This window comes from Cyanobacterium sp. T60_A2020_053 (assembly GCA_015272165.1).
Lineage (GTDB): Bacteria > Cyanobacteriota > Cyanobacteriia > Cyanobacteriales > Cyanobacteriaceae > Cyanobacterium.
Genome location: JACYMF010000008.1, coordinates 115,343 through 173,013 on the forward strand (window position 1 = coordinate 115,343; position 57,671 = coordinate 173,013).

Here is a 57,671-nt window from a genome sequence, read left to right on the forward strand (position 1 = left end):
TTAGTGGATGTTTTAAAAAGAACTAAAATACCAATCAATGTATATCGGCATTTAGCCTAAACATTAAAAGGATAATTGACAATTATCCATTTTCTATTTTAACCATCCCTCTAGTCTTTGTTGTTGGAGGGCGCTCATTTTTGGGATAGTTTTGAGCTTATAAGCTGATGGCTGTGGTGTTGCTAATTTTATTTTTGTAGTTAATAACTCATCTTCATGAAAAACAGTTAATTCGATGGTGTCTTCGGGTTGATAATCCTGTAATCTTTCCATTAAATTTTCTCCTGTCACCCGAAAACCATCCACCGCTAATAATTCATCTCCAGCTTGTAATCCAGCAATCCCAGCCGGAGAGGTGGCATCAACGAATGTAATTTTTTCCGTTGTGCCTTCCCTTTGCACAATAATGCCTAAGGTGGGGGGCGCTTTTTTCTCAATTTTTTCCTCAATCATCAACCCAAAAGGTTCTAAATACTCATCGAAAGGTAGTTCTTCTGTACCATCTAAATATAATTCCCAAAATTTACTTAAATCTTCTTGGGCAAAGTCTTCGATAACGTTCTTTAATTCATTCTCGGTATAGCCGACTTCTGGTTTGCCAAATTGTTGCCACATTTGACCCATTACATTATCAAAAGAATGTTTATTTTCACTATTTTTTCTAATTAATAAATCTAGTAAAAAACAAATAAATTGACCTTTTAAGTAATAAGAAATCTGATTGTTATTGCTGTAGGGAGTGCGCCTGTATAATTTAATCCAAGCGTCAAAACTTGACTCTCGTAAGGGTTGAACTTTTCTGCCCGGCGTGTTTAAGTATTGAGTAATATCTTTGTTTAACAGAGAAAATAATGTCAAACGGTCATAAATTTTGGCACGGTAGGGGATAAAAATATCATAAAAACTCGTAGCGCCCTCACAAAACCACAGAGAAGAAGTATAATTTTCTTGGTCATAATCAAAAGTTTCTAATGCTTTAGGACGAATCCTTTTTACATTCCAAAGATGGAAAAATTCGTGCGCTACTAATTGAATAAAACGGTCATATTTTTCTTTTTTTTGAAATCCAAAACGAGGATAGTTTAACACACAACAATCTTTATGCTCTAAACCACCAAAACCACTACCTGATAAATGTAAAAGAAAGAAATAGTTATCGTAAGGTAATTCTCCGAAAATTTTTGTTTCTATTTCAATGATTTTTTTAGTATCTTTAATAATTTTATTTGTATCGATATTACCCTTACCCCATGTTACCCACTGATGAGGTTTATTTAATACTTGAAAATACTCTATTTTTTGCTCTCCAATTTCAAAAGGGCTATCCACTAATTGATCAAAATCATCAGCAATAAAAGTATGTTCATCTACTGATTTCAAAGCAGTGGTGATGTGCCAAGGGAGGGGCGCTGTGTCAATACTTACTTGATATTGTATATCTTCATATTCAGGAATGTAAAAGAATAATCCCGCACCGTTAAAATAGCCATGAGTAGCATCAAGGTGATTTGTTCTTACTGTTAATTCATTGGCATAAATTTTATATTGAACAGTTATTTTATTTTCGCTTTTAGTTTCAATTTGCCAGTAATTTTTAGCATTTTTTCGCCATGTTAATAAAGTTTGTTGATCACTTTTGGTCGCAGTAAAATCTTGTAAATGTTGGCTATATTCTCTCACTAAATAAGAGCCGGGTGTCCACACTGGCATTTTTAAATCTAAGTTTTCTTTTTGCCAATTATCGATTGTTAACGTGATGTCAAAAAGATGTAATTGAGGATTTTTGATTTTAATGTGATAGTGAATATTTGGTTTTATTGGTGTCATCTGATTTTATTTTTTAATACCTGATTGAAAATAGCCAATAGGGAGAGGAAAGCAATATTTTATAATAATTGATGTATTAGTAGTTAAAAACTTCTAAATTTTAAACTATTAGCTAGTTTGAGAAATTGACCTTTTTGAGATTAAAGACGTTGAGCGATGCGTAACTTAGCCGAACGAGAGCGCCCGTTGTCCCCTTTTTCAGCCTCAGATGGTATGATAGGCTTTTTGGTAATCACTTTTAGTAAAGGATGATCTCGAAATTGATGTTTAATCAAACGATCTTCCAAACTATGAAAACTAATCATAGCAATAACTCCCCCTGATTTTAGCCAATGGGGCGCAATATCTAAAAATTTACGCAAAGAATCTAACTCTTGATTAACCGCAATACGCAAAGCCTGAAATGTACGGGTAGCTGGGTGAATGCGCCCATAGCGCCCCTTAGGAGGATAACAGAGGCTTACTAAGTCCGCCAGTTGAGTTGTAGTATGCAGAGGTCTTTTTTCCACGATTTTACGGGCAATACGGCGAGATAATCTTTCTTCACCATAGTTATAGATCACATCCGCGATGTCCTTTTCCTGCCAATGATTGATAATATCCTTAGCACTGAGGGGTTGAGTTTGATCCATGCGCATATCCAAATCCCCCTCATGACGGAAGCTAAAACCCCTTTCGGCTTGGTCTAATTGTGGTGAACTCACCCCCAAATCAGCGATAATACCATTAAATTGTTGTTCTTGTGGCAAAAACTCCGCAAAATTACCATGCCAAAAAGTCAGACGTTTTAGATATGATGGTGGTAATAATTGTTGGGTAGCTAAAAAAGCCTCGGCATCTCGGTCAATCACCGTCATGGTAATGCTATCATAGTGGTCGAGAATTAATTTAGTGTGTCCGCCCCTGCCGAGGGTAGCATCGAGATAGTGTCCTCCTTCTGTGAGGTGAAGGGCGCTAATTAATTCAGATGCTAAAACGGAAATATGAGCGGAATTTTCGTCAGTTTTCATTGTTTAGGGGTCATTTCCTACTATTAAATTTTAGCCAGCAATGGTTAATGTACAAATCTTTTCATAACTTTTACCATGAAACAAGCTAACTCCATCTCTATTTTAATATTGTTAGGGGCGTTCTTGCTCATCACCGGTTGCAATGCTATTCCCGAAAATTCTGTTATCACCCCTGAAAATGAAACCACGGCGGAGGGCGCTGATACTGCAGAAGAAATACCTACACGTTACATTCCAGCCGAAAATGAACCAGTAACCAATTTTGGAGAAGGTCCAACAGCGATAATGAAAGAGCAGACGGGCGCTGATGATATATATAGAGATGTTTATGAATATGATCTTAATACCTCAAAAGTAAACAATCCCGACCTTGGTACGGGGTTGGGCGCTATGTTTGGCACAGAACAAAAAGCCACCCCCTCCGATTATCGTCGTTTACAACAGAAGTTGGTAGGAACTTTAGCCGAAGACATCCAAGCTCAACAATCGCCATCATCTCCTAATAATCAAAATAGTAATTTTGATCCTACCAATTCTGTAGCAACTCCAGCGCCCTCCCCCGTACAAAACAGTTGGTTTTTATTTTACGGTAAAGCTCAACAAACCGCAAATCCCGGTGACTTAATTGGTAATACGGATATAGTCAGAGAACAACTAGAATTAGAAAGACAAGTGAGAGAAAGAGTAAACCAGCGCACTTCCCCCTCTCGTTAAAAAAAAGGTTTTTGTCATAGATATTTATCCAAAACAGCCTCTTGTTTCTTCAAAAAATCTGTATTTCTGGTATCCGAATCAAAAATAAGTGAGACAAAATATCAACTCACAGAAAATGATGATTATGCCAAAGTAGTTGATCTATAAAGATTTTGACCTTTTCCCCTCACCATTTAATGATAAACTTGACCATCTGGCATGATGGCACTGCTAAAATTAACCGAAAGAGTATTCGCACTACTCAAATCAGCGCCAATCAAGTTAGCATTGGTCATGTCAGCTGAACTTAAATTAGTACGAGCAAAAAACACTTCCATCAAAGAAGCATTGCGCAAAATCGCTCCATAAAGATTAGAGCGACTAAAATCAGCACGATTCATCCGAGCAAAACTCATGTTAGCCTGTACCAAATTACAACGAATAAACTTAGCTTCAGGCATAGCAGCACTTTCCATATTAACCATTGCCAACTCAGCATCAGTCATATTAACTCGCTCCATTTTCACATTAGCCAAGTTAGCACCAATAAACTTAGTACCGACACAAATAGCATCCGTTAAAAAAGCACCATTGAGATTAGCCTCCGTTAAATCAGCACCTGTCAAATCAGCGCCCCTCAAATTGACATCACGCAAATTAGTACCAATTAAACTAGCACCCTTCAACTCAGCGCCTTTCAAATCAGAGCCTTGTAAATCTGCCTTATCAAGATTTGCCCCTTTGAGATTAACTCCTCTAGTCCTTTTTTCTTGACGTAAATTAGCACTGCGCAAACAAGCACCCTTCAAATTAGCATTATTCATATCTGCATTGCGAAAATCCGCTTCAATCAAATTAGCATCAAGAAAATTAGCTAAAGTTAAATGACTTTCCTTAAAATCGGCTTTCTGCAAAATAGCGCCATGAAACTCCGCACGATGAAGATTAGCACCCAAAAAACTGGCTTGATTAAGATTTGATCCTGAAAAATTCGCCTCCACCAGATTAGCGCCCGTAAAATCAGCCCGACTGAGATAAGCAAACAAAAGATTCGATTTCTGTAAATTAGCCTTAGCTAAATTGATGCCAATTAAATCAGCATGACTCAAATCAATTCCTGCTAACATTGCTCCGATAAATTGAGTTTCTCCCGAAGTAAAACGCTGAATAAATTCGTTAATTTCCATTTTTTTAATACCTAATTTTCTGATAATTAATTTGCTTAAAACAAGACCTTAAAACCCTTGTAATAAAGTATCGTTCACATAATCAATCAAATAATACAAAATGCTACTTCCCTCTCCTGTGGGAGCAGGGCGTTTTCATTCTCAAAAATGTTAGTTTCTCAAACTAGCCAATAATCTGAAATTCAGAGGTTTTTAACTACTAATAAATCAATTAATAGTAAAAAATCCTCCTGTCTCCCTGTCAACCTGTCTTCTTGTCAAAAACAAATCAATTTTGATCCTGACTTTGAAAACACCCTGCTGTGGGAGAGGGGTTGGGGGTGAGGGCTTTTAAGAGAGATCAAACTCTCTATTTTTTCTTATAAAAATGCTTAATAGCCTCAATTAAAGCCGTAAAAGTCTGTTTATTTTCTTCTAATTCCAAGCCCTCAATGGGTGAATTAGCCACATACTCTAACTTGTTAGTGATAGTCTTTATATCCTTATCATGATGCTCAAACATTCTAATTAGTAAATCATCTAAGTTACAAGTCCTTACAATTGACCAATGTTGCTCCACTGTTTCAATTTGATAAGTAGCATAAAATAGCAGAATTTTCGCCCTTAAAGGATTTGTATATTGCATAATTTCCTGTTTTAACTCAAATAAATTCTCTACTTTTAACCAAGGAATAACTTGTCCTTCTGGTACACAACTAGGCTCAACTTCTTGCTCAGAAAGAGGCTCAATGGTTTTAGTTTCGGGGGGAGATGCTACTTCAATTTTTTGCACAACATCAATTTCCAGCCCTTGAGTGTTAATTTTTGCCTTAATTAATTGGGTATCTTCTTCTACTTCCGATGAATTCGTATCTTTATCAACTTCCACTGCTTCATAACGATACAAAGTTCCCAATTCGTCAACAATGGTATCGGCAATAAAGGAGTAAAAATTTTGACGATTGATGCTGGAAACTACATTTTCTAAAGCTCTTTTTAATCTTTTACTACTAGGATATAACTCTTTTATTTCCATGATTAACTCTCGTAAATCATACATTTCAATGACATTAATATCATTTTCCCAGTATTGCTTACACACCGCAAAAATTAATTTTTTCATGCGAGGAGATTCCGCATGATGTTGAATATTGTCGCTAATGTGGAGGATTACCTCATTTTCCGATTCTTCTTCAGCGCCCGTATAATCATCCTCAAAGGAGTTACTTTGATATAATTCCGACATACGCTGTAAGACATATTTGGCAATTTTGTTATAAACTTCCTTGCGATTAAGAGTATCAACAGCATGATAAAGTAAGGCTTTTAAATCTTCAACGGTAGGATTATTTTGATATAAACTTTCCAAAAGACCTTGGAAGGAATAACTATTAACTACACTAAAATCAGCTTCCCAATATCTCTGACTGACATAGAAAACTAGCTTTTTTGCCCTTTTCGCTTCTTTGGAATGGCTTAATTCTTGGGCAATACTCTCAATTACGTCTGACGATACGATCATAGATTTTCGTCGGGGATAATCAGTTCCTTATTTTTGTAATTATAACGAATTAATCATAACATAATACACCTTTTTTCAAGTTTCAGAAGATAATTAACAATGGATAATGAAAAACTATACATCTTTTGTCCACACAGGATGGGCAAAAAGTGCATCAATTTCTCTCACCCCTCGCAGTTGATTGGATAGGGGTAAATGTCCCATAGGCGCACTCAAATCCCAGATAAATTCTTGGGGATATTTTGTCCATTTATTGCCACTTTTCCATTTTAATTTTGTCCATAATTCAATATAATCTTTTCCTGATGAAAGCCAAATTTTTCTTTGTAAACTATAACCAAATTTTCCTTCAGAATAAACATACCAAAGCTGATCAATGGTGTTTAAATCAACGGTAGGCATTTTGCTAATTTCAGTAAAATAAAGCCATTTTCTTTCTATTGCTTTTTCTCCTGCAATTTCACATAGTTTAACTCTGGTTAAAACATCAGCTTCTTGATATTTTTGCAAAATTAATAAATTTTGTAATTCACTGTAATCAATATTTTTTTCTGATCGTAAATCAACTACTCCTAAGGGAAACTTATCCGCTAGAATTTGTTGATTTTCTGAATCTTCACGATGTTTCAATAACTGGTAAGTTTTACCTAATACGGGGTTAGCTTCTTTGCCTTGAGATGAAAATAAAAACTCCCTTAAAAATTGGTATCCTTCCGCTCCTTGTTGAGATATATCGTCAATTAATTTGAGTTGATTTTTTTCTGAAGCCTGAGTAAATTTTTCTTTGAGAGTTTCTAATTCGTTCATTTTAATAATGTTGACCGTCTGTATGCTTTAATTTAGTTATCTTAATTAATAGCTAAAATTTGTTGAATAATTTTAGTAGTTGAAGTCGGTATTTCGATTTCCACCAATTCAATTTTACCACCATAGGACAAGACAGTAGGGGCTTCAGGCAAAGTTTCTATGGCATAATCACCTCCTTTGACATAAATATCAGGTTTTAGTATCTCAATTACTTTTGTCGCCGTGGCTTCACTGAAAATTATTACGCCATCAACCATGCGCAGATTACTGAGTAACTCTGCCCGTTGTTGTTGTGGTACGATGGGGCGCGCTGGTTGTTTTTCTTTCATCGGTTTAATAGTTTTGACGCTGTTATCACTATTCACACCGATAATCAGGGTTTTACCATGGGATTTTGCTTCTTTAAGGTAGCGAGTATGCCCCACATGAAGCAAGTCAAAGCATCCATTGGTAAACACCAACGGGCGCCATTGTTGGGGATTTTGTTGGATAATGGCGGTTATTTCTTCGAGTTGATAAATTTGACTCATGGAATAATTATGAAAATTTGCTGAAAATCGTTAAGTAATGTAACATAAAACAAGGCTTTAATTCTCATTACTGAGAAACTTAAAAGGTGAGCAAAAGGGCAAAGATAAATTTAAGGATAGCTTAGACTACCATTAAATTTGCCCATGTCTGAAAAGACGGAGCTTGACACCCTTTATTATTCGATAACTTTTTTGCCCATGAATGTCAGAATCGGTCAAGTTTTTTCCCTAAGTTTGCTGGTGTTAAGCTCTACTTTGCTTATGGGTTGCCAAGGTGTTAGTTTATCTACTGTAAACTCTGCCAGCGCCCTTCACCGTAATCAGGGGCAAATCTTACCTCCCAACGCCCGTCTAGTAATAGATGGACAGGAAATCCTCTTGGAAGTGGCACAAACTTCAGATCAACAAGCCTTAGGGTTAATGTATCGGGAGTATTTATCTCCCCATCAGGGGATGTTATTTCCTTTTGAATTTCCCCGTCGTGCTAGTTTTTGGATGAAAAATGTTCCCATCAGTTTGGATTTAATCTTTTTATATCAAGGTAAAGTCCAAGCTATGGAAAATAGCGCCCCTCCTTGTTTACAAGAACCATGCCCTATTTATAGCCCAGATGTGTTAGTAGATCAAGTGCTGGAGTTGGCAGGGGGAAGGGCGCTGGAATTGGGTATTAGCATCGGCGACGTTTTACCCATTGAGTCAATTTCTGTGAGTCAATAGGGCTAGAGGGCAAATAAAATTTAGATTTTTGTCTCTCGCAAAGGCGCGAAGACGCAAAGAAAATCTTTGTAATAATCTCAGGCATCGTTTAAGAAAATGAAAACTGGTGTAAAAAACGGAGTTACAAATTCGTTATCATTTAATGATTAAGTTTAGTTACAATATTATTCTTAATTTCTCATTTGTGCTATAATTTCAGACTTAACCGTAAAAATAGATTTTAATACTCAAAGCAAGTACATTGTAAAACAATGTAAATTGTTGATACTGATACTTTTATAAGTAAAACACCTATTCACGGTAATTACATATCAAAAGTAAGATTTACGGCTCCTAATCCAGAGTGAAACTTAATAAGTTTTGTAAGCAAATTAAGCTAAATTTAGCACAAAGAATTACATTTGAGGACAAGAGAGTAAGGCTTACAGTCTCGGTAGCAGACTATCTAGTGAAGATTCAAATTAATTAAGCAAATCTAAAGAAACACCACAGCAGAAAATTATTCTGTTACTATTACTTATTTCCATCAAATTCCCTCTCGTCAGCAAGATAAGCAAATGTTTTGAGGCTGTCAAAAGGACAAAGATAAATTGAAAGATAGCTTACACTACCATTAAATTAAATTTGCCTAACCCTTAAAAAACAGGTTTTTAAACCCTTCATTATTTTAAAAAAGAGTTCAAAATATTTCATCACTATAAAAATTATTAATTGAGAATAATTTAACTAACTACTACACTATAAAAAATAAGATTATGCCCCCAACTATTTATTGTAAATTTTTAAATTTTCTCCAAGAAGAAATCAATCTTTCTCAAGACTCCATTGCTGTGGCTAAACGTTCGGTCGAGCAAAACGTGGAGTTAATTCCTATGGTACTATGGCAATACGGTTTAGTGACCATTGATCAATTAGATCGTATCTATGATTGGTTAGAAACTTATTAAGCTAGTTTCCATCTAAGTTTACTGGTGGAGATAGGGAAAAGAGAATTATTAAATAATAATTTCTAAACTTTTAACTATTATTTTGCTCTAAGCATTATTTTTTATTACTTTATCATAACCACTGTAGAAGGGTTATAAAAATTAGTTGATCCGAAGTAAAAAAGATAACCTAAAATAAAGGGGTTAATTTGTGTAGCGTGAGCAAAGAATGTCTTCATCATTTACCGATGCTTGGCAATGGCAAAAAACAGCCCATGGAAGGTATTTAACCAGCGCCCTCCTCCGTGATTGGCAACATGGCTTTTTTAGTAGTGATTTTATCGGTAAAACCCCTCAAGACATAGCACAAAATTTCTCAAATGTCAAGGCAATTTATCGTCTCAAACAAATACATAGTAATATTGTTCTACCTAGTTCAGCAGTAAAAGAAGAAGGATATACCGAGGGTGACGGTATCATCACCACAGGAAAAGGGCAATCGGCGTGGTGCGCTAGTGCGGATTGCACTCCGGTTTTGATTGCTGACAGGGTTTCTGGGCAAGTAACTGCCATTCATTCTGGTTGGCGTGGCACAGCTTCGGAAATAGTGGGGAGGGCGCTTAATCTTCTCAGGGATTACGGTTGTCAAAAACAAAACCTTTTATTTGCTTTAGGTCCAGCCATCAGTGGCGAAGTTTATCAAGTTACCATGGAAGTAGCTTTAACCTTATTAAAAACAATTTTTCAGGGTAGCGAGGAAGAAATTTTACGCCAAGGTTATCAATCAAAAAATCAAGTTATTTTAGTTGATCCACAACCAGAAAGAGTAAGATTAAATGTAACTCAAGTGATTTATCAGCAAATTTTACAACAGGGTATTAAACCCGAACAAATTACTGTAGCGCCCTTCTGCACTTATCAAAATCCCGACTTATTCTTTTCCTATCGGCGCACCCATGAAAAAAATGTGCAATGGTCTGGTATTGTTGCTAATGGATAATAGGCAATAATTTAGCTAAGGATTCCAAAATTCCATACTACCAAAAAAACCTAAATCTTTATAATCAATAGTCCAAATTTGACTCTGATATTTTTGAGCAATTACTATCACAGAAGCATCTTCCAAAGTACCTCGCCAATGGGAAAAGTTCAATACTAAATCCGATATACTCACAAAATCCGATGTAGAGATAGTGACGATTACTGTTTCTTCCTCAATAACACTTAATAACTTCTTTGCCATGTTAATTGATTCATTACGGGATACAAACTTATAAACTTCAAATAATATGGGTAAAGGAGTTAAAACTTCCCCAAAAATAAGGGAAATTTTGCTAAAACCAAGTTTAGCTTCACTGTGATAATTGTCCTTTTTAGATACTAGCGCGATTAATGGTCCAGCATCTAATACTAATCTTTTCATTAGCGGTTATCAACATTTGTAGAGGAATCTGCGGAAGCATCCTTAACTATCCCAGCTAACTGTAATAAACCCTTACCATTACGAGGACGTAATTTTTCTTTTAATGCCATTTGTACTACGCTAGACGGGTTTTCTTGAGGATGTTGTTGTAAATAATTAGTTAATTCCTCCCATAATTCATCAGGGATGTATAAAGTTTTTTTCATAGTAATTATTACGAGGTATGACTAATATCATACTAGCGTGTTTTTCATCTTTTTGATCTCGAACTCAGATTTAGAGCAGGTTTGCTGAATGAATCAAAACTTTGTTAAACAAAAGTTTTCAGCACAATAAAACTCAAAAAAATTCTCATAAATTGTCTTATTTTCTTTGGAAATACCGTATTTTTTCATCCCAATCAAAAATTCTAAATTCTACATTCTAAATTCTACATTTCCTTCATGACTCCACTTTTTCAGCAAAACCTACTTATTACTTTATTTTCCCACTTGCCTAAAGATGTCAAAATTTGATAATCTAGGCAGATAACTTATAGTAGAAAGTGTATTATTAAAGTGGAAATCGTAATTGGTCGTGGCAAAAAAGCTCGTCGGGCTTATGGTATAGATGAAATCGCCTTAGTACCGGGCATGACAACATTAGACCCCGTTTTAGCGGATACTAAAGTAGAAATCGGTGGTATTGTCAGAGAAATTCCCATTATTGCCAGTGCCATGGATGGTGTCGTTGATGTACAAATGGCAGTGTTATTGTCTGAGTTAGGGGCGCTGGGAGTGCTTAACTTAGAAGGAATCCAAACCCGTTATGATGATCCTAATCCTATTTTAGATCGCATTGCTTCTGTGGGGAAATCAGAGTTTGTTGGTTTGATGCAGGAGTTATATAGTGAACCAGTTAAACCAGAATTAATCACCCAAAGAATCACGGAAATCAAAAATCAAGGTAGTATCGCTGCCGTCAGTTTAACCCCGGCTGGTGCTTCTCTTTATGGTGAGGTGGTAGCAGAAGCTGGAGCAGATTTAGTATTTATTCAGGCTACGGTAGTTTCCACAGCGCACCTCGCCCCAGAATCAATTAATCCCCTTGACTTAGAAGAGTTTTGCTCTAAAATGCCCATGCCAGTTATTTTGGGCAACTGTGTCACCTATGATGTGGCGATGAATTTAATGAAAGCCGGTGCTTCTGGTATTTTAGTAGGAATTGGACCGGGCGCTGCTTGTACTTCCAGAGGTGTTTTAGGGGTAGGTATTCCCCAAGCCACCGCTGTAGCCGATTGTGCTGCCGCGCGCAATGATTTCCAAGCTCAAACAGGTAAATATGTACCAATTATTGCTGATGGCGGTATCATCACCGGAGGTGATATTTGTAAATGTATCGCCTGTGGTGCTGATGCGGTGATGATCGGTTCTCCCATTGCTCGTAGTGCCGAAGCACCGGGTAGGGGTTATCATTGGGGTATGGCGACACCTAGCCCTGTTTTACCGAGAGGTACAAGAATTAATGTGGGTACAACGGGAACTATTAAAGAAATTTTAACAGGTCCTGCTCGTTTAGATGATGGTACTCATAATTTGTTGGGGGCGCTGAAAACCAGTATGGGAACTTTAGGAGCTAAAAACATCAAGGAAATGCAGGAAATCGAAGTAGTAATTGCGCCTTCTTTGTTAACAGAAGGTAAAGTGTATCAAAAAGCCCAACAATTAGGTATGGGTAAATAGGTTTTGATTAAAAGTTGAGGAGTGAAGGTTATGAGCAATGGATGATTTACAATTATGGGATTTTACTATCTCACGATAGTATCGATTTATTCAGCAGAACCTAAATAAATTTCTATTGGTAATTAATTTCCTAAGGGTTGAACCATGTTCAACCCAATACTTTTGGTGAAAATAACTTTACAAAAAGCCAATATATTGCTCAACAAATTTAATGATGAGCGAGAAAATTTACGAGAATTATTAAAAGGTAACGGTAAGAATAATAATCGGCTGAAAGCGATTACCATAGTAGAAGTAACCTTATAACCTTTCTCGTCAAGATGGCATGGGTAAACTTTATATTGAAGTATTTGATATTAATTTGCTTTACAATGAACGTCAAGAAGCTATTAATCGTCTTAACAAAATAGAAGATGAAATAGCCCATTTGAATAATCAAACCACTATTGATATTGATTTCAGCGCCCCTAGTCGTCAACTTTTAGGGTTGGAATAATAGTAATTTTTCCTAATTTTCATACTATCATTTGATTTCAAGTTATTAGATAGCACCATAGATAGCGTAATATTGATTGTAGGGATGATCAGAATTGCTTAACCATGCCCACATTTGATCCCCTAGACAAAAATGCCACCATTCTCCTAAATGTCGCTTAAATCCGCCATAAGTCATGGCAGTAAGTAATAAATCTCGTCTTTGTTGATACTTTTGGGATGATATATCTTCAGTAAATTGAAGATAATAATTCGGTTCAGCGCGCGCCGACATTTCGTCTATATCTCCACCCATATCAATAATATTACCGTTTTCGTCCATTAAGGTCAAATCAATAGCGCCCCCCGTACTATGGGGAGGAGGTGTGTCAGGATTATGGCTCGGTATTGCCCAAATTTTATACACTTCTTGTAATAACCCATCTTTTTCAACTGCGGTGAGGTGCGCTGGATTCAAACCTCGTTTTTCACATTCCCACTGAAACGTATAATCAACCATAAACTGTTGCACAGAAATGGGGCGATAAGCGTCAAAAATATAAAAACGCCATCCCACTTGTAATTGCTGTAATTTCTCTTGTGCTTTGATTAAGGCTTCTATCACTCCTTCCCTGAGATAATAAGGTGACTTACCTTGATAATCAGCGCCCTTCGCCTCATATGGTGGGGGAGTCGCCACGGTGAATATATCAAGGGGTATGGGTAATAGTGGCTCTTGACACTCTTTAATGATAACTTTTTGGTAGGCTTTTTCCATCATTTTAACCTGAGTTCGAGATAAAATTTTCGGTGCTGTAAAGGTGTCAGGTATCAGGTGTTAGGTATTAGGTGAAAGAATTGACAAAAAATAGCCTTTTTTCTCTAAAAATACTGTATTTTGTCCATCTCCATCAAAAATTATTGAGACAAATGAGCAATTTATGAAAAATAACTATTTGGCTTAATTCTTTAATTTATAAGCATTATACCTGACACCTGACACCCGAAACCTGACACCTCCCCGCCAAAATCAACCCCTACTCAGTTTCTGCCATCATTAAGCGTTTAGTAACACTCATTCCAGCTTTGTTTAAGGTTTTGACTGTTTGTAAATTAACAGCTACAATCCCTAATGTTTCCCCTAATAAAGTCATCATCATCAAGGAAGTTGACATAGCAGGAGTAACGACTATCGGTAAGCCCGATAAGAAAACAAAACTTTCCCTCAACCATGAAATGTCGCGCCATAAAACAATACCAACCACTGGAGTTGCCATCATCAGCATAACAGCGCCCGTCGCCAATAAAGCTCTTTTGTCGGTCTTTAATAACATCATGGTTTGAGCAAGGGAAGCATAGAACAAAATTACCATGATTCCTGCGACTAAACCGAAAAGGATGGAAAAAATATCATCTCCGAAAGTAAATACCGAAGGAAGAAGATATAAATTAACAATAGCAAGATTAATTATGATTGCCAATAACGGTGGACTTTTTTCCCCCAAACCTAAATCCTTGAAAAGATGACGATTTTCTCCTGAGTTTTGATGACGAAATCTCGCCCAATCTACCAGTGCTTGTCGAGATGGCATTAAACAAGGAATTAGTAATAAAAATAAAATTAAGTTAAAACCCTGCACAGTAATTAAACTATGGAAAAAAGTATGATATTCACTAACATTTTGCAGAGCAAAACCAACATTAATAATGGCAAAAGTAGCGGAAATACCATAGCTTTGCTTTTTACTAATTATGGTGGCGAGGGGATTATGAAAACGGCGTTTCAAACCTTGCCATAGCCAAAAAGTCCAAACCAGATAATTAACCATCATAAAAACACCACCACTAAAAGCATGATGCCACAAACCTGCACCATACCACCGTAAATTCATTAAAGCATCAGCGTTAAGAGAACCTACCGTTTGACTGGCTAAAAAGGTGGATTCTACTGCATAAGCTAAAAATGTCCCCGGATAAAATAATAAAAACCAGTCAAAGGATGTTTCTGTATAAACAGGGGCGTTGACTTGTAGTGTTATTCCCATGATGGAAAGTAGGAAAAATAATATAAATGTACCGATGACGGGCGCTTGAAAACTACCCCAACCGCCAGTAGTTAAGCTCAAAACTGAGCTAACGCTATAAAAAAAAGCACAGGCAGTAGCTAAAACTAAATAAAAGCCGATAATTAGCGGAAAAGAAATTTTTGCACTCAATCCAGCCCATAAATGCAAAGGAATAGCTAAAAATCCGAACAAATAGATGAGGATAGGTACTCCTAAAATTTTACCTAAAAAGATATTAGTCGCTGACTGAGGACTTAAACGAATAAAGTTAAATGTACCTTTGTTTTCCTCTTTAGCAATATCAGTAACTAACATATAGCTACCAGCCACTAGCAAAATAAAAATACCAATAACACTCATGGTGGTAAATACATCAAGCCACCATAATTCTTTGATAATCATGACATTACCGTTTAAATCAGCAATACAGGATGGTACATAATAGGAGTTTTCATAGGCTTCTCCTGTACAATAGCGATTATTAACCCCTTCAATTAAAGGTAATTTTCCTTTAAAAGACAACCATAATAATACTTGTCCCACAATAGACAATGTGGCAGTAATTACGACATTACGCAGGTTAATTCTACCTTTGATTTCTCGAAATAATTGGGGATTAAATTCCCCGATTTGATCCAATGGTGAGATTTGAGCGAACATTTTGCAGATTCTCCTCAATGATAGTCAATTTATTCTAACTCAATTATCACCTCAGTTCGATGCAAAAATGCCTGATAAGGGGAGGTGTCAGGCTTCAGGTGAAATGGTTATAAATTAAAGAGTTAAGCCAAATATTTATTTTTCATAAATTACTCATTTGTATCAACAATTTTTGATTGGGAAGAAGGAAATACAGTATTTTTGGAGAAAAAAGTCAATTTATGACACTTTTTCTTATGTAGAATAGACTTTAAACCTTTATTTGACAAGGGTTTCGATTTATTCAGCAGACCCTAATTAATGTAAACTTTAATCAGTATGGCTTTGAGTATTGCTTTGAGTATTTTAAAAATGCAATTATTATAAGTCAACAGTTTAAATTTAACCTAATACCTGCTACCTGAGATCTGACACCTTTTTTTCACCTAACACCTGATACCTGACACCTTTACAGCACCGAAAATTTTATCTTGAACTAAGGTATTATCAATTATCAATTGTCAATTATCCATTGAATTGGTCAAATTACCCGTTAAGCAATAAAATAAGAAGTATTATTTCAATTTATGCCTTACCATGAGCGCATTTACTAATATAACGGTCAGTGAGCAATTCATTGAACTTTGTCAAGCACAACTGGTCTTGTTAGCTCAAAATTTGTCTGCTCAAAAAAGTGCAATTTATCTTACAGAAAATTTTGTTAATTCTCCACCAAAATTAGTTCCTATTCTTATTTATCCTGCTAGTAATAGTGAAAATAACAGCGCCCTCCGCCTCAGCGAATCCATAAATAATGAAGATTTTAATCTTGATTGGTATGAACAAACATCTAATAATTTATCTCAATTAATCAGATATAATAAAGATCAAATATCGCCTCATCAACTAATTTTACCATTAATTTATCAGGATAATATGATGGGATTTTTAGCAACAAATCGTAGTATTGAACCATGGCAAAAACGAGATATTTTACAAGTGGAAGAAGTAGCTAAAACTATTAGTTTAGCCAGATTTTTAGATCAAAGAAGCCAAATTGCAGAACAGAAAATACAACAAAATTATCAATTACAAATTATTCAAAATGAACATCTGGATGACTTTTTACATCAACTACGCAATCCTTTAACTGCTATAAGAACTTTTGCTAAATTATTATTAAAAAGATTAATTCCAGAAGACAAAAATTATTCTATTGCACAAAATATTCTCAGAGAGGGGGATAGATTAAAAGATTTAATTCAAGATTTTAGTGAAGATTGGGAAGTCGTTAATAGTAACTATTGTTTAGATTTACCTGATATTGAGTCCACCAGTTTTTTCTTAACAGAAAGTATCCAAAAAAAAGAATCTATTGACATTTATCAACTAATTAAACCATTAATTGATGGCATTACTACTCTGGCTAAGGAAAAAAATATTACCGTAATTAATCATATTGAAAGTGATTTACCAATAATTTTTAGTAATGCTAAAGCCTTGAGAGAAATTTTTAATAATTTGTTAGATAATGCCATAAAATATACTCCAGAGGGAGGGGTGCTGGCACTAGAAGTTATGGTGCAAAAACAAGATCAAAATATAGAACAATTAGTGATTGAAATTAGCGATACTGGTTATGGTATTCCTCATCAAGATCAAGGTCATATTTTTGAGCGCCGTTATCGTGGAGTACAGGCACAGAGCGACATTGAAGGCACGGGATTAGGTTTAGCTATCGTGAAAGAATTATGTGATAAATTAAATATTAAAATAGAAATTTTTAGCCCTTCTTTATGGTTAAAAAATCAAGCCAATAATGGGACTACTTTTAGTTTATTTATTCCCTTAAAATAAGTTACTTTAAAGATATGAAAACAGCAACAAAAATCAAGTTATTATCTCAACCCACTAGCGAAGCATGGTTACAACAGGCTTTATCTAATTTAGATATTATTTTATTAGATCATTCCCATTGTGAACGCAAGGCTGCCGGAGTAGCGGTTAATTTATTGTTTCGTTATCCTTCCTATACTGAGCTAATTTACCAGCTAACAAGCATCGCCCAAGAAGAGTTAGAGCATTTTCAGCAGGTAAATGATTGGTTAGCAAGAAAAAATATTCCCCTAGCGCCCCTCACCCCATCCCCTTATGGTGCTACTTTAAAAAGTAGTATTCGTCGTCATGAGCCTCATCGTTTGTTGGATTCTCTGTTAATCTCCGCATTGATTGAAGCGCGCTCCCATGAGAGACTAGGATTATTAGGTGAATATTGCCCTGATGTGGAATTGGCTAAATTTTATCGAGGTTTAATGGCATCAGAAGCCAGACATTATGGCATTTATTGGGTCTTGGCTACTAAATATTTCGACCGTATTACAGTAGAAGAAAGATTAGTAGAGTTAGCAGATATTGAGAGCGAAATCCTCAAGGAATTATATCCGCAACCGCGTATTCATAGTTAGGGGAGGTGTCAGGTAAAATGCTTATAAATTAAGGGTTTTAAGCACAATATAACTCAAAAAAAGTGCAGAAAATAATCTTTTTTCGCCAAAAAATCTATATTTCTGATCTCCAAATCAAAAATAATTGATACACAATGGCAATTTATAGAAAATGATTATTATGGCAAAATCTTTGATATATAAGCATTTCACCTGATACCTGACACCCGACACCTGACACCTCCCCCCGCCAAAATACTTTTTCAGCACCACCTAATTAACGGGTGGGTAATATGCCCAAACGAACATTAAGACTTACTTCATTAGTTTGGCGCTTGAGAGTGAGGGGGATTTCCTTACCCACTCGATTAGATGCAACTACCTTTTGGACAGTTTCTGCATCCGTGACGTTAGTGCCATCAATAGTTTTGATAATATCTCCTGATTTTAAACCAGCTTGAGAGGCTGGGGAGTCGGGCGCTACTTGCACCACTAAAACTCCTTTCTCATTGGCAGAGATATTAAAACCTTCACTTTGCACACGTTGCAGATTTTGGGGTGTCAGAGACACCATAGAAACACCGATATAAGGATGATCTACTTTTCCTTCAGCGATTAGTTGTTGAGCAATTTCCTGCGCCCGATTAATAGGAATAGCAAACCCTAAACCTTGTGCATTACGAATAATTGCCGTATTGATACCTATTACTTCTCCTTGAGCATTAAGTAAAGGACCTCCAGAGTTACCCGGATTAATAGCAGCATCAGTTTGAATAAAATCTAAACGTTTATCGCCCACACCAATTTGAGCGCTTGATCTGCCTGTGGCGCTGATAATTCCAGTGGTGACGGTGTTATCAAGCCCTAGGGGATTGCCGATAGCGATAGCCCATTCCCCAATGATTAAATCATCAGAGTTACCTAATTTTGCCACGGGTAAATTGTTAGCATCCACTTGAATTACTGCTAAATCCGTGAGAGGATCAGTACCTAACACTTTCCCCGCTAAAACCCGGCCATCTTTGAGGTTAACGGATACTTCCGTAGCGCCCTCCACCACATGGGCATTAGTTAAAATTTTACCATCATCACTAATTAAAAAACCAGAGCCTGTACCTTCTCTAATTTGTTCGTCTGGCATTTGTGGAATTTGATCCCCAAAAAAGCCACGGAAAAAAGGATCATTAAATATTGGTGGCACTTGGGTAGCAACTTTACGAGAAGCATTAATTCTCACCACCGACGGACCTATCTCTTGTACTACTTCTGAAACGAAATTAACATTTCCATTACGATTTGTTGGTAGTAGTTGGGCGCTGAGAGAATCTCTTGATTCTTGTGCTGGTGATTGACCAGTAAAAGCAGATATTTGCGGAATGTTGCTTAAAGAATTGAAGCCAACACCAATACCTAAGCCTAATAATAAAAATGATGTACCGGTGCTGAGTTTTGATAGTAATGGTTTTTTAGCCATGGATATTTCCTCTATATAAGTTTAAGATTATTTAAAATTTATTGATTAATTAGACATATTTAAAGAAGACAAAGTTTCTTTTTGTGTTATTTTTTATTATAGTTTTTTATTTTTAATAAGAGGTGAGGTTTTCTCTACTTCCTTTACTATTTAATTAAGGTCTGCTGAATAGGTCTAAAATCTTGTCAAATAGAGATTTTCAGCAACATGAAAGCCAAAAAGAGTTCCAAAAATGGTCTTTTTTGCTTAAAAATGCCCCTCTTTGCTCCACTCTAACTAAACATCATCGATAAAAATGTTCGATTTATGAAAAGTCAGTGTTGGGCGAAGGTCTTTAATTTATAAGCATTTCATCTGACACCCGAAACCTGATGCTTCCCCTTGTCTTTCTTTCTCTTGTTAAAACTAGATTATTTTACTTACTTGTAACTAAACTAGAAATAATTTAATAATGCTATCTCAACCTTAAATAATTAAAGTTTTAATAATAAAATTATCTTTTAAAATAATTTTAAGACATTGCTTAATAATCAGCAACACAAAATATTGAGAAAGAAAAGTCAGCGTAAAGAGCGAAGGAGATAAAGAGGAAAACCTTTTCTTTCGCTGACTTATTTATTAGTATAGGTGCTATTTATGAAATTGGTATGACAAAGCGATGAATTTTTGATGGCAAAACTAGAACAATTTATATTTACTCAGCAATACTTTAACCACAGTAGGGAAGGTTTCTAGTAATTCCTCACTATTACTATATCTAATTCTCTGGGATTCTGGTAGATCAAACAGTTGTTTTCCCCCTTTATATTCTCCCTCCTCCTGTAGTAAAAGGATGTCAGATTGCGGTTTGAGGGCGCTGGCGCTACCCAATTCTAAATTAACGAGGGGATGAGAAATGAAATTTTCCGCAGAGTTACTAACCTGTTTAATGGGGGTAATATCAGCAATAAATAATAAACTCTGACGAATTTTTCGCGCAGGGATATTAGCCAAACGCAGGGGAATTGTGTTGCGGTTACTCAATTCTAGTTTTAAGGGAATACGACTATTTTCGTTTAATATTTCCAGCGCCCTCCCCACACTTTCCATCAGGGCAATGGTATGCTGACACTGTGGATCAAAAATACTCATAAATAACATTGGTTCAAGACTGGAAAAAACCTCTTGTTTATGAAAATAAATCTCTCTGGAGATTAAATCAATATTAGCGATGCTGTAACTACCACTACCTTCGAGATAAAATTCCACGGTTTCCCCTTCAAGGTAACAAAGAAACCACTGAGCGCTACTTACTTCGTCAATGTCATTAAGAAAATCCGCTCTCAAACCAGACTTTAACAAACTACTACGGTTGAGACGCAAATCAGCCGGTTGCTTTAAAACTTCTCGCAACGGTTGATACTGGGGGAGATACCATCCCTTTAACTCGATAATTGCCATGGTGAGGATATTATTTCTAAAATCAGTCAGCTAAGAGATCATATCATATCCATCAATATCTTAACTGTGATTGCACTTAACCCATTAGACATCTTCACAAAATATGATTTTGTCACGGTATTTCCAGCTTCTCCCCTGATTACTATAAAATCTATTTTCTAGCCCCATTTGTCAAAAAGTTCATGGCACTGATCATATAATGAAGTAAAGACAAATTTTCCCGTCAATGGAATTTCTTTTATATTATGACATCCACTGAAATTAAAACCATAATTCAACAAGAATTACCGAGAATTATCGCTGAAGATGCTTCCATTCGGGATTTTATCCTGCGCACGGTGTCGGAATACTATTCTCCAAAACAAGAAACAGATAGTAAGTTTGATCGTATTTTAGCAGAATTACGGCAAGATCGAGAAGAACAAGCTATAAAATGGGCGGAAAATAATCGCCGTCTTGATAACTTCATTCACGAACAAAATCAAAAATGGCATGAGCAACAGGAGTATAACAAAGCTACTTTAGCAGAAATACAAAAGCTCCATAAAAAATATGATAGCGCCATCGGTGCGTTAGGTTCTCGTTGGGGTTTGTATTCTGAAGCTAGTTTTCGCAATGCGCTTAAAGGTATTCTTGAGGATTCTTTTGGGGTGGAGGTTTTCAATCTCAATGATTTTGATGACGATGGGGATGTTTTCGGCAGACCTGATCAAGTGGAAATTGATGTCATTATAAAAAATGGCTTAGTTATACTTTGTGAAATAAAATCTTCCATGAGTAAGGGTGATATGTATATTTTTGATCGCAAAGTGGCATTTTATCAAAAACGTCATCAGAGGGAAGTTAATCGTAAGTTAGTTATTTCTCCTATGGTAGATCGGCGCGCGCTACCGGTGGCGGAAAATTTGGGTATTGAAATTTATACTTCCGCCGAAGATGTAGAATCTGACAACTCAAAATCATAGTTTTTTTTTCCTGTTAACGTAACGGTGGAGACGTTATTTTTATTCTCAAACCAAAACTCTAGTAATAGTGGTAACGCTTTAGCCTTGCTACACTTCCATGTACTGCAAAACTCATCAAGGATTACCCGATTAACCCCCTCCCAATAACTTGAGTATTTTTCTTTATCATTAACATAAAAACTAGGAATATTTTATCATGGCACAACCAATCGAAATTGGTTTAATTGATGTACTCAATAAATTAGACAGTAAAATAGATAAACTAGATAGTAAAATCGATGCTTTAGAAGATAAACTAGACAGTAAAATAGATAAATTAGATAGTAAAATCGACGGTTTAGAAGAAAAACTAGACAGTAAAATTGAGAAGCTAGAAACTTCTATTAATAATCGTTTCAATACTTTAACGTTAGGGTTTTTAGGTTTAGTTGGTGTCTTAGTAACAGGATTACTAGGAATTGTTACCAAAATCGTATTTTTTCCTAATCTCTAAATAATTCAAGGTAGCTATAACTAGCTACTTTTTTAAAAAGAAAAGGTTTTAACAAATCTGCTGAGGATTTCAACTAGGATGGAGGGCGCTGGATTGATGATTTAAACAAAAACGGCGCACGCCACCCCACCAAATATCAAACTGTTAAGACTACTGATAATTAACCAATCTCGCAAAACTGTCATATTGAAGACTAGCGCCCCCCACCAAAGCACCATCTATCTGGGGTTGAGCCATAATTTCATCTACGTTGTTAGGCTTCACAGAACCACCATACTGAATAGTAACATCTTGATTAGTTAACTGACTACGAATAACCCCAATTACTCGATTCGCTTCTTCCGCCTCACAGGTATCCCCCGTGCCGATAGCCCAAATTGGTTCATAAGCAATGACTAAATTAGCTTGATCAACATTAACCAAACCTTTTTCTAATTGATTAATAATAACTTGTTCTGTGTCTCCAGCGTCTCTTTGAGCTTTACTTTCACCCACACAAAGAATGGGGGTTAAATCGTGACGTTGCGCCGCCAACAGCCTTTTATTAACCGTTTCATCCGTTTCACCGAAATATTGACGACGCTCACTATGCCCCACAATGACATAATTTAAACCAGTTTCCGTCAACATAGCGCCCGATATTTCTCCCGTAAAAGCGCCCTCCTCCTCCCAGTGAATATTCTGTGCGCCCAAATTAATACGACTACCATGCAAATTTTTGGACATAAAATGTAAAGTAGTGAAAGGCACACACAAAACGATGTCACGATTTTCTGGAGTATCTTCCAGATGAGGCATAAATCCCTGTAAAAATTCAAGGGATTCTCGTTGGTTTTTGTGCATTTTCCAGTTACCAGCCATAATGATTCTACGCACTTTTGCTCCTTTAATATATTTTTTTACTATAACTAGCTCAATATTTCACATTGCCGATGATGGCAACAGAATTAACTCAAAACTTCTATTTTATATCGATCAAGTCCAAACACGCAAATTCTTTCCATGCCCTTTAATATAATTAGGTGCTATCCATAAAATTAATCATGAAAACTGACTCCATATTTTATGAATTATTCCAATATTTACCCGAAACTCTCTTTAGCTTACTCAATTTACCCTCCGAATTAGCCCAACAGTATCAATTTCTTTCTCAAGAATTAAAACAACTATCCAAAAGAATTGATGGAGTTTTTCTTACTGATAATATTAATCAACCAATCTATTTTGTCGAGGTACAATTCCAAAATGATAATAACTTATATCAGCGTTTATTTACCGAAATATTTATGTACTTAGGACAATACAATCCCCCCAACGACTTTCGGGCGCTGGTAATATGGGCAAATCACAAACTTGATTATCCCCTACCAAAGTATTACGAGAGTTTTCGTCAATCAGGAAAACTAGAGATTATTTATCTTGACCAACTAGACTTTGAGCCAAGTGATAATATTGGTATAGAAATAGTAAAATTGATTGTAGCCTCAGAAGAAAAGGCAAAGACTCAAGTCAAATATCTGTTTGATTTGACAGAAAATACTATTAAAAACAGCACAAAACAAAAATATACCGTAGAATTAATTGAAAAAATTTTAATATATAAATTTACTCAATACTCAAGGGAGGAATTGGATAAAATGTTTACATTGACAGACTTTAAAAAGACTCGTTTTTATCAGGATACTTATTCCGAAGGAAAACTTGAAGGAAAACTTGAAGGCAAACTCGAAGGCAAACTCGAAGGCAAAATTGAGACAATTCCTGAACTATTAAAGTTAGGATTAACAAGAGAACAAATAGCGCGCGCCCTCCACCTTAGCATCGATATAGTTAACCAGTTTCCCATACCAAAAGAAGAAAACTACTAAAAATTCATAGCCCTCAAAACTACATTCCTCCGCTTTGACAAGCAGAGCTAGGGGGGATAAAACCCAGCGCCCTCCCCCTCACCTCAAAACCTCTTACTTTTTACTAAAGAAGCCCCCGATTGCTCATAAAAAACTTAGATAAAAAAAGAAAAAATAATCTATACTTAATATCAGCAAAAAATAATTTTGAGCCAATGAAAATCAATAAGTTGTCAATGAATCACACTGCTAATTAAATCTGATAAATCAAGTTTGGTCAACATAAAAGGGAAATACTTGGTATGAAAAGTAACGCATTTAATAAATTACGCCTTGCTACGGCGGGCGCTGGAATGGCATTGGCGATGGGAGTTGCCCCCGTACAGGCGGCAACAGTTAATTTACCTTTAGTGGTTGATCAAGGAAATGCAGTATGGGGAAGGAGTTCTGCTTCCAGTAGTTCTAGTTCATTACGTGCGATTAATAACGCCTCTGCTTCCATGGTGGTGACGGCGGGGGGCGCTACTGCTCCTGGTTCTGTTTTTGGTATTGGGGATGCTTTTTTGATTGTTGGTCAAACAGCTTCTGGCTCTGTAACAGATCAACTAACTGACGCTTTTGACCGTTTTGCTGGAATTCGGGTCAATGGCACTTTTTTCCAACAACCCAATGGACAGGTTGATCGGAGACGATGGGCGCTGGAACATTTCTGAATACCATTACTCCCCAAGATATTGGCGGTATTAACACCAGTTTGGATTATTTCTTTGACAATAACCGCATTGCCAGAGTCTTAGCCACTTTTACCAATACTACAGGTAGTAGTCAAGGGTTAGAAGTGCTGTACGGTGGTGATTTAGGTTCTGATAGCGGTACAGTAATTGAAAACTCTAGCAGTGGTGATAACGTCTTCCAACAAAGCGATCGGTGGTTTATCAGCTCCGATACCGCGCCATTTGATGATCCTATCTTGACTTTCGTGCGCTATGGTTTGGGTAACGTAGAGGTAGCTTTAGATACTTTTGCAATTCCGGGTACTGATTCGGGTAATGGTTATACAGACTATTTCACAGATGTGTGGAATTTGACCATTGGTGCAGGAGAAACCCAGCGCCTGATGTGGTTTGTACAAATGAATGAAGATTTAAACACTGCCCTCAGCGAAACAACTAAATTTGATGATCTTACCTCATTAAGCAATGCAGGTTTATTAGAAGGATTAGATGCCACCACTCAAGGAGAAATTGTCAACTGGTCATCTTCTCCTCAATCTACGCCAGAACCTTCAATTTTATTCGGTTTAGGGGCTTTAGTCTTGTTAGGAGGGGTGACAAAACGTAAAGGTAAGGATAAAGATGACCACTTAGAGAAAGAGTGATTTAATTTCATAGTCTCACCCTCAACTCCTCTCCCACAGCAGGGCGTTTTCAAAGTCAGCATCAAAATTGATTTGTTTAGCAGGGGAAGCAGAGGAAGCAAGGGAGAAAGGGAGATTTTTTACTATTAATTGATTTATTAGTAGTTAAAAACCTCTGAATTTCAAACTATTAGCTAGTTTGATAAACTAACATTTTTGACAATGAAAACACCCTGCTCCCACAGGAGAGGGGAGTAAGAAATAATAATGACACAAAAGGTAAAATCATTAATCATTTGAGGTAAAAGAAACCCAGCGCCCTCCCCCGTGACATGAAAACCGACAAATTTTTTTATCGCATCTTTCTCACTCAACAATCACTAATATCAGAATTAATCCCTGAAATACCGCCAGACTGTGAATTTGATTATCAAGCGCCCGTCGTCAAAGAAAAAGAATTTCGTTTAGATGGTTTATTAACACCATTGCTTGATGATGATAATTTACCTCTAGTGTTTTTAGAAGCACAAATGCAGAATGATGGTGAGTTTTACGGGCGCTATTTTGGTGGTATATTTATCTACTTACATCAGTATAAAATTAAGAGAGATTGGCGAGGATTGTTAATTTTAAATAACCGTAAACAAGATTTAGGAAATCAAAAACCCTATCAAGATTTGTTAGCGGAAAAAGTACAAAGAATATTTTTATCAGACTTATTAACACAGGATAAATTAAGCCCAAATTTAGCATTATTAAAATTAATTGTTACACCGAAAAAACAAGCAGTAGAAGAAGCGAATAAAATTTTAGCAAGTGTGGAGAGTGAGGAAGAATTTAGGAAAAAATTAGATGTGATAGAAGCTATACTGGTAAATAAATTTCCCACATTAACTATTGAGGAGATACAAAAAATGATGAATTTAAGAGAAGCCGACATCACCCAAACTAGATTTTATCAGCAAGTATGGGAAATCGGGCGCAGCGAAGGAGAAGAAATTGGACTTACAAAAGGAATACAAATTGGGCGTATTGAAGCTACTAAAGAAGCAGAAACTAATATGGTTATCCGCTTATTAAATCGCCGTTGCGGTAGTTTGCCCTCTCAGATAGAAGGGGAAGTACGCAATTTATCCATTCCTCAATTAGAATCTTTAGGGGAAGCATTACTGGATTTTCAGGGCATGACAGATTTAGAAAATTGGTTAATAAATAACTCCAAAAATTAATTATCCAAACTTGATATAATATATTTGTTTGATAAGGTTGGTAATTTATTTAGCAGACTCTAATTTTTAATTTTATTGCCAATGCCTTGTAATATGCCCTTACCAATTAAGCCAATACCTTTACCGAGAATTTCCGTCAAAATATATACTAATGCCTTACCGAAAATATCAGCTAAAGATTTAGCGCCCCTCGCCAAACTATCTACTAATTCGATTAAAATAGTTACTAACCAAGGCAATCCTTGTAATTGTTTTAACTCTTCTTGGCGAGGATGACTAAGATTAGTTTTGACGATACCTTGATAAGCAAAAGTTAATAAAGGGTATTCATCTTCAAAAATATTACGGGGGTTTTGCCAATATTTTTCTCGGCGATATTTCCAACCTAAATTATTACGAAACATAGCTATTTTTCGAGATGATTTCCATTCGGGTTTTAATAAGTTATGTTTAATATCAGCATATTCTATTAACTCATTTAAAATATATTGCATCACACTAAGAGCCACTACATTTAGAGCATTTTCTGTTAAGATTAATTCTATTTCTTCTCCATCTTTACTACCATAAGCATAAACTTGATAGTCGATCAAAAAGTTTTCTTCTTTGACTAAATAATTTAATAATTGCTCAAATAAAGGTATTTTAATTAGTTGATTGTCAATGATAAATTGACTATAGTTAGTAATACTTGTTTTTAAATTAATGTCATTTTCTGGTTTTGATTGATCCCAATAAATTTCTAAATATTTGAGGGCGCTACTTTGCCATAATTCTTTAATAACTATTAACTTTCTCTGGTTAATTTCTTCTACAGTTAAATTAAGGCTAGTTAAATCTTTTATTAATAGTCTTAATTCTTTTAAAATTAATAAAAATAATTCTTTTTTTATATTGTCTAATAAAATATCAGTTTCTAAAATTAAATCAGTACAATTTGATAAAGAACCATTAATTTTTTCTTTAATAATATCCCTCGATAACGTAATCTCACTCTTGTTTATCGTTAATTTACCTGTTGTTTTTGTCTTTTCTTGATTATTTTCCGTTGATTCTCGTTCTTGACTATTATTAGTTATGGAGGGGAGGGCGCTGGAATTATTAGTAGGTGAAACTTGCTTAACTAACCAGCGCACGAGCCGTAATTCTCTCCGTCTGCCTTGCCAAAAAATAATATCGATAGCTGATAAATTTTGCTGTTTTAAATAATAGTTAATTTCATTAATATTTTTATCGATTTCTCTTAAACCTAACTGACATTGACCAGATAACCAACCCCAAAATAATGGAGTATTTTTGATTTGACTGGAACGAAAATAAGTACCGCCACTAGCACAAATTTTAATAGCTTTAATCAACTCATCAGCATCACCACTTCTCAGGCAACAACCCTTAACATTATCAATATTCTCTAAAGTTTCATTACTACCCGAAGATGTAATCAACAGCATTGGTAAATCAGGATATTTGAGGCGCAGTTTTCGACCTAAAGCCTGTAAATCACTGACCTTATCTGGATTCAAAGCTAAATCAAGGGAAATTAATAATAAATTAATAACTTGAGCTTTTTCCTGCTCTAAAAGAGGAAAAATATCAGCAAATTTTCCTTGAGCAATAATGGAAATGTTAGAGTTAACTTGTCCTTGAATTAAGGCAATTAGACCCAAACGAACAATCAAATCATCATCGAAAATAAGTAAATTAATTTTAGCATCATTAGTCATGATTAATTTTGATTACTATAACCGAAAAAATCAACCCGATAATTAGTTACCTTTACCCCTGTTTTTGTTTCAATTTCTGCAATTATTTCCGAAGGTAATTCTACACAAACATTAATAATTTTATTGGTATCAATAACGTTAACATGACTGAGTTTATCCGTAACACTACCATATAAGCGCCCGTCGTGTCGATCAACACACTCGATAATACCATGACTAGACAATGCTTCAAGATTTTGATATACCGAAGTATGACCAATATGCTTACCCTGTTGACTTAAAAGATCATAAACTTGTTTAGCGGATAAATGCTCTTGTGTTGACCACAACAATTGTAGGATAAATCTCCTTTGACGAGATAACCGCATCCCTAATTCTTGACAGCGATGTAGGGCATCAGCTAAGGAGCGAATTGACTGGGTTTTTGCTCCCTGTTGTTCCATATTTCGGTATTTTTCCTCTGATTTTTTGATAATTTCTAAAGTCATTATATATCCACTTAACTCAGTTCGAGATAAAATTATTGGTTAACGTGGCAGAAAAAATGACATTAATAAACATTTCCAGAAAATAATATTGTGTTATGGTATTTCCAGCTTCTAGCCTAATTTTAGGAAAGGTTGGACTTATTACATTAGGATTTCGTTAATTAATTACAAATAAATTAAAAAAAATTACTATTGGGTTATGCTTTGGCACTTCTCAACCTACAAACTCATTCAACTATGAAGCAAAACGGTATCGAAATTGAAAAACTAAATTTTAGTTGGCATAGCCAAGCGCCCGTCATCCAATCCTGTAGTCTAAAAGTACCACAAGGAGAATTTTGGATGTTATTAGGAGATAATGGCTGTGGTAAATCAACCCTTTTGAGACTAATTGCCCAAGTATTAGAAGCGGATGAAGGCACCATTAAAACAGAAAAACCCCTTGGCTTCGTCTTCCAAAACCCCGATCACCAATTAGTAATGCCCACCGTGGCCGCCGACATCGCCTTTGGCTTAGTATCGGAAAAATTGAACCCTGCCGAAATAAAAATGAGAGTAAAAGAGGCATTAACCGCCGTTAACCTTTTACCCCTCGAAAGAAGACCAATTTATGCCCTCAGTGGTGGGCAAAAACAACGTATCGCCATTGCGGGCGCCATCGCGCGCCACTGCCAAGTATTGCTATTAGACGAACCCAGCGCCCTCCTCGATCCGGATAGCCAAATCGAATTAGTAGCATTAGTCCAAAAAATTGTCAAAGAAAGAGGGATAACCGCCCTTTGGGTAACGCACCGCCTCGAAGAATTAGCCTACGCTGATGGTTACTTTTTACTGAAAAATGGTCAAGTTGCCCAGCAAGGCAACCCCCAAGACTTAATTGCTAATTTGTCAAAGTAGCTACAGCGACAAAGTTAAATTTTTGTTAAAATTTATGCTTATAAAGAAAAATGAACACCTTAAAATCAGGATATATGCAAAAAAATGATTTCTATCTCTTCTCAAACTATCTTATTGGTAGATGGTTACAACATCATCGGCACCTGGAACAACCTTAAACAAGTCAGAGACGAAAACGGCTTAGAATCCGCCCGTCAAACTCTCCTTGATACCCTCGTTAACTATACAGGGTATAAATCCCTAGAAACCAAAGTAGTATTTGATTCCTACTATCAAAATACCCCTAGTTATCAAGAAAAATATAGCGACTCCGTTTCCATTCACTACACATCCTATCGAGAAACAGCTGACACCTATATCGAAAAATACTGTGCCAACTTTCGCAGAAAAAATCCCCATACCTCCACCAGAATTATGGTGGCAACTTCTGATCAAGCTCAACGTCATACAGTAGTAGGTTATGGTGCTGAGTGGATTTCTGCTCAAAAACTAGCCCAAGAAGTTCACGATACGAAAAAAAGAAATAAACGCAACCATCGCCACCGAAGCAAGTCTCAGGGGCGCTTTTTATTTGCTTCCCTCGATGCGGAAACTCAACAAGCGCTCTCACAAATGCGTTTTGGGATAAAATAACTTGACAATCCTTTAACTTCAGTTAGCCATGATTTCCTCCTCTGAATATATCTTAGATGCCCATAATTTAAGTAAAAGTTTTGGCGGTTTAAAAGCCGTTGATAATGCCCAAATTAAGGTAAAACGGGGAGGAATTACGGGGTTAATTGGACCGAATGGCGCCGGTAAAAGTACCCTTTTTAATCTTCTTGCCAATTTTATTCTCCCTGATCAAGGTACAGTTATTTTTAATGGGGAAAGTGTCAATAAAATGCCCCCTCATCGCATCGCCAGAAGGGGTTTTATCCGTACATTTCAAGTAGCGCGCGTCTTATCTCGCCTAACGGTATTAGAAAATATGCTCCTTGCCAATCAAGAGCAAAAGGGTGAAAAAATTTGGTCAGTATTAATCCAACCTCGTCAAATTAAACTACAGGAAAAAGCTAATCGAGAAAAAGCCTTAACTATTCTTGAATCTGTGGGCTTACTCGAAAAAGCCTATGATTATGCCGGGGCGCTATCGGGAGGGCAAAGAAAACTTCTCGAAATGGCGCGCACTTTAATGACTGACCCTAAATTAATTCTATTAGATGAACCAGCCGCCGGAGTCAATCCGACCCTAATTAATCAAATTTGTGAACATATTGTTAATTGGAATCAGCAAGGCATTTCTTTTTTAATTATTGAGCATAATATGGACGTGATTATGTCATTATGTGATCACGTTTGGGTATTGGCTGAAGGGCGCAATCTTGCTGATGGTACACCCCAAGAAATCCAAACCAACGATCAAGTTTTAGATGCTTACTTAGGAGGCTAGACATAAACTTTAAGAACTTTTTGGCAAACATTAATGGCTCATTTAGGTATTTAACTGACGTTACGCACAATAAACCTTAAAATATTAATTTTGCACGAGAATTTAGTTTATCTCATTTTAGATTGTAACTGGATTTTTCATCAAAAAAACATGATTATGCACATTTTTGGATAATTTTATTATTGTCTCAAACCTGATGAATTAATGTTTCTGATTTATGTAGTAAACCCTATTTACAATTTAATCCCTAAAACTTGAGTATAAGCGCCCCTCGCCTGTGTTACCCCAATAGTGCGTTGAGAAGCCTCAATCATGGGGCGGCGCAGACTAACCACAATAAATTGAGCTAATTTTGCTTGAGTTTGAATCATTTTTGATAATTTTTCCACGTTAGCGCCATCCAGAAACATATCCACTTCATCAAAGGCATAAAAAGGGGAAGGACGGTATCTTTGTAAAGCAAAAATAAAACTTAAAGCCGTCAAAGATTTTTCTCCTCCGGACATGGAACTTAACCGAGTAACTGGTTTTCCTTTGGGGTGCGCTACTAAAGTTAAGCCACCATTAAAAGGGTTATTTTCATCTTCTAATTTTAAATAACCATCTCCTTCTGAAAGAGTTGCAAAAATTGTTTTAAAATTTTCATTCACTGCGATAAATGCTTCACTAAATGCTCTTAATCTTAAAGTGGTAAAGTTTTCTACCCTTAATAATAACTCTGTTCTTTCTCCTTGTAAAGTAGCTAATTTTTCTGATAATTCTGTCAATCTTTCTTGATTTTTTTCATATTCTTCTAAAGCTAACATATTTACCGGTTCAAGCGCTTCTAAACGTTTACGGGCGCTGTTAATTTCTTTTTTAATTTGTTCTAATTGCTCTTGTAAATTATCGAAAATAATTTTACTATTATCCGCAGTGATTTCTTCACTATCATTCACTAGATAAGGTATTTCAGGGATGGGTTGTGGTAATTCAGGGATAATTTCTTGGATTTCCGTTTGAATTTGACTTAATTTAGTTTGATTTTCTTGATGTTGTAATATCAATTTTTCTATGTGCCATACTAATTTTTGTTGCTCATTTTCTAACCTTTTGACTTCTTTTTCTTCTTGATCTCTTTGCTGTTTAACTTCAGTTAATTTTTCTGCTAGTTGTTGAAATTTTTGCTCATATTTAACAATTTCTTCACTAATATTATCTATTTTTTCTAAATTAGATGTAAATTGCTGATTTAGTTCAATATCTTCCCGTTGTAACTTATCTTTATTAGTCTGAATTTGAGCTAACTTATCTTGAAAGTTGATAATCTGATTAGTTGATTTTTCTAAATGTTTTTCAGCATCAATTAAAAGGTTTTGATTTTTCTCTAACACTTTTTCTTGCTCTTGAATTTCTGTTTGTAAATCATGCCACTGCTGATTATCATAACTAGATTCTAAAATCTCTAATGCTTCTTGTCTTTCTATTAATTCAGCTTGTAAGAAAGGAATACTTTGCTGTAAATTAGCTAAGTCTTGTTGACTGCTAACTAATGATTGATAATTATGCCCCGTGGCAATAATAATTTTTTCTTTTTCTTCTTGTAAACGATTAATTTCTTTCTGCCATTGCTCTAAATAATATTGTTTTTTTTGCCGATTTTGACGGGCTTGATCAAGGTCATTTGTGGACTGCTTTATTTTTTGCGTATTTTGTGCTATTTTAAAATTAAACTGGGATATTATTGTCTCAATTTCTTGAATACGTTGATACAACAAATCAACTTCATGGGAATCAGTAACTCCCACCTTGCCAAAACGAAGGGAGTTACGGCGGTTGATACTACCACCAGTCAGCGCCCCTGACACTTCCAATAACTCCCCGTCTAGGGTAACAATTCTTTCCTGACCGAGAAAGGGACGGGCGCTGTTTAAGTCACGGAAAACCACGGTACTACCAAAAACATAACCGAAAATATCATCGTATTTTTCGTCACAACTTATCAAATTAAGGGCTAAATCAATGTAGCCCACAGCTTCAATGATACCCTGGGAAGGGTTGTAAATACGAGGGGATTTAATCTTATTGAGAGGTAAAAAGGTTGCCCTTCCTGCCTTCTCTTGCTTGAGTAATTTTATCCCTGCCGAGGCGATGGAGTCATCTTCCACCACAATAAAGCCCAAGCGCCCTCCACCGGCAATCTCAAGGGCTAATTGATAAGCAGTTTCTACTTGCCCTAATTGTGCCACTAAGCCACAAACACCGGGTAAATCGGAATTAAGGATAAGTTTAGTAGCGAGACTGCCTTGTACTTCCTGTTGTGCCTGTTTGGTAGCTTCGATTTTATCCAATTGTCTTTGTTTGTCTCTTTGTTCCACATTGAGGCGCTGGATAGTTTCTTGACTGAGATTGTTTTCGGTTTCAAAGGCGCTGATTTTTTGGGCAAGGGATTGGATTTCCAGTTCCAGCGCCCCTACCTCTTGCTCAAAATTGGGTTGTTGTAATAATTTTGCGTTAATTTCGTTGTCTAAATGGGCTAAAATTTGGTTATCGTTGGTGATAGTTTTTTCTAATTGTTGACAACGTTCTTTTAATAGGGCTTCTTGAGTTATTTTGGGATTTAACTGTTCTTGTATTTGTTTGATTTCTTGATTCAAGATAGTTTGTTGATTTAACCATGCTTGAGATTGAGAGGCAATAGCTTGAGATGTTTCTTTTAGTTCATTAATGTGACTTCTTAAAGTTTGATTTTCTAGGCTTAATGGTGGGATGGTTTCTTTATTTAGGATTAATTTTTCTTCTTCAATTACGGTTAATTGCTGTTGATAATTTTTTTCCTCCTTTTCTATTTGTTGATAATTACTTTGTTTGTCACTAATTAATTTAGCTAAATCTTGGTTAGTTTTAGTTAATTGTTGTCGTTTAGCTTTTTGGGTAGCTAAGTGGGAAGCAATGGTGATTTGTTCTTCTTCTCCTAATGCTTTCACTTCTTGATTTAATTTTTCTAAACGGTGAAGGGCGCTGGTTATATTCTCTTGAGTTATATTTAATTTATTTTGGCATTGTTGCTGTTCATTATCAAGGTAAATTAACTGCTCATTAACCTGTTTTTCTTGTGCCTGTAGATAACGCCAATTAATTACTATTGAACATTGTTGCTTTTCTTGAATTTTATTTTTTAATTTTTGATACTTCAAGGCTTTTTCTGAATCTTGCTTCAACTTTTCCCCATATAAAAATAACTCTTGAGCAATGATATGACACTTTTCTTCCCTTTCCTTTACCGCATCTAAAGTTACTCTAGTTTGATTAATTTTACGATCAAATTCTGCTACCCCTGCCAACTCATCAATTATCTCTCTTCTTTCCTTACTATTCATGGTTATAATGCGAGTGACATCTCCCTGTAAAACCACATTATAACCTTCAGGATAAATCCGTAAACGATTCAATTCACTTTGTAACTCAGTGGCGGTGCAGGGTTGCTCATTAACATAAAAAGTGGAAGCATAACTACCATTTTTAGTAACTCTTAAACGACGAGTTATTTTTAACTCTGTTAGAGATTGAAGATTAAGTTTATCTTGCTCATTATCTATATTTTCTAGGTCATTTTGCCAATCAGAAATATCAAAAGTAACTGAAACAATAGTTTCTAATTTACCTTTATTAGAATTATTAGTATTATTAATTAAATCAGGTAAACGATCCGCTCGCATCCCCTTAGAACTAGCTAAACCTAAACAAAATAAAAGCGCATCTAAAATGTTTGATTTTCCTGAACCATTGGGACCAGAAATGACAGTAAAGCCCGGTAAAAAAGGGATAGAATTACTACCACCAAAAGACTTAAAACGGGATAATTCTACTCGTTTAACATAGACCATAATTAATTATTAACCACAGAAAATATACTTAGAAGCACCTAGAAACATAATATATTATGCCCTAATTCTGATGCAGATGATTTGAAAATCAGAATTTTTTATTATTAAGTAGTTGATAATGTCAACTCTACCAAATTAATTCTAAATCTAAAGTAAAATTAATTAAGACTTTTTCTCCTGATAAAGTTTGAGGATGATCTAAAATCTCTGTAGTTTGATTCTCTCGATAGATTTCAACTTGCTGATTTTTACAATTAATTAACCAACCTAATTTAGTGCCATTGTCCATATATTCTTTCATCTTATCTTGAGTAGTTTTGAGGTTATCACTAGGAGACATCAATTCGATGATAAAGTCAGGACAAATATGAGCAAATTTTTCTTTTTCCATGTCAGGAATTAACCGCCATTTAGCTAAGGGAATCCAAGAGACATCTGGTGATCTAATGGCATTATTTGGTAATATAAAACCAGCAGAAGAGTCAAAAACGATACCTGATTTATCTTGATTATTCCATAACCATAATTGAGCAATAATTCCGGCATTTCGATTACTGCTTATATCTCCCACTGGAGTCATAATTAATAATTCTCCTTGATAGTTTTTTTCAAATTTAAGATTACGATTATTAAGGCATAATTGGTAAAATTGCTCATTACTAATATTTAAAGATTGGCAGTCAATAGTTAAGGTTGTCATAGTTTTAATCTCTGTCAAAAGGGCAAAGGTAAATTTAAAGATCGCTTAAACTAGCAATAAATTTATTTATGTTTTAAAAGACAAAATTTTAAATTCTCTATTTTTTGATAAATTTACTAATAATTACCAAATTAATTCTAAATCTAAAGTAAAATCAACTAGGATGTTTTCTCCCGATAAAGTTGGAGGATAATCTAGAATTTCTGTAGTTTGATTCTCTCGATAAATTTCAACTTGGTGATTTTTACGATTAATTAACCAACCTAATCTAGTGCCATTGTCCATATATTCTTTCATCTTGTCTTGAGTAGTTTTGAGGTTATCACTAGGTGACATCAATTCGATAACAAAGTCAGGACAAATATGAGCAAATTTTTCTTTTTCTACGTCGGGAATTAATTGCCATTTCGCTAAGGAAATCCAAGAAGCATCTGGTGATCTAATGGCATTATTTGGTAATATAAAACCAGCAGAAGAGTCAAAAACGATACCTGATTTATCTTGATTATTCCATAACCATAATTGAGCAATAATTCCGGCATTTCGATTACTGCTTATATCTCCCACTGGAGTCATAATTAATAATTCTCCTTGATAGTTTTTTTCAAATTTAAGATTACGATTATTAAGGCATAATTGATAAAATTGTTCGTTGCTAATATTTAAAGATTGGCAGTCAATAGTTAAGGTTTTCATTATTTTAATTTTGATAAATTTACTAATAATAGCTAAATAAATTAGACATGGGCTATATTTGGGATAGAAGATCAATATACGATAAAAAATACTATTTTTTGAAGAAGTATATTCTTAATATAATGTAAAATTAAATAGAACTTTTTTTTCCTAATAAACTTTTAGAATGATATAATATTTATGCAGTTTTGACTTTTTGAGTAAATTGTAGTCAATTATAGCAAATGTGATATTTTAGGAGTAAATTATGGGCGCTTTTAATCCTTGGGTTACACCGCTTAATTTGTTAACCAGAGAGACTTTAATTACGGGAGGGGCGCTGGAATATGAAGATTTCCTTTGTGATGTGGATACTTTGGGATGTTTATTATACACTTTATTTCAAGAGCATTGGCAAGATACCCAAGTGGGTCATGTGGTGGAAGGTAGTGTTTTAGAGTTAGAGTTAACTAAACCGCCGAAAGTTTGTATTATCTACGACGGTTATTTAACGGTGATGACGGAATCTTGGCATTTACACCTGTGTTTAGAGGAAAATAGTGGCGGACCAGATGGCAAAACTCCCCTATCATTAAGGCAACAAAGAGTTGTTAATCGGGCTTCTTTTTATCGCCGTTTTAATGAAAAAAATCAGCCTCGTAGTTGGGGTATTCAATTTTGGAATGGTGCTGGGGAAAAAATGATGAATATTTTTTTACCTAATCCTTTCGTTGATGAAGATGATAATTTATTACCTGAAAATAAACCAAATTTAGCTAAGTTGGCTTTATATGAGGAGTTGAGGGATATTTATGTCCTGGGTAAAAAACCGATTCCCTATAGCGCTAATCCTCTGAAAAAACCTTATATCTCAGTATGTAGAGGAGGGCGCTGTAATCCGGGGCAAGTTTGGCAACCAATTTTTGATACGTTACAAGAGGAAGTCGAAAAAGCAGAAATTGATGTGACAGTGAAAACTTCAGGCTGTTTGGAGGTGTGTAAGATGGGCGCTGTGGTTTTTTATTCAGGAGATAAAACTTGGTACACAAGAGTTACACCAGAGGTGGCTAAGGAGATTGTTAAGCAACATTTAGGGGAGGGTGAAAAAATCACTGAGCATATTTACCCGGCTATTTATACCAAATAGGCTCTCTTCAATCAATAACAAGATAGAATTATCGAGAGTTTGGCAGTGCTACCAGATTAAAAAAAAAGCAAGGTGACATTATTTAAACAAAAATAGTCTTAAAAAGAGAAGTTAATAGATACTACCATGAGATGACCATAATTGTTAACTTTTCACTGCCCTGACGACTCCATTTTTTCTGCAATCTCTTTTGGATAGTGTGGAGGTGCGCCCTCCACCGTTTTTAAGAGCTTAGATAGAGAGAAGTTCTTTGCTCCATTTAAGTTAAAATAGAATTAATCTTCACTCCTAGTGTAGTTTAAACTTTATTTATCTATATTATATTTATTATTTTTATTAACTTACTAACATGAGTCACCATCAGAGCTTAGTCTCGGCAGAATGGCTCAAAGATAACCTTGATAATCCTGATGTGAAAATCATTGATTGTCGGTTTCGTCTCCCAGATGCAAACTGGGGTTATCAACATTATTCCCATAGCCATATCAAAAATGCTTATTATTTAGATTTGAATAATGACCTTTCTGGTTGTGTTTCTACCCACGGGGGAAGGCATCCTCTCCCAGACTGCCAGTTATTAGCTAAAAAATTCGAGGGTATTGGTATCGTCAAAAATCTTACCACTGTGGTAGTTTATGATGATTCTCGTTTTGCTTTCAGCGCCCGTCTCTGGTGGCTATTACGTTATTTAGGACACCAAAAAGTATTTCTCCTTGATGGCGGTTGGCAGGGTTGGCAAACACTGGCTTATCCTTGTGATAATGTTACCCCCCCATCTTCCAAAGGAGATTTTTCCCCTAGCCCTAATGCTGATTGGCTGGTGGATAAAGTAACAGTAGAAAAGGCTCAAAGCATTGAAAACATTGGGATTATTGATGCGCGCGCCCCTGCACGCTATGGGGGGGAAGTTGAACCAATTGATCCTATTGCTGGAAGTATTCCCACGGCTTTGAATTTGTTTTGGCAGGAAAATAGCACTGCTGAGGGCTTTTTAAAATCCCCTTCGGAATTAGCACAAATTTGGCAACCTTATGAATCTTATCAAGAATTAATTCTCTATTGTGGTTCTGGGGTGACGGCTTGTGTTAATTTTTTTGTCCTTGAGCAACTTGGCTACGGTAATTGTAAATTATATACTGGTGGTTGGAGTGATTGGTGTTCTTATTTAGTTCCTCAATCTTAATCTGTAACCTGTTAGTATTATTAATTATTTATATCTAAAATTTTATTATTAATTACCCTAAAATTATTATGTTTAAATGTTTTTTGCACAGGGTGAAGGGCGCTGTATTTTTCTGATAAATTGATAATTATTTCTTTTTTATCATTAAGATAATTGTAACATTAGTTACCAACAATTTAATCATAAATTGTTGTATTTTTCGATGCTTTTTTCTAAATTATTATTTCCAATTAAAGGTAAGACAAAACACAAAAATTGTGTTATCACTAAATAAGTAAACCTAGACTAATTAACCATTAGCTCTGTTATAATAAACTAGCTATAACTACAAAAATTAATTATATATCTTCTAAAAACTAAAAGTATAAGAGCTATTTAAAATCCTATTTAAAAATTCACCATCATTATATTTAGAGACAACAATAAACTAAGTTACTTAGTTTATTTACTAAATAAATATGTCTATTAATTTAAAATTACTCTTATTTTTTATTTAAAATATCGATCTTTTTTCTATATACTTTAATGAATTATCTGAACTTTATTATGAATAGTTTTAACTTAAATAATGGCAAATATAGTATTAATAATAACTATAATAATTTTGATAGCTTAGAACGGGAAATAGATTCAGAAGAAGAGAGGGAAATAAATATTAATAATATTCCCACTTTAAATCCTCGACCTCAATTAATTCCCCGCCCAGAGTATAATCCTGATGAGCGCGCGCCCAATACAACTATTATTGCTCCCAATTCTGAAATTAATCATACGAATCATTACAACTATGTCAATAACGTTAATCATAGTAGTAGTCAAAAACGTTTAAGAGATCGCATTTCCATTTTTGTGGACGGTAATAATATGTTTTATGCCCAACAAAAAAACGGCTGGTTTTTTGATCCTCGTAAAGTAATTGATTATTTTTCTGAAGAATCAGGTTTTATGCTCATCAATGCTTTTTGGTACACCGGTTTAAAAGATTCTCAAGATCAAAGGGGATTTCGAGATGCGCTGATTAGTTTGGGTTATACAGTTAGAACAAAAATACTAAAAGAGTATTATGATGATAGTTCGGGACGGTTTTCACAGAAAGCCAATTTAGATATTGAAATAGTGGTGGATATGTTTAACACAGTAGATCAATATGATCGAGTGGTCTTATTTAGCGGTGATGGGGATTTTGAGCGCGCTATTGAGTTACTGAGGTCAAAAAATACTCATATTACCGTGGTTTCTACGGAGGGGATGATCGCACGAGAGTTACGCAATGCCACAGATCGTTATTTAGATTTAAACGAAATCCGTAATTGTATTGAGAAGAAGGACTTTTAATTGATAATGGATAATTATACCTGAAACCTGCCCTTATAAAGCATTCTTATATTAAGTTCGGATAATTAGTTATAAAAGATTATATCTTCGCAATTGACCCACCGTGTAATGAATTACACGGAACCAACAGTATTCCGTTCAATAAATTGAACTAAGATGCTGATATTACTAATTTGTAAGTGTTCAAACGAACTTGATATTACATCAAACTGAGGAGATTTTGCGTATTTTTAAATAATTATAGTATATATTAACTATTATCAATTAACACTTCTGAGTTTATTCAGCAAACCCTAATTAGTTTAGTCGTTTTTTACTATCAATTGTCCATTGCCCGTTAGCCTTTTTCTTTTTGATCATCAATTAAAGTAGCTTCTATTTCCTGTTGATAATTAAGATTATTTTGTTGAAAAACTTGGTTAATGAAACCTAATTGTTGTAATGATAAATGGGCAACTTCTTTCACTTCAGGGTCTGGATCATGGTGTGCAGTTTGTAAAATTAGGGGCTGTATTTGGGTTACTAATTCATACAATTTTGTAATATCTCGAATAGCATTTTTTCTAACCTCCCCTTGTTCATCTTGTAAGGAAATAATTAACGCTTCATTAATTGGTTTTAAAGTATTAAAAGCAATTTGAGAAATGGCTTCTAAAATTAGAGCTTTTTCCCTTGAGTTACCTTTAGCCATAATATCCAATAACGGTTGAATAGCGCGAGAATCAGCGCCCGTCGCCAAACGCCAAATTATCTTATTTCGGTCATTACCGTTGACTTGTAACAGTTGTCTAATTAGGTTTTTAGTTTCGTCAGAATGATCGATATTTTCTTCTAATTCTGGCTTAATTCTTTGGACTAATTGACCTGAAGAAGATGCTAATTGAGTAGATTTATTAGTAAGTTTAATCACAGAAGAAGAAGATAGAGATTCTGTTTTTCTTTCTCGATATTTTATTTTTTTATTGTCAGATAAGTTAATTAACCTTAAACTAATAATTATCAAAGTAACTGCCATTAAAATAATTAAGAAAATTACCCCTATTAATAAAATGGTAAAAAGAGAATTATTTTCTAATAAATCATTAGAATTACTTCGAGCTAAAATATTTTGAATATTATTAATAGCTTGTTGGGCATAAAAATCATCAGGGCGATGACTTAAAGCGGTATTGAAGTATTCCAGCGCCCTCCCGTATTCTTTATTCCTCGTTGCTTCATAACCTTTTTGCATATTTTCATCATAAAGGATGATTTTTTCCTGAGTTGACGGGGTTAGAGGTGCCGTATTTTGGGCTATGGCTAACGGTGACGGGCGCTGGATGAATATTAAGATTAGTAGGGTAAGTAATTTCATATTTAGTGCAAAGGAAAGGGAGACAGGGAGAAGGGGAAGCAGGGGGAGAAAGGGAAGCAGGGGGAGAAAGGGAAGCAGGGGGAGAATTATAATTCATAATTTATTCAACCTTTGTCCTTTGCCCTTTGCCCTTTGCCCTTTTGAATATTAATTGTTCATTGTGAACTTTTTTACTAAATCAGAATAGTTATTATTATGATTTTACAAAACAAAGAGAAAATATGAGCGGAAATAGTTCAAGGGTTCAGGCAATTTACCAAATCACTAATCGAGAAATAAAGCCTTTCAATACCCCCAAACGGTTAGAAGAAATGTGGGCAAAAGATGTTTTTACCCTTAGTAAAATGCAAGAATGTCTGCCCAAAGAAGTATTTAAGTCTTTGAAAAAAACCATTCAAACCGGTGAAACCCTAGATATATCTATCGCTGATGTGGTTGCGACGGCCATGCGTGATTGGGCAATCTCCAAAAAAGCTCTTTATTACGCCCACGTTTTCTATCCTCTCACCAATTCTACAGCAGAAAAACATGATGGGTTTGTTTCTGTGCAAGGAGATGGTTCAGTAATTTCTGAATTTGCAGGTAAAGTATTGGTTAAGGGTGAGCCTGATGGCTCTTCTTTCCCCAATGGGGGCATCCGTTCTACCTTTGAAGCTCGTGGTTATACAGCTTGGGATGTCACCAGCCCCGCCTATGTGATGGAAACTGACAATGGTGTAACTCTCTGTATTCCCACTGTATTTATTTCTTGGACAGGAGAGGCACTAGATAAAAAAACTCCCCTATTGCGTTCTAATCGAGCCCTTAATAAAGCCGGTCAAAGGGTATTAAAACTCTTAGGACACGATAAAATCGCCCCCATTAGCTCTAGTTGTGGAGCAGAACAAGAATACTTCTTGGTGGACTCTAATTTTGCCCACAGCCGTCCTGATTTACTCCTCGCTGGACGTACTTTATTCGGGCGCCCTCCAGCCAAAGGTCAAGAATTTGATGATCATTATTTTGGGGCAATTCCTGAACGGGTACAAGTGTTCATGCAAGACGTGGAAGAATCCATGTATCGCTTAGGGATTCCTGCCAAAACTCGCCATAATGAGGTAGCTCCCGGACAATTTGAATTAGCTCCGTTTTTCGAGTCTGCCAACGTAGCCACAGACCATCAACAGTTAACCATGACCATTTTAAGAAAAATGGCAAAAAAACATGGTTTTATCTGTTTACTACACGAAAAACCCTTTGCCGGTATTAATGGTTCTGGTAAGCACGTTAACTGGTCAGTAGGTAATGCTACCCAAGGGAATTTATTAGACCCCGGTGACACTCCCCACGCTAATGCTCAATTTTTGGTCTTCTGTGGTGCCATCATTCGAGGAGTACATAAATATGGTAAGCTCTTACGCGCTGTGGTAGCTACCGCTAGTAATGACCACCGCTTAGGTGCCAATGAAGCGCCCCCCGCCATCATGTCAGTGTATTTAGGTTCTCAGTTAGAAGATGTTTATGAACAAATCCGCCAAGGTGAAATTACTGGGTCGAAGGGCGCTGGAGTAATGAATATTGGTATCGATACTTTACCCGAATTTCCCAAAGATCCGGGCGATCGCAATCGTACTTCTCCTTTTGCTTTTACGGGCAATCGTTTCGAGTTTCGTGCCGTCGGTTCAGGTCAATCCGTAGCTGGTCCTTTAGTGGCAATGAATACTATTTTAGCTGACTCTTTAGGTTGGGTAGCTGATCAGTTAGAAGCCAAACTCGCTGAAGGAGTAGATTTGAATGTTGCCATTCAAGCAGTGCTAAAAGAAATCATGGAGAAACATGGTAACGCTGTTTTTGGTGGTAATGGTTATTCCCCTGAATGGCATAAAATGGCAGTGGAAGAAAGAGGATTGGCGAATTTACCCACTACAGCCGATGCTTTACCTTGCTTGAGAACTAAGGAAATTGAAGAATTATTTGAGCGTACTGGTGTACTATCCCCTGTGGAATTAGAAAGCCGTTTTGAAGTGTATGGTGAGCAGTACATTCTTTCTTTAGAAGTGGAAGCAAAATTAGTGATCAGTATGGCAAAAACCATCATCTACCCCGCCGCCGTTAGTTATTTAGAAAAATTAACTTCAACTGTAGCAAGTTTAAAAGGCATTGGTATTCAGTTAGATACAGAAAGCATTAGAAAAGTAGCTGATTTGACTAACGGTATGATGGCTGAAGTCAACAAATTGAGTGATGCTTTAGCTAAACATGATTTTCCTGATACTGAAGCAAAAATGAAGTATTTTGCTCAAAATGTTTTACCGATTATGGGTGAAGTGCGCAAATTTGCTGACGGTTTAGAAGGTGAAATTGCTGATGAGTTATGGTCTTTACCTACTTATCAAGAAATGTTATTTATTAAATAGGTTATGTAGTTATGTAGGGTGGGCATTGCCCACCTCTTAGAAGATATAATCACTTTAATAGTTGAACTTATTTATTAATAACTTGAATGGATGTAACATTAGTCAATATCGGTTTTGGTAACATAGTCTCTGCCAATCGAGTCATCGCCATTGTCTCCCCTGAGTCAGCGCCCGTCAAACGGGTAATCAGTGAGGCAAAAGAAAATAAACGATTAGTTGACGCTACCTATGGAAGGCGCACTAGGGCAGTGATTATTACCGACTCCAATCATGTTATTTTATCCGCTATTCAACCAGAAACCGTTGCCCAACGTTTCAATATTAAATAGAGTCTGACGAAAAAGGGCAAGGGGCAAAGGTTAAAACCCTTTAAAATCAATTGTCCATTATCGATTTAGTATATCAGCTACTTTAGCAACTTGAGACATTTCCGCAACGTCATGGACTCGCAAAATATCAGCGCCCTTCACAATAGCATGATAACAAGTAGCTCCCGTTCCCCAAACCCTTTTCTTTGGGTCTTTTTCTTGTAATATTTCCCCGATAAAACTTTTACGAGAAGTACCAATTAGTAACGGAAAACCTAAGGTTTTTAACTGGTCAATATTTTGTAAAATTGTAATATTTTGTTGGTAATTTTTAGCAAAGCCAATACCGGGGTCTAAAATAATTTGTCGGGATGAAACTCCTTTACTAAAAGCATAATTGATTTGAATAGTAAAAAACTCTTTAATTTCGCCCATTAAATCATTATAATCCGTCAAAGATTGCATGGTTTGAGGATTACCACGCAGGTGCATTAAAATAATTGGTTTGCCCGATTCAGCAACAAAATCAAACATTTTTGGTTCAAATGTACCACCAGATATATCATTAATAAAATCAGCGCCCTTCGCCATCGCTTCCCTTGCCACTGCTACCCGAGTAGTATCAATAGAAATGGGATGGTCCGATTTCGCTCGGATGGCTTCGATAACAGGGATTACTCTTTGTAACTCTTCTTCTAGGCTAATTTGGAGGGCGCCGGGGCGAGTGGATTGTCCACCAATATCAATTATATCAGCCCCGTTTTCTATCATATAGAGAGCTTGTTTTACCGCTTGATTAATTTGTTGATAATCACCGCCATCACTAAAGCTATCGGGAGTAACATTAAGAATACCCATGATATAGGTACGTTGCCCCCAATTAAAGCGATAATTTTTAATATTTAGACTAAAATCAGTCATATTGGTGCCATTCGTTCAGTTAAGGTTGAAATACCTGAAACGTAGGATTGGAAGAAAAAAAATCCCTCCTTATATAAAGCTCATCTTTTTACAACTTTTTTAATGTCCCGAAAAGATTTATTTTCTACCTGGGGAATTTCAGAGGCAAAAACTGAGTTTACTCAAATAATTATATCAAGAACCTACTCTAATGGCATCCTTTGATTTAACTGTGACAAACTTAGGGTAATCGGGCTAAAAGCCCGAAATACTATGAAAAAAAATGTTATCGTTTAGAGGAATTGATTAATTGTGCATAGCTTTGGCTAATTCGGCGGCTACTTCAGGGCGAGAAAACTGCGGGGGAGGTAATTCACCACGTCTTAACATTTCTCTCACTTTTGTGCCTGATAAATGCACTCTTTCTTCTGGGGTAGAAGGGCTAGTTTTTGATGTTGCCATTTGTTCGGTGCGCAAGCAGTAGAAGGCGTGTTCAAATTTCATGGGGGTGATACCTAATTCTGCTGGTTCAAACTCATCAAAAATTAATTGTGCATCATAAGTACCATAATAGTCACCTACTCCGGCATGATCACGACCGACAATAAAATGAGTACATCCGTAGTTTTTCCGTATTAAGGCATGGAAAATGGCTTCACGGGGACCAGCGTAGCGCATAGCAGAAGGGTTAATGGCGAGAATAACTCTATTTTGAGGGAAGTATTTATCCACCATAATTTCATAACAGTTCATTCTTACATCAGCGGGGATGTCATCGCTTTTAGTAGCACCCACCAACGGATGCAGAAATAAACCATCTACCGTTTCTAAAGCGCATTTTTGGATGTATTCATGGGCGCGGTGAATGGGGTTACGGGTTTGAAAACCAACCACGGTTTTCCAGCCTCTTTCTACAAATAATTGACGAGATTCGGCTGGATCGATTTGATATTTAGGGAATAAGGGATGAGGGTCTCTTTGTAGTAACCAAATAGGTCCAGCGAGGTTAATTTCGCCCTGTTCATATACTACCTTAACGCCCGGATGTTTTTCTTCATCGGTGCGATAGACTTTAACGGCTTCGTGGGTTTTGTTGTAGCGGTATTTTTGGGTTAATTCTAATACGCCCACAAATCTACCATTATTATCATCTAAGCGAATCCAACTGCCTTCGGTGAGGGGCGCTGCCACTTCTGCGGTAACGGATAAGGTGACAGGCACTGCCCAAGGTAAGCCATTAGCTAGGCGCATATTATCCACCACGTTTTCATAGTCTGCTTGTGCCATAAAGCCGTGTAGAGGGCTAAAACCACCAATGGCAATCATGACAAGGTCAGAAAAGGCACGCTCATCTAGGGTTACTCTAGGCATTTTGTCGGCTTGTGCCATAAATTCATCCCTTTCCCCTACGGTAGCAAGACGATTTATGAGTTGTCCACCGTGCGCTGGGATAGTTTCTTGACTTTTACTCATCTATAATTTTTTTAATAATTTTTGTCAGATTTCATACTACCATGAATGATTACACCTCAAAGGGCAAAGGACAACAGTTAAGAGAGGTTTCAGGTAGCAGGTAGCAGGTAGCAGGTAGCAGGTAGCAGGTTTCAGGTAGCAGGTAGCAGGTAGCAGGTTTCAGGTTTAAAACTCTTCCCTCAATAGACTCCTGTAAGTAGATAAGCAAAATTAATTGTGATTTTTATTTTTCTTAAAGCTATGGTAACAGAGGAAGGCAAGGGGATGTGCGCCCCTTGTTAACCCCTTGCCTATATATAATTAATTTTGCACGATAACTTATCATTAAATTTATTTACTTCTTAAAAGACTGGGTTTTAAACCTTCTATTTTTTGATAAGATGATAATCATTACTTTTTATCATCAATCATCATTTTGACGGTCACAGATTGCTTTTTATTTCTTATATTTAGGGTCTGCTGAATAAATCAAAACCCTTGTCTAATAAAGGTTTTAAGCACAATAAAACTCAAAAAAGTGCCAAAAATAATCTTTTTTTGCCAAAAAATCTGTATTTCTGATCCCCTAATCAAAAATTATTGATACAAATGAGCAATTTATGAAAAATAACGATTTGGTTTAACTCTTTAATTTATAAGCATTTCACCTGAAACCTGAAACCTGACACCTCCCCACACCAAAATACTTTTTCACCAACCCCTATTTATTCTTTTTTTTAGCATAATGAATTTAAAACTTTTATTATATTTAGAAGTCCCTAATCCTGATACTAATGGTGTCGTGCGCTGGTTGCAGGAATCTTGGCGCCCTTCGAGAGGGGAAAAATTCAATACTCCTGATGGCATTAATTTAAAGTTAGATCATAATAGTCAGTTATCGATTTTTGTGTGGAATTTACAGCGCACTTCATACCTCAAAATATTTAGGTGGGGTGTAAAATCATCTTTAGAAAATAAATTAAAAAGAGAATTATCAAAAGCAATTAAACAACAATTCCCAACTCAATATCCTGAATTACCAGAAATTAACTTGGAGGAGCAATCTATTTTTGACGCCCTTGCTCCTCGTTATCCAGCCACGGTTAAATTTTTCCAAAAAATGCCCCAAGGAGAGTATGATTTAAACCGAGTTTATTGGTGGGAAAAAAAATGGCGTGAAAGTGTCCAAAATAATAGTAACAATAGTAGTAATTATCAACTTAAACCAGTTATTTTCAGGGATCAAAGCACTGGTAAAGCAGATTATGATTTAATTTATGTGGGAGGGGCGCTGGGCGCCCTCCACGCCAGTTTAATGGCTAAAATGGGTTACAGTGTGCTGTTAATTGAACGTTTAAAATTCGGTAGAATGAACCGAGAATGGAATATTTCTCGCCAAGAATTTCAAGTTTTAATCGATCAAGGTTTATTCACAAAAAAAGAATTTGAATATATTATTTCCGCAGAATACCAAGACGGTTTTAGTAAATTTTTTGATGGCAATAATCCCCCTCATTTAAAGGCGGATGTTTTACATACTCCCACCGTATTAAATATTGCCATTGATACTAATAAATTACTGGAATTGTGTCAGAAAAAATTAATTAAATATGGCGCAGAAATATGGGATCAAACTGAGTTTGAAAAAGCCACTATTGGCAAAGATTTAGTCACCGTTAATGTCACTAATTTAGTCACAGACGAAGCCAAAGAAGCCACAGGAAGGCTCTTAATTGATGCTATGGGTACAGCATCCCCCATTGCATGGCAAATGGCTGGAAAGAAAACCTTTGATAGTGTGTGTCCGACGGTGGGCGCTATAGTCGAAGGTATCAGCGCAGAAGTATGGGATCGTAATTATGGGGATGTTTTGTTTTCCCATGGGGATATTTCCAAAGGAAGGCAATTAATTTGGGAGTTATTTCCGGGTGAGGGTGAGGAATTAACCATTTATTTATTTCATTATCACCAAGTGCATCCCGATAATCCCGGTTCTCTGTTAGAAATGTATGAGGACTTTTTCAATATTTTGCCAGAATATCGCCGTTGTGACATGGAGCAGTTAACTTGGAAAAAACCGACTTTTGGCTACATTCCGGGGCGCTTTACTGTAAGCAAAAAAGATCGCACCATTGCCATGGATAGGTTACTTTCTATCGGTGATTCCGCTTCTTTGCAATCCCCCCTCGTTTTTACTGGTTTTGGCTCTCTGGTGCGTAATTTAGGGCGTTTAACGAGCCTTTTAGATCAGGCTCTGAAAAATAATCTTTTAGATGGTGATTCTCTGAATCAAATTAATGCTTATCAAAGTAATATTGCTGTAACATGGTTGTTTTCTAAGGGAATGATGGTGCCAACTCATCAAACTTTGCCTCCAGCGCGCGTCAACTCCATGTTAAATACTTTCTTTGGTTTATTGGCAGATGAACCGGCAACAGCGGATGTTTTCATTAAAGATCGTACGGATTGGTTAACTTTCAATCGTTTGGCATTAAAAGCGGCGCGCAAAAATCCTCCCTTATTATGGTGGATTTGGCAGATGGCGGGTACGAAAGACATCGGGCGCTGGATTGGTTCTTACCTCATTTTTACGCTGGATGCGTTAAAAAATCTCTTGTTTAGCCGTTGGCTTAATCCTTGGTTGCAGAAACAAGGGGAATGGTTAAAGCAATCACAACCGAAGTTATGGTTTAAGTTGCTTACTTTTAGTTCGGGTTTTGTAGCTCAAAAATAAATAAAATTAGTTAGGGGTGGAGAGGGAAAGAATTATGAATTATGAATTATGAATAATTAGAGTAAAGAAAAAAGAGGAGTTGAGCGCTCTTTTACTAAAATAAAAATATTAGTTAAAACAATTTAATTATGAGTACATTAATGGATAATGATTTGAAAGAATTAAAAGATTTAATCAACTCTAAATTTGAGCAAGTAGATCGCAAATTTGAAAAGGTGTTTGAGGAATTTACCTCTGTTAAAATTGAAATTGCTACCATTAAAACTGAAGTTAATGGGTTAGGAAAAAGATTAGATGATACTAATAAAAGGATTGATAACCTTGAGTTTACTAATCGAGGGATTTTAATAACAGTTGTCAGTGGTTTACTTTTAGCTGTTATTACTTTAACTGTTAAGTTTTTAGTACCACCAATTAGTTGAATATAAATAGGGGTTGCTGAAAAAGTGGTGTCGTGAGGGGAGTGGTTAGTGGACAGTGGGTAGTGGATAGTGGGCAGTGGGAAGTGGGTAGTGGATAGTAAAAAGGTTTATAAATCAAAGGTTTTAGCATAATCATAGCTTCTTAAAAATTCCTAATTTTTATCAATGATTGTTGATTGATAACAAGAAAATACCGTATTTTTGGAGAAAAAATGCTATTTTTTGCACTTTTTTCTATGTAAATTATGCTGAAAACCTTTGTTTAACAAGAGTTTCGATTTATTTAGCAGACCCTAAATAGCAGGGGATTTTCAAAGTCAGGATCAAAATTGATTTGTTTTTGACAAGAAGACAATATAAGGATGATCCCCCCCAACCCCCCTTAAAAAGGGGGGAGATTCAGGGAGACAGGAGGATTTTTTACTATTAATTGATTTATTAGTAGTTAAAAACCTCTGAATTTCAGATTATTGGCTAGTTTGAGAAACTAACATTTTTGAGAATGAAAACGCCCTGCCCTAAATAGGTGATCAGCTAGGAAAAAGAGTAGATTTAGTTATGAAAAAAGGTTTAAAATCTCATATCGGTAAATATATTTTGAATGAGGTTATTTACTTATGAAAAGAGAATTAAAAGACTACTTAAAACATATTCTTAAAACCCTAGAATATTAAAATATTCCGCTCTGAAATTATAAAGCCTCATCATTGTCACTTATCCATTTTGTGATAATAATTATCAAGATTTATCAGTAATTGATCTTGACGATTACGCAGGTCATCTAGTCCATTACCATAGTTCATCAGAGAAAAATAAACTTTTTGACCTGAGGGGTCGTCAAACACTCCTACAAGCGCACTCACCACAGCGAGAGTCCCTGTTTTTACGCTGATACCATGGGGAATTTTGCGCCCTTCGATAGTGCCGATATTTTGGGGGGCGCTGGTGGGTAATAAATCGGAAAATTGTAAATTATTAGCCTGTAATTGTCTTTCTAAAGCGAGTAAAATTTGACAGGCAGCGCGGGGAGATATGCGGTTTTCTTCTCCTAATCCTGAGCCATTGATTAATTGTATCTCATTAGATGGTACATTGATTAGGGGAAGGGCGCCCTCCACCATTTTTTCGACTCCTCCCATTTGATCTGTTAAAGATTGAGCAATATAATTATTACTATACACGTTCATTAACTTGAGAATTTCGATCAATTGTGCTGATTGATGCGCTTTAAATAAGCTAATTTCTGCAGGTAAATCATCCCTAAAAACCGTTTTTCCCGTAATTTTTATAGTAGGGCGAGATATTGATTTTTCTAAGGTTTTATACTGTTTTTCTACTTGCCAATTCCACTGAGAAGAATTAAAAGCAACCCGTAAAAATTCTGCGGATTTAGCCACATCGGCAGTAAAATTCATTTGCCAATTGCCAACAATAATTAAATTACCATCAATAGATTTAATTCCTTGCTGTTGTAATTCATGGGCAATAATTATGGCATCTTCCCAGACAAAAAATGGATTACCGCCATTTTCAATAATTAAATCGCCTTGAAGTATGCCATTAGTAACAGCGCCCTTCGTATATATATTAGTGATAAAACGATGGTTTATTTCCCAAGTATTTAGCGCCCCTAAACTGGTGACTAACTTGGTGGTAGATGCAGAGGGAAGGGGTATCATACCTTGATTTGACGCTAAATCAACCCAAGGGGTTTGTATCCATACCCCTTGCTGAGATAGGTTTAATCCTCGTTGTTGCAACCCTTGCAAATATTCATTAACAATTGATTCAATTTCGGGATTTGCTTCAGTGGGTAATTCAAAAATACTAGCTGTCTGCCAAGGAATGACGGGAATGGCTGAGGGGGAGGGCGCTATGATATTTAGTAAAGCTGTTATTAAACTAGAAAAAATCATTAATTACGGGTTGCTGAAAAAGTATTTTGGTGAGGGGAATGTAGAATGTAGAATGTAGAATTTAGAATGTAGAATTAATAATTTTTGATTGGGATGGAAAAAATAGGGTATTTTTAGAGAAAAAAGTCAATTTATGACACTTTTTGTTATTTAGAATAGACTTTAAACCTTTATTTGACAAGAGTTTCGATTTACTCAGCAAACCCTAATTATTTGCGAGAATAAGTTATGTCAAGTTCGTTTGAGAACTTATAAATAAATTAAACTAATCTTAGTTCAATTTATTGAACGTAATACCGTTGGTTCCGTGTAATTCATTACACGGTGGGTAAAGTGCGAAGAGAAAATCTATTTGTAAAAGATTATCCGAACTTGATATTAACCATCTAAAATAACATTTTCATATAAATCTGTCAAGGAAAAACTAAAATTAAGACAAGGAAATTCTACTAAGTTGTCTTGATTATCATAGGGATGAAGCACCCATAAATTATCGCTATTTTTCCTAAAACATTCTACCTGCATTTTATCTTGAGAAATTAAAATATACTCTTGTAAACTTTCAATTTGACGGTAACTGGCAAATTTATCACCTCTATCATAACGCTCTGTGCTTTCTGATAAAACTTCGATAATTAATTGGGGATATTCTTTAAAATAAGTGGATTGTCGATCTTTTTCCTCACAAGTAACAATAATATCAGGATAGAAAAAAGCATTTATACTAGCTACTTTTACTTTCATATCAGATATATAAACTCGGCAGTTTTTATTATTACTTTGTTTAAGAAAGTTTTTGATCAAATAAAATAGATTACCAGCAATGGTAACATGAGAATCACTAGCGCCCACCATCTCGTAAATATCTCCTTCTTTATATTCTCTTTTAATTAAACTACTTTTTTCGCTCTCTAAATATTCATCGGGAGACAATTTTATTTTTGCTTTAGTTGCTACTGTCATAATTTATTATTTTTATAAATAATCTTACTAATTATTTTAACCTTAAAGTTATAATGATCAATAGGTAAGTAAAATTAATTGTAATTTTTATTTTTCTCAAAGATATGATAACAAGGGGTTAAAACCCCTTACCTGTAGTTGATTTTATCGTATTACTTAATTCATGTTGCCATGAGAAAAATTAATCACTTTTAACCCTGATTTAGGATGTAAACTGGGAATATTTACTAAACTTAAATCTTGATTAGATTCTAACTGCCAAGTATAGTTTTCTAGCAATAAACTAGCAAAAAGTTTCATTTCCATTTGTGCAAAAGCATAACCCAAACAAAAACGAGGGCCACCGCCAAAAGTAATTAAACTAAATTCAGCTTTTTTATCTTCTTGCCTTTCAGAATTGAATCTTTCTGGATCAAATTTATCAGGCTCAAAATATATATTTTCATCTTGGTGAGTAGCTTCAATTCTATATAAAACTTGCCAATCTTGGGGTACATAATAACCATTAAAAACAAAAGGCTTTACTACTCCTCTAAATCCACCAGCCACAGGGGGATATAACCTTTCTACCTCTTTTAATATCTGTCCTAAATAAGTCATTAATTTAAGTTTATTTATGGTAATTTCACCATCTTTTGCTAGACATTTCTGTTCTTCTTTTGCTTTATTAAAAATTTCTGGATGTTGAGATAATGCTAAACAGAAAGAGGTTAACATGGAGGTAGTTGTTTCATGTCCTGCAAATAACATTAATATTGCTTGGGCTTTGATTTCCTCTATTTTTAAGCTGTTTCCCTCTTCATCTTTAGTTTGAATTAATAAACTTAGAGCATCATTAGTCGGTTTTTCTTGTCTTTTAATAATTTCTTTTTCGATGTGACATAGTAATAAATCTCTACTTTTTAAAGCTTTATGATAGCTTGTGCCGGGTAGATTAATGGGAAAGGTAAACAAACCAGCACTTAATTCGCTAAATAGTTGTGATAAATAACGATTATTTTCGCCTCTTTCACCTCCTAGTAACAACACACTAGCAATTTCAAAGGTCATTTGCTTTAATTCATCAAACCAAGTAAAATTTTTATCTTTTTCCCATTTTTCCAAGTAGCTTTGAATAATTATTTTCATAGTTTCAAAGTAATGGTGGAGGGCGCTGGAATGAAAAGTAGGCATAAGTAATTTGCGGTTTCTTTTATGCTCTTCTCCATCTTGTAAAAATAATGATCTTCCCAACAATTCTTTAAAATTTTGGGGCCAGCCTTTTTCCCAAGAAAAGTAATCAAAATGAGTTTGTAAAATAAATTTATTAGCTTCTATTCCCCCCATAAATATAGTTTTTTTACCTAGTATATTCGTTTTAAAAACGGCTCCATATTTTTCAGCTTTTTTCTTGGCAAAATTAGGATCAAAAAGAAAATTTAAAGTTTCACCTATTACGGGTAAACCAAAATTACCGGGAGGATATTGATGTTTATTATCCATGATTATTTATTTGTTTATTAATACTTTATTTTTATGATAATCTATCTCAATAAAAAAGACCCATTGGTGAATTAAAGCAGTTTTCATTTCCTTAAACCACACTTTAGATTGTCACAAAGATTGCCTTTGCGTCTTCGCGCCTTTGCGAGAAACAAAAAAAGTGGTTTATTGGTTTATTCATGTGAAATGTGCTGTAAGGTAGGATTATTGGTTAAACTAGGAAGAAAGAAATATAGCAATCCTATCTGAGTTGTGAGATTATCAACAGTTAAATTTTAATAACAAGGGGTTTAAAACCCCTTGTATGGTAGATTGTGCCATAATCTTCTTTATTTTAAATTTCTCATAAATCATTCCTGATTGCTATAGTTGTTATATAAATTTAGAATAGCTTGATCATGAAATATAATTCTCAAAGTAACTCATCACAACTTAGTTTATTTGACAATCAATCAAGCTACCAAGTAAAAACAACCAAACTAAAACAAGAATTTACGATGAGTTTGGATTATTTGAAAAAATGGAAGAGGAATATTTTTAATTATCAACAAAAATCAGCTAATATTCAAGTAAAACAAGCTAATTTGCTGGATAAAGATGACTATGATTTAGATACTGAGTTAATTAATCCTTTTACTCTTAAAACTCATACGGATCAGTTTTATAATTTACCTCAATATGGTAATAGTGAAAATTGTTTATACTTTATTTTAGATACACATTTGCCAATATTATTATACGTTGGTGAAACTAAATTATCCCCTCAACAAAGATGGATTAATCATGATTGCAAAAGCTATATTAATAGTTATATTTTTTTACATCGAAAGTATAGTTTACCTGTAATAATTAGGTCGGCTTTTTATTGGGCTGTTTCTCCTGATAGGGTCACTAGACAAAAGTTGGAAAAAGAGTTAATTTTACGATGGAGGGCGCCCTTCAACAAGGAATCATGGCAATGGTGGGGGCAACCTTTTAAATAGAAAGGGAGAAAGGGAGAAAAGGGGGAAAGGGAGAAAGGGAGAAGGGAGAGAAAATATATAAATTATAAAAGTGATGGTAAAATGAAGTTGTTTGGGAGCAATTTTTAGTACATATCGCATAAGTAATAACACATGGTTAGTTTAGAGCAAGTCAAAACCACAATTAAAAGTCAGTTACCGGATGCTGAGGTGGTAGTAAGGGATTTAACCGGCGGTGGCGATCATCTTGAAGCTATAGTGGTATCTAGTGCTTTTGAGGGGAAAACTATGGTAAAACAACATCAGTTAGTTTACAGCGCCCTCCACACTGAGCTACAATCTGAAGCTATCCATGCTTTAGCCTTAAAAACTTTCACCCCCTCCGCTTGGGCTAGTATGAGTAAGTAATCGAAGACAGAAAGACAGGAAGACGGGGAGAAAGGGTAGCAGAGGAGGAAAGGGAGAAAGGAGAGATAATGAGTAGTTTTCCATTATCCATTGTCCATTGTCCATTATCAAAAATCTGTTATGATTTTTAGTAAAACTGTAGCGATAAAGTAGTGATTAATAGATAAAATATGACACCTGAATTAAAACAGCGCCTTGATGACATTGTTAATAGTAGCCCCGTTTTTGTTTTTATGAAAGGCAATAAATTAATGCCTCAATGTGGTTTCTCCAATAATGTGGTACAAATATTAAATACCCTTGGTGTACCTTTTGAAACTTTTGATGTTCTTTCTGATTATGACATTCGTCAGGGTATCAAAGAATATTCCCAATGGCCCACGATTCCTCAAGTATATGTCAACGGTGAATTTGTCGGTGGTAGCGATATTTTAATTGAATTATATCAAAATGGTGAACTACAACAAATGATCGAAGTCGCCCTCGCTTCGTAATTAAGTATTGGGTATTGGGTGTTTGACATTCGCCCTTTGCCCTTTAAACTTTGTCTTTTTAAATCCCTTTTTTATCCCAATCTAAAATATTATGATATAACATAATCAATTTCAAAAATAAGCATAACATAAAGTAAGGGGTTAAAGTTCTCTATGTATATAGTCCATATCGCTTCAGAGTGCGCACCAGTTATCAAAGCTGGGGGATTAGGTGATGTTGTTTATGGCTTGAGTCGAGAAATTGAGAATCGGGGTAATACGGTAGAAATTATCCTCCCTATGTATGATTGTATGCGTTATGACCATATTTGGGGGCTTCATGATGCTTACCAAGATTTAGCAGTGCCTTGGTATGATGGTGAAATAAAATGCTCGGTTTATTGCGGTTGGGTTCACGGTAGGTTATGCTTTTTCATTAAACCTCTTTCCGATGATAATTTTTTTGATCGTGGTTGTTACTATGGCTGTGATGATGATGCCATGCGTTTTGCTTTTTTCTCCAAAGCTGCCCTAGAATTTTTGTTAGTCAGTAATAAGCGCCCTGATATAATTCACTGTCATGACTGGCAAACGGCTTTAGTGCCTGTGTTATTGTATGAAATTTACAAATGGCATGGTATGGCTAATCAAAGGGTATGTTTTACGGTGCATAATTTTAAACATCAAGGCTTCGCTGGTGGTGAGTTATTAAAGGCTACTGGTTTAAATAATGAGAATTACTACTATAGTTATGAGCGTTTACGGGATAATTTTAACCCTTTTGCTATTAACTTAATGAAGGGTGGCATTGTTTACTCAAATCATGTTAATACTGTTTCTCCTCATCATGCTTGGGAGGCGAGATATAGCGATGTAAGTTATGGTTTAGGGCATACTTTAGAGTTACATCATTACAAATTTGATGGCATTCTTAATGGTATTGATTATAATATCTGGAATCCTGAAATCGATACTCATATTCCTTTTCAATATACTATGGAAAATTTTGAAGGTAAAAGTAAAAATCGACGGGCGCTGAGGGAAAGGTTATTATTAAGGGATGAAAATAAGCCTATTGTGGCGTTTGTGGGTCGTTTAGACTATCAAAAAGGGGTAGAGTTAGTACATCATGCCCTCTATTATTCTCTCCATCATAATGCTCAATTTGTATTATTGGGTTCGGCGACGGGCGCTGAGATTAATAATTGGTTTCGCCACGAAAAGGATTTTCTCAATAACAACCCCGATTGTCATTTAGAGTTGGGTTTCCATGAAGAATTAGCGCACCTCATCTATGCTGGAGCGGATATAATTGTCGTACCTAGTATGTATGAACCTTGTGGATTAACGCAAATGATCGGCTTAAAATATGGTACTGTACCAGTGGTGCGCGGTGTAGGTGGTTTGATGGATACGGTGTTTGATAAGGATTATGATCAACATCATGCTCCAGAAAAGCGTAATGGTTACGTATTCTATGAAAATGATTACCCAGCGTTGGAATCTGGTTTGGCGCGCGCCATCGGTTTATGGCATCACTTTCCGAAGGATTTTGAACAGTTACAAAAGCAGGGCATGGAGTATGATTACTCATGGAATCAGCCGGGTAAGCAGTATGTGCGCTTGTATGATTATATTCGCCATAAGTAATGAATAATTTAATTTTGAAACCCTCACCCCTAAC

54 protein-coding genes (1 of these 54 cut by a window edge) are annotated in these 57,671 nt (G+C 35.6%); 30 read left to right on the forward strand and 24 right to left on the reverse strand.

The window, feature by feature from the left end; genetic code table 11:
• Positions 1-60: the end of a helix-hairpin-helix domain-containing protein gene (locus tag IGQ45_01045; protein ID MBF2055812.1), read on the forward strand. Its footprint begins 645 nt before the window's first position; 60 of the gene's 705 nt are visible here — the last part of the coding sequence; its start codon lies off the left edge, out of view; it ends in the stop codon at positions 58-60.
• A 33-nt stretch (positions 61-93) separates the two neighbouring features.
• Here IGQ45_01045 and IGQ45_01050 read toward each other — a convergent pair whose 3' ends face one another.
• On the reverse strand, positions 94-1,827 hold the full coding sequence (locus tag IGQ45_01050) for a M61 family metallopeptidase (GenBank protein ID MBF2055813.1): 1,734 nt from the start codon (positions 1,825-1,827) through the stop codon (positions 94-96).
• 140 nt (positions 1,828-1,967) lie between these two features.
• Entirely contained in the window at positions 1,968-2,837 is an 870-nt protein-coding gene (rsmH, locus tag IGQ45_01055; protein ID MBF2055814.1) for a 16S rRNA (cytosine(1402)-N(4))-methyltransferase RsmH, read from the reverse strand.
• Between the two features lie 75 nt (positions 2,838-2,912).
• Here rsmH and IGQ45_01060 point away from each other — a divergent pair, with 75 nt between their 5' ends.
• Positions 2,913-3,551 (forward strand): hypothetical protein, encoded by a 639-nt coding sequence (locus IGQ45_01060; GenBank protein MBF2055815.1) that lies wholly within the window; start codon positions 2,913-2,915, stop codon positions 3,549-3,551.
• Between the two features lie 173 nt (positions 3,552-3,724).
• Here the strand turns inward: IGQ45_01060 and IGQ45_01065 are convergent, their stop codons facing one another.
• The 4 genes from IGQ45_01065 to IGQ45_01080 form a co-directional block, all read right to left on the reverse strand.
• Positions 3,725-4,717, reverse strand: a complete 993-nt coding sequence (locus IGQ45_01065) for a pentapeptide repeat-containing protein (protein MBF2055816.1) — start codon at positions 4,715-4,717, stop codon at positions 3,725-3,727.
• Positions 4,718-5,066: 349 nt separating this feature from the next.
• On the reverse strand, positions 5,067-6,218 hold the full coding sequence (locus IGQ45_01070; protein ID MBF2055817.1) for a hypothetical protein: 1,152 nt from the start codon (positions 6,216-6,218) through the stop codon (positions 5,067-5,069).
• A gap of 114 nt (positions 6,219-6,332) precedes the next feature.
• Positions 6,333-7,025: a GUN4 N-terminal ARM-like repeat domain-containing protein gene (locus IGQ45_01075; protein MBF2055818.1), complete on the reverse strand. Its 693-nt coding sequence runs from the start codon at positions 7,023-7,025 to the stop codon at positions 6,333-6,335.
• A gap of 41 nt (positions 7,026-7,066) precedes the next feature.
• Positions 7,067-7,555, reverse strand: coding sequence for an adenylyltransferase/cytidyltransferase family protein (locus tag IGQ45_01080; GenBank protein ID MBF2055819.1), 489 nt, complete (start codon positions 7,553-7,555; stop codon positions 7,067-7,069).
• A gap of 198 nt (positions 7,556-7,753) precedes the next feature.
• Here IGQ45_01080 and IGQ45_01085 point away from each other — a divergent pair, with 198 nt between their 5' ends.
• The 3 genes from IGQ45_01085 (at position 7,754) to pgeF (ending at position 10,198) form a co-directional block, all read left to right on the forward strand.
• Positions 7,754-8,272, forward strand: coding sequence for a DUF192 domain-containing protein (locus tag IGQ45_01085; GenBank protein ID MBF2055820.1), 519 nt, complete (start codon positions 7,754-7,756; stop codon positions 8,270-8,272).
• A 755-nt stretch (positions 8,273-9,027) separates the two neighbouring features.
• Positions 9,028-9,219, forward strand: coding sequence for a DUF2949 domain-containing protein (locus tag IGQ45_01090; protein MBF2055821.1), 192 nt, complete (start codon positions 9,028-9,030; stop codon positions 9,217-9,219).
• 208 nt (positions 9,220-9,427) lie between these two features.
• Positions 9,428-10,198 (forward strand): peptidoglycan editing factor PgeF, encoded by a 771-nt coding sequence (pgeF, locus tag IGQ45_01095; protein ID MBF2055822.1) that lies wholly within the window; start codon positions 9,428-9,430, stop codon positions 10,196-10,198.
• 15 nt (positions 10,199-10,213) lie between these two features.
• Here the strand turns inward: pgeF and IGQ45_01100 are convergent, their stop codons facing one another.
• Positions 10,214-10,621, reverse strand: coding sequence for a PIN domain-containing protein (locus IGQ45_01100; GenBank protein MBF2055823.1), 408 nt, complete (start codon positions 10,619-10,621; stop codon positions 10,214-10,216).
• Positions 10,621-10,827 (reverse strand): hypothetical protein, encoded by a 207-nt coding sequence (locus tag IGQ45_01105; protein ID MBF2055824.1) that lies wholly within the window; start codon positions 10,825-10,827, stop codon positions 10,621-10,623. Before IGQ45_01105 ends, IGQ45_01100 begins: the two co-directional genes overlap by 1 nt.
• A 351-nt stretch (positions 10,828-11,178) precedes the next feature.
• Between IGQ45_01105 and IGQ45_01110 the strand changes: the two genes are divergently transcribed.
• The 3 genes from IGQ45_01110 (at position 11,179) to IGQ45_01120 (ending at position 12,838) form a co-directional block, all read left to right on the forward strand.
• Complete coding sequence (locus tag IGQ45_01110; GenBank protein MBF2055825.1) at positions 11,179-12,342, forward strand: GuaB3 family IMP dehydrogenase-related protein; 1,164 nt, start codon at positions 11,179-11,181, stop codon at positions 12,340-12,342.
• A gap of 144 nt (positions 12,343-12,486) precedes the next feature.
• Positions 12,487-12,648: a hypothetical protein gene (locus tag IGQ45_01115; protein MBF2055826.1), complete on the forward strand. Its 162-nt coding sequence runs from the start codon at positions 12,487-12,489 to the stop codon at positions 12,646-12,648.
• A gap of 19 nt (positions 12,649-12,667) precedes the next feature.
• Entirely contained in the window at positions 12,668-12,838 is a 171-nt protein-coding gene (locus IGQ45_01120) for a hypothetical protein (GenBank protein MBF2055827.1), read from the forward strand.
• 45 nt (positions 12,839-12,883) lie between these two features.
• Here IGQ45_01120 and IGQ45_01125 read toward each other — a convergent pair whose 3' ends face one another.
• Together IGQ45_01125 and IGQ45_01130 are read right to left on the reverse strand one after the other, a co-directional pair.
• The gene (locus tag IGQ45_01125; protein ID MBF2055828.1) at positions 12,884-13,597 is read right to left on the reverse strand and encodes a D-alanyl-D-alanine dipeptidase; all 714 of its coding nucleotides are present in this window, start codon (positions 13,595-13,597) and stop codon (positions 12,884-12,886) included.
• A gap of 256 nt (positions 13,598-13,853) precedes the next feature.
• Complete coding sequence (locus tag IGQ45_01130; protein ID MBF2055829.1) at positions 13,854-15,542, reverse strand: ABC transporter permease; 1,689 nt, start codon at positions 15,540-15,542, stop codon at positions 13,854-13,856.
• Positions 15,543-16,118: 576 nt separating this feature from the next.
• Here IGQ45_01130 and IGQ45_01135 point away from each other — a divergent pair.
• Both IGQ45_01135 and IGQ45_01140 read left to right on the forward strand, forming a co-directional pair.
• Positions 16,119-17,378: a HAMP domain-containing histidine kinase gene (locus tag IGQ45_01135; protein ID MBF2055830.1), complete on the forward strand. Its 1,260-nt coding sequence runs from the start codon at positions 16,119-16,121 to the stop codon at positions 17,376-17,378.
• Positions 17,379-17,392: 14 nt separating this feature from the next.
• On the forward strand, positions 17,393-17,986 hold the full coding sequence (locus tag IGQ45_01140) for a tRNA-(ms[2]io[6]A)-hydroxylase (GenBank protein ID MBF2055831.1): 594 nt from the start codon (positions 17,393-17,395) through the stop codon (positions 17,984-17,986).
• A 256-nt stretch (positions 17,987-18,242) separates the two neighbouring features.
• Here the strand turns inward: IGQ45_01140 and IGQ45_01145 are convergent, their stop codons facing one another.
• Entirely contained in the window at positions 18,243-19,439 is a 1,197-nt protein-coding gene (locus tag IGQ45_01145) for a trypsin-like peptidase domain-containing protein (protein ID MBF2055832.1), read from the reverse strand.
• Positions 19,440-20,117: 678 nt separating this feature from the next.
• Entirely contained in the window at positions 20,118-20,879 is a 762-nt protein-coding gene (locus tag IGQ45_01150; protein ID MBF2055833.1) for a hypothetical protein, read from the reverse strand.
• A gap of 245 nt (positions 20,880-21,124) precedes the next feature.
• Between IGQ45_01150 and IGQ45_01155 the strand changes: the two genes are divergently transcribed.
• Positions 21,125-21,844, forward strand: coding sequence for a DUF3782 domain-containing protein (locus IGQ45_01155; GenBank protein MBF2055834.1), 720 nt, complete (start codon positions 21,125-21,127; stop codon positions 21,842-21,844).
• 196 nt (positions 21,845-22,040) lie between these two features.
• On the forward strand, positions 22,041-22,337 hold the full coding sequence (locus IGQ45_01160; GenBank protein MBF2055835.1) for a DUF4164 domain-containing protein: 297 nt from the start codon (positions 22,041-22,043) through the stop codon (positions 22,335-22,337).
• A gap of 150 nt (positions 22,338-22,487) precedes the next feature.
• On the opposite strand, the gene IGQ45_01165 is transcribed toward IGQ45_01160, so the two are convergent.
• Positions 22,488-23,213 (reverse strand): triose-phosphate isomerase, encoded by a 726-nt coding sequence (locus IGQ45_01165; GenBank protein ID MBF2055836.1) that lies wholly within the window; start codon positions 23,211-23,213, stop codon positions 22,488-22,490.
• 167 nt (positions 23,214-23,380) lie between these two features.
• Between IGQ45_01165 and IGQ45_01170 the strand changes: the two genes are divergently transcribed.
• From IGQ45_01170 to IGQ45_01185, 4 genes are all read left to right on the forward strand, one after another.
• A complete protein-coding gene (locus IGQ45_01170) occupies positions 23,381-24,205 on the forward strand; it encodes an Rpn family recombination-promoting nuclease/putative transposase (protein MBF2055837.1) in 825 nt (274 codons plus the stop codon).
• Positions 24,206-24,486: 281 nt separating this feature from the next.
• Positions 24,487-24,897 (forward strand): hypothetical protein, encoded by a 411-nt coding sequence (locus IGQ45_01175; GenBank protein MBF2055838.1) that lies wholly within the window; start codon positions 24,487-24,489, stop codon positions 24,895-24,897.
• Positions 24,876-25,562, forward strand: coding sequence for a PEP-CTERM sorting domain-containing protein (locus IGQ45_01180; GenBank protein MBF2055839.1), 687 nt, complete (start codon positions 24,876-24,878; stop codon positions 25,560-25,562). The genes IGQ45_01175 and IGQ45_01180 overlap by 22 nt, the downstream gene beginning before the upstream one ends.
• A gap of 311 nt (positions 25,563-25,873) precedes the next feature.
• A complete protein-coding gene (locus IGQ45_01185) occupies positions 25,874-26,770 on the forward strand; it encodes a DUF2887 domain-containing protein (GenBank protein MBF2055840.1) in 897 nt (298 codons plus the stop codon).
• 59 nt (positions 26,771-26,829) lie between these two features.
• On the opposite strand, the gene IGQ45_01190 is transcribed toward IGQ45_01185, so the two are convergent.
• Entirely contained in the window at positions 26,830-28,494 is a 1,665-nt protein-coding gene (locus IGQ45_01190) for a DUF3685 domain-containing protein (GenBank protein ID MBF2055841.1), read from the reverse strand.
• A 2-nt stretch (positions 28,495-28,496) separates the two neighbouring features.
• Positions 28,497-28,937 (reverse strand): transcriptional repressor, encoded by a 441-nt coding sequence (locus tag IGQ45_01195; protein MBF2055842.1) that lies wholly within the window; start codon positions 28,935-28,937, stop codon positions 28,497-28,499.
• 282 nt (positions 28,938-29,219) lie between these two features.
• Here IGQ45_01195 and IGQ45_01200 point away from each other — a divergent pair, with 282 nt between their 5' ends.
• The 3 genes from IGQ45_01200 to IGQ45_01210 all read left to right on the forward strand — a co-directional run bounded on the left by IGQ45_01200 (position 29,220) and on the right by IGQ45_01210 (position 31,311).
• A complete protein-coding gene (locus tag IGQ45_01200; protein MBF2055843.1) occupies positions 29,220-29,879 on the forward strand; it encodes an ABC transporter ATP-binding protein in 660 nt (219 codons plus the stop codon).
• Positions 29,880-29,963: 84 nt separating this feature from the next.
• Positions 29,964-30,512, forward strand: coding sequence for an NYN domain-containing protein (locus IGQ45_01205; GenBank protein MBF2055844.1), 549 nt, complete (start codon positions 29,964-29,966; stop codon positions 30,510-30,512).
• 28 nt (positions 30,513-30,540) lie between these two features.
• On the forward strand, positions 30,541-31,311 hold the full coding sequence (locus tag IGQ45_01210) for an ABC transporter ATP-binding protein (GenBank protein MBF2055845.1): 771 nt from the start codon (positions 30,541-30,543) through the stop codon (positions 31,309-31,311).
• A 233-nt stretch (positions 31,312-31,544) separates the two neighbouring features.
• Here the strand turns inward: IGQ45_01210 and smc are convergent, their stop codons facing one another.
• The 3 genes from smc to IGQ45_01225 form a co-directional block, all read right to left on the reverse strand.
• Entirely contained in the window at positions 31,545-35,177 is a 3,633-nt protein-coding gene (gene smc / locus IGQ45_01215) for a chromosome segregation protein SMC (protein ID MBF2055846.1), read from the reverse strand.
• Positions 35,178-35,304: 127 nt separating this feature from the next.
• Positions 35,305-35,877 carry a Uma2 family endonuclease gene (locus IGQ45_01220; protein ID MBF2055847.1) on the reverse strand — a complete coding sequence of 191 codons (573 nt, stop codon included), beginning with the start codon at positions 35,875-35,877 and terminating at the stop codon, positions 35,305-35,307.
• Between the two features lie 123 nt (positions 35,878-36,000).
• Complete coding sequence (locus IGQ45_01225; GenBank protein ID MBF2055848.1) at positions 36,001-36,573, reverse strand: Uma2 family endonuclease; 573 nt, start codon at positions 36,571-36,573, stop codon at positions 36,001-36,003.
• Between the two features lie 247 nt (positions 36,574-36,820).
• Here IGQ45_01225 and IGQ45_01230 point away from each other — a divergent pair, with 247 nt between their 5' ends.
• The 3 genes from IGQ45_01230 to IGQ45_01240 all read left to right on the forward strand — a co-directional run bounded on the left by IGQ45_01230 (position 36,821) and on the right by IGQ45_01240 (position 40,217).
• Positions 36,821-37,699: a (2Fe-2S) ferredoxin domain-containing protein gene (locus tag IGQ45_01230; GenBank protein MBF2055849.1), complete on the forward strand. Its 879-nt coding sequence runs from the start codon at positions 36,821-36,823 to the stop codon at positions 37,697-37,699.
• A 349-nt stretch (positions 37,700-38,048) separates the two neighbouring features.
• Complete coding sequence (locus IGQ45_01235; protein MBF2055850.1) at positions 38,049-38,882, forward strand: sulfurtransferase; 834 nt, start codon at positions 38,049-38,051, stop codon at positions 38,880-38,882.
• 546 nt (positions 38,883-39,428) lie between these two features.
• On the forward strand, positions 39,429-40,217 hold the full coding sequence (locus IGQ45_01240) for an NYN domain-containing protein (GenBank protein MBF2055851.1): 789 nt from the start codon (positions 39,429-39,431) through the stop codon (positions 40,215-40,217).
• Positions 40,218-40,554: 337 nt separating this feature from the next.
• Here the strand turns inward: IGQ45_01240 and IGQ45_01245 are convergent, their stop codons facing one another.
• Positions 40,555-41,571 (reverse strand): HEAT repeat domain-containing protein, encoded by a 1,017-nt coding sequence (locus IGQ45_01245; protein MBF2055852.1) that lies wholly within the window; start codon positions 41,569-41,571, stop codon positions 40,555-40,557.
• 221 nt (positions 41,572-41,792) lie between these two features.
• On the opposite strand from IGQ45_01245, the gene IGQ45_01250 reads away from it, so the two are divergent.
• Both IGQ45_01250 and IGQ45_01255 read left to right on the forward strand, forming a co-directional pair.
• Positions 41,793-43,967 carry a glutamine synthetase III gene (locus IGQ45_01250; GenBank protein ID MBF2055853.1) on the forward strand — a complete coding sequence of 725 codons (2,175 nt, stop codon included), beginning with the start codon at positions 41,793-41,795 and terminating at the stop codon, positions 43,965-43,967.
• Between the two features lie 86 nt (positions 43,968-44,053).
• On the forward strand, positions 44,054-44,296 hold the full coding sequence (locus IGQ45_01255; protein MBF2055854.1) for a DUF370 domain-containing protein: 243 nt from the start codon (positions 44,054-44,056) through the stop codon (positions 44,294-44,296).
• A gap of 57 nt (positions 44,297-44,353) precedes the next feature.
• Here the strand turns inward: IGQ45_01255 and folP are convergent, their stop codons facing one another.
• On the reverse strand, positions 44,354-45,196 hold the full coding sequence (folP, locus tag IGQ45_01260; GenBank protein MBF2055855.1) for a dihydropteroate synthase: 843 nt from the start codon (positions 45,194-45,196) through the stop codon (positions 44,354-44,356).
• A gap of 285 nt (positions 45,197-45,481) precedes the next feature.
• Complete coding sequence (gene sat, locus IGQ45_01265) at positions 45,482-46,648, reverse strand: sulfate adenylyltransferase (GenBank protein ID MBF2055856.1); 1,167 nt, start codon at positions 46,646-46,648, stop codon at positions 45,482-45,484.
• Positions 46,649-47,372: 724 nt separating this feature from the next.
• On the opposite strand from sat, the gene IGQ45_01270 reads away from it, so the two are divergent.
• Entirely contained in the window at positions 47,373-49,361 is a 1,989-nt protein-coding gene (locus IGQ45_01270; GenBank protein MBF2055857.1) for a flavin-dependent dehydrogenase, read from the forward strand.
• 128 nt (positions 49,362-49,489) lie between these two features.
• Positions 49,490-49,783, forward strand: a complete 294-nt coding sequence (locus tag IGQ45_01275) for a hypothetical protein (GenBank protein MBF2055858.1) — start codon at positions 49,490-49,492, stop codon at positions 49,781-49,783.
• A gap of 710 nt (positions 49,784-50,493) precedes the next feature.
• On the opposite strand, the gene IGQ45_01280 is transcribed toward IGQ45_01275, so the two are convergent.
• The 3 genes from IGQ45_01280 to IGQ45_01290 all read right to left on the reverse strand — a co-directional run bounded on the left by IGQ45_01280 (position 50,494) and on the right by IGQ45_01290 (position 54,144).
• Positions 50,494-51,699 carry a D-alanyl-D-alanine carboxypeptidase gene (locus IGQ45_01280; GenBank protein ID MBF2055859.1) on the reverse strand — a complete coding sequence of 402 codons (1,206 nt, stop codon included), beginning with the start codon at positions 51,697-51,699 and terminating at the stop codon, positions 50,494-50,496.
• 378 nt (positions 51,700-52,077) lie between these two features.
• Positions 52,078-52,662, reverse strand: a complete 585-nt coding sequence (locus IGQ45_01285) for a Uma2 family endonuclease (protein ID MBF2055860.1) — start codon at positions 52,660-52,662, stop codon at positions 52,078-52,080.
• 156 nt (positions 52,663-52,818) lie between these two features.
• On the reverse strand, positions 52,819-54,144 hold the full coding sequence (locus tag IGQ45_01290; protein MBF2055861.1) for a cytochrome P450: 1,326 nt from the start codon (positions 54,142-54,144) through the stop codon (positions 52,819-52,821).
• A gap of 398 nt (positions 54,145-54,542) precedes the next feature.
• Here IGQ45_01290 and IGQ45_01295 point away from each other — a divergent pair, with 398 nt between their 5' ends.
• From IGQ45_01295 to glgA, 4 genes are all read left to right on the forward strand, one after another.
• Complete coding sequence (locus IGQ45_01295; protein ID MBF2055862.1) at positions 54,543-55,127, forward strand: hypothetical protein; 585 nt, start codon at positions 54,543-54,545, stop codon at positions 55,125-55,127.
• Positions 55,128-55,259: 132 nt separating this feature from the next.
• Positions 55,260-55,514 (forward strand): BolA family transcriptional regulator, encoded by a 255-nt coding sequence (locus tag IGQ45_01300; GenBank protein ID MBF2055863.1) that lies wholly within the window; start codon positions 55,260-55,262, stop codon positions 55,512-55,514.
• Positions 55,515-55,684: 170 nt separating this feature from the next.
• Positions 55,685-56,008 carry a Grx4 family monothiol glutaredoxin gene (gene grxD / locus IGQ45_01305; GenBank protein MBF2055864.1) on the forward strand — a complete coding sequence of 108 codons (324 nt, stop codon included), beginning with the start codon at positions 55,685-55,687 and terminating at the stop codon, positions 56,006-56,008.
• A gap of 153 nt (positions 56,009-56,161) precedes the next feature.
• Positions 56,162-57,637, forward strand: coding sequence for a glycogen synthase GlgA (gene glgA / locus IGQ45_01310; GenBank protein ID MBF2055865.1), 1,476 nt, complete (start codon positions 56,162-56,164; stop codon positions 57,635-57,637).
• The last annotated feature ends 34 nt before the right edge of the window (positions 57,638-57,671 follow it).

What these genes read in the sequence shown, in the direction of transcription:
- IGQ45_01225 (MBF2055848.1), bottom strand. Translation starts at nt 36,573, where the DNA reads ATGAAAACCTTAACTATTGACTGCCAATCTTTAAATATTAGCAACGAA.
- IGQ45_01275 (MBF2055858.1), top strand. Translation starts at nt 49,490, where the DNA reads ATGAGTACATTAATGGATAATGATTTGAAAGAATTAAAAGATTTAATC.
- IGQ45_01235 (MBF2055850.1), top strand. Translation starts at nt 38,049, where the DNA reads ATGAGTCACCATCAGAGCTTAGTCTCGGCAGAATGGCTCAAAGATAAC.
- pgeF (MBF2055822.1), top strand. Translation starts at nt 9,428, where the DNA reads ATGTCTTCATCATTTACCGATGCTTGGCAATGGCAAAAAACAGCCCAT.
- IGQ45_01190 (MBF2055841.1), bottom strand. Translation starts at nt 28,494, where the DNA reads ATGACTAATGATGCTAAAATTAATTTACTTATTTTCGATGATGATTTG.
- IGQ45_01285 (MBF2055860.1), bottom strand. Translation starts at nt 52,662, where the DNA reads ATGACAGTAGCAACTAAAGCAAAAATAAAATTGTCTCCCGATGAATAT.
- IGQ45_01230 (MBF2055849.1), top strand. Translation starts at nt 36,821, where the DNA reads ATGGGCGCTTTTAATCCTTGGGTTACACCGCTTAATTTGTTAACCAGA.
- IGQ45_01240 (MBF2055851.1), top strand. Translation starts at nt 39,429, where the DNA reads ATGAATAGTTTTAACTTAAATAATGGCAAATATAGTATTAATAATAAC.
- IGQ45_01120 (MBF2055827.1), top strand. Translation starts at nt 12,668, where the DNA reads ATGGGTAAACTTTATATTGAAGTATTTGATATTAATTTGCTTTACAAT.
- IGQ45_01155 (MBF2055834.1), top strand. Translation starts at nt 21,125, where the DNA reads ATGACATCCACTGAAATTAAAACCATAATTCAACAAGAATTACCGAGA.
- IGQ45_01220 (MBF2055847.1), bottom strand. Translation starts at nt 35,877, where the DNA reads ATGACAACCTTAACTATTGACTGCCAATCTTTAAATATTAGTAATGAG.
- IGQ45_01070 (MBF2055817.1), bottom strand. Translation starts at nt 6,218, where the DNA reads ATGATCGTATCGTCAGACGTAATTGAGAGTATTGCCCAAGAATTAAGC.
- IGQ45_01245 (MBF2055852.1), bottom strand. Translation starts at nt 41,571, where the DNA reads ATGAAATTACTTACCCTACTAATCTTAATATTCATCCAGCGCCCGTCA.
- IGQ45_01170 (MBF2055837.1), top strand. Translation starts at nt 23,381, where the DNA reads ATGAAAACTGACTCCATATTTTATGAATTATTCCAATATTTACCCGAA.
- IGQ45_01050 (MBF2055813.1), bottom strand. Translation starts at nt 1,827, where the DNA reads ATGACACCAATAAAACCAAATATTCACTATCACATTAAAATCAAAAAT.
- IGQ45_01090 (MBF2055821.1), top strand. Translation starts at nt 9,028, where the DNA reads ATGCCCCCAACTATTTATTGTAAATTTTTAAATTTTCTCCAAGAAGAA.
- IGQ45_01150 (MBF2055833.1), bottom strand. Translation starts at nt 20,879, where the DNA reads ATGGCAATTATCGAGTTAAAGGGATGGTATCTCCCCCAGTATCAACCG.
- IGQ45_01140 (MBF2055831.1), top strand. Translation starts at nt 17,393, where the DNA reads ATGAAAACAGCAACAAAAATCAAGTTATTATCTCAACCCACTAGCGAA.
- IGQ45_01250 (MBF2055853.1), top strand. Translation starts at nt 41,793, where the DNA reads ATGAGCGGAAATAGTTCAAGGGTTCAGGCAATTTACCAAATCACTAAT.
- smc (MBF2055846.1), bottom strand. Translation starts at nt 35,177, where the DNA reads ATGGTCTATGTTAAACGAGTAGAATTATCCCGTTTTAAGTCTTTTGGT.
- IGQ45_01130 (MBF2055829.1), bottom strand. Translation starts at nt 15,542, where the DNA reads ATGTTCGCTCAAATCTCACCATTGGATCAAATCGGGGAATTTAATCCC.
- IGQ45_01160 (MBF2055835.1), top strand. Translation starts at nt 22,041, where the DNA reads ATGGCACAACCAATCGAAATTGGTTTAATTGATGTACTCAATAAATTA.
- IGQ45_01290 (MBF2055861.1), bottom strand. Translation starts at nt 54,144, where the DNA reads ATGGATAATAAACATCAATATCCTCCCGGTAATTTTGGTTTACCCGTA.
- IGQ45_01100 (MBF2055823.1), bottom strand. Translation starts at nt 10,621, where the DNA reads ATGAAAAGATTAGTATTAGATGCTGGACCATTAATCGCGCTAGTATCT.
- IGQ45_01300 (MBF2055863.1), top strand. Translation starts at nt 55,260, where the DNA reads ATGGTTAGTTTAGAGCAAGTCAAAACCACAATTAAAAGTCAGTTACCG.
- IGQ45_01105 (MBF2055824.1), bottom strand. Translation starts at nt 10,827, where the DNA reads ATGAAAAAAACTTTATACATCCCTGATGAATTATGGGAGGAATTAACT.
- IGQ45_01175 (MBF2055838.1), top strand. Translation starts at nt 24,487, where the DNA reads ATGAAAAGTAACGCATTTAATAAATTACGCCTTGCTACGGCGGGCGCT.
- sat (MBF2055856.1), bottom strand. Translation starts at nt 46,648, where the DNA reads ATGAGTAAAAGTCAAGAAACTATCCCAGCGCACGGTGGACAACTCATA.
- IGQ45_01145 (MBF2055832.1), bottom strand. Translation starts at nt 19,439, where the DNA reads ATGGCTAAAAAACCATTACTATCAAAACTCAGCACCGGTACATCATTT.
- glgA (MBF2055865.1), top strand. Translation starts at nt 56,162, where the DNA reads ATGTATATAGTCCATATCGCTTCAGAGTGCGCACCAGTTATCAAAGCT.
- grxD (MBF2055864.1), top strand. Translation starts at nt 55,685, where the DNA reads ATGACACCTGAATTAAAACAGCGCCTTGATGACATTGTTAATAGTAGC.
- IGQ45_01065 (MBF2055816.1), bottom strand. Translation starts at nt 4,717, where the DNA reads ATGGAAATTAACGAATTTATTCAGCGTTTTACTTCGGGAGAAACTCAA.
- IGQ45_01280 (MBF2055859.1), bottom strand. Translation starts at nt 51,699, where the DNA reads ATGATTTTTTCTAGTTTAATAACAGCTTTACTAAATATCATAGCGCCC.
- rsmH (MBF2055814.1), bottom strand. Translation starts at nt 2,837, where the DNA reads ATGAAAACTGACGAAAATTCCGCTCATATTTCCGTTTTAGCATCTGAA.
- IGQ45_01075 (MBF2055818.1), bottom strand. Translation starts at nt 7,025, where the DNA reads ATGAACGAATTAGAAACTCTCAAAGAAAAATTTACTCAGGCTTCAGAA.
- IGQ45_01195 (MBF2055842.1), bottom strand. Translation starts at nt 28,937, where the DNA reads ATGGAACAACAGGGAGCAAAAACCCAGTCAATTCGCTCCTTAGCTGAT.
- IGQ45_01125 (MBF2055828.1), bottom strand. Translation starts at nt 13,597, where the DNA reads ATGATGGAAAAAGCCTACCAAAAAGTTATCATTAAAGAGTGTCAAGAG.
- IGQ45_01205 (MBF2055844.1), top strand. Translation starts at nt 29,964, where the DNA reads ATGATTTCTATCTCTTCTCAAACTATCTTATTGGTAGATGGTTACAAC.
- folP (MBF2055855.1), bottom strand. Translation starts at nt 45,196, where the DNA reads ATGACTGATTTTAGTCTAAATATTAAAAATTATCGCTTTAATTGGGGG.
- IGQ45_01295 (MBF2055862.1), top strand. Translation starts at nt 54,543, where the DNA reads ATGAAATATAATTCTCAAAGTAACTCATCACAACTTAGTTTATTTGAC.
- IGQ45_01080 (MBF2055819.1), bottom strand. Translation starts at nt 7,555, where the DNA reads ATGAGTCAAATTTATCAACTCGAAGAAATAACCGCCATTATCCAACAA.
- IGQ45_01180 (MBF2055839.1), top strand. Translation starts at nt 24,876, where the DNA reads ATGGGCGCTGGAACATTTCTGAATACCATTACTCCCCAAGATATTGGC.
- IGQ45_01255 (MBF2055854.1), top strand. Translation starts at nt 44,054, where the DNA reads ATGGATGTAACATTAGTCAATATCGGTTTTGGTAACATAGTCTCTGCC.
- IGQ45_01270 (MBF2055857.1), top strand. Translation starts at nt 47,373, where the DNA reads ATGAATTTAAAACTTTTATTATATTTAGAAGTCCCTAATCCTGATACT.
- IGQ45_01210 (MBF2055845.1), top strand. Translation starts at nt 30,541, where the DNA reads ATGATTTCCTCCTCTGAATATATCTTAGATGCCCATAATTTAAGTAAA.
- IGQ45_01085 (MBF2055820.1), top strand. Translation starts at nt 7,754, where the DNA reads ATGAATGTCAGAATCGGTCAAGTTTTTTCCCTAAGTTTGCTGGTGTTA.
- IGQ45_01200 (MBF2055843.1), top strand. Translation starts at nt 29,220, where the DNA reads ATGAAGCAAAACGGTATCGAAATTGAAAAACTAAATTTTAGTTGGCAT.
- IGQ45_01115 (MBF2055826.1), top strand. Translation starts at nt 12,487, where the DNA reads ATGTTCAACCCAATACTTTTGGTGAAAATAACTTTACAAAAAGCCAAT.
- IGQ45_01135 (MBF2055830.1), top strand. Translation starts at nt 16,119, where the DNA reads ATGAGCGCATTTACTAATATAACGGTCAGTGAGCAATTCATTGAACTT.
- IGQ45_01060 (MBF2055815.1), top strand. Translation starts at nt 2,913, where the DNA reads ATGAAACAAGCTAACTCCATCTCTATTTTAATATTGTTAGGGGCGTTC.
- IGQ45_01185 (MBF2055840.1), top strand. Translation starts at nt 25,874, where the DNA reads ATGAAAACCGACAAATTTTTTTATCGCATCTTTCTCACTCAACAATCA.